The 45582-nt window shown below is 32.5% G+C and carries 42 protein-coding genes and 1 tRNA gene; 17 read left to right on the top strand and 26 right to left on the bottom strand.

Annotated features, from left to right (window positions below; all coding sequences use genetic code 11):
• From leuS to MR875_04840, 6 genes are all read left to right on the top strand, one after another.
• The coding region (leuS, locus tag MR875_04865) for a leucine--tRNA ligase (protein ID MCI6994172.1) at positions 1-1674 on the top strand (1674 nt) is incomplete at its 5' end.
• A gap of 144 nt (positions 1675-1818) precedes the next feature.
• On the top strand, positions 1819-2415 hold the full coding sequence (locus MR875_04860; GenBank protein ID MCI6994171.1) for a hypothetical protein: 597 nt from the start codon (positions 1819-1821) through the stop codon (positions 2413-2415).
• A 237-nt stretch (positions 2416-2652) separates the two neighbouring features.
• Positions 2653-3306: a hypothetical protein gene (locus MR875_04855; GenBank protein MCI6994170.1), complete on the top strand. Its 654-nt coding sequence runs from the start codon at positions 2653-2655 to the stop codon at positions 3304-3306.
• Positions 3307-3391: 85 nt separating this feature from the next.
• Positions 3392-3619: a hypothetical protein gene (locus MR875_04850; protein MCI6994169.1), complete on the top strand. Its 228-nt coding sequence runs from the start codon at positions 3392-3394 to the stop codon at positions 3617-3619.
• 78 nt (positions 3620-3697) lie between these two features.
• The gene (locus MR875_04845) at positions 3698-4981 is read left to right on the top strand and encodes a lectin like domain-containing protein (GenBank protein ID MCI6994168.1); all 1284 of its coding nucleotides are present in this window, start codon (positions 3698-3700) and stop codon (positions 4979-4981) included.
• A gap of 60 nt (positions 4982-5041) precedes the next feature.
• Positions 5042-5278, top strand: a complete 237-nt coding sequence (locus MR875_04840) for a hypothetical protein (GenBank protein ID MCI6994167.1) — start codon at positions 5042-5044, stop codon at positions 5276-5278.
• A 345-nt stretch (positions 5279-5623) separates the two neighbouring features.
• Here the strand turns inward: MR875_04840 and MR875_04835 are convergent, their stop codons facing one another.
• Positions 5624-6355: a tRNA (adenine-N1)-methyltransferase gene (locus MR875_04835; protein ID MCI6994166.1), complete on the bottom strand. Its 732-nt coding sequence runs from the start codon at positions 6353-6355 to the stop codon at positions 5624-5626.
• Positions 6355-7311 carry a zinc metalloprotease HtpX gene (locus tag MR875_04830; protein ID MCI6994165.1) on the bottom strand — a complete coding sequence of 319 codons (957 nt, stop codon included), beginning with the start codon at positions 7309-7311 and terminating at the stop codon, positions 6355-6357. Before MR875_04830 ends, MR875_04835 begins: the two co-directional genes overlap by 1 nt.
• 152 nt (positions 7312-7463) lie before the next feature.
• Between MR875_04830 and MR875_04825 the strand changes: the two genes are divergently transcribed.
• Together MR875_04825 and MR875_04820 are read left to right on the top strand one after the other, a co-directional pair.
• Entirely contained in the window at positions 7464-8411 is a 948-nt protein-coding gene (locus MR875_04825) for a replication factor C small subunit (protein MCI6994164.1), read from the top strand.
• Between the two features lie 9 nt (positions 8412-8420).
• Positions 8421-9977: a replication factor C large subunit gene (locus MR875_04820; protein ID MCI6994163.1), complete on the top strand. Its 1557-nt coding sequence runs from the start codon at positions 8421-8423 to the stop codon at positions 9975-9977.
• On the opposite strand, the gene MR875_04815 is transcribed toward MR875_04820, so the two are convergent.
• Positions 9960-10649: an ATPase gene (locus tag MR875_04815; GenBank protein MCI6994162.1), complete on the bottom strand. Its 690-nt coding sequence runs from the start codon at positions 10647-10649 to the stop codon at positions 9960-9962. The genes MR875_04820 and MR875_04815 overlap by 18 nt on opposite strands.
• Positions 10650-10653: 4 nt before the next feature.
• Entirely contained in the window at positions 10654-11505 is an 852-nt protein-coding gene (locus MR875_04810; GenBank protein MCI6994161.1) for a shikimate dehydrogenase, read from the bottom strand.
• An 85-nt stretch (positions 11506-11590) separates the two neighbouring features.
• On the opposite strand from MR875_04810, the gene hisS reads away from it, so the two are divergent.
• The 4 genes from hisS to MR875_04790 are packed head-to-tail and all read left to right on the top strand — an operon-like array spanning position 11591 to position 15896.
• A complete protein-coding gene (gene hisS / locus MR875_04805; protein MCI6994160.1) occupies positions 11591-12886 on the top strand; it encodes a histidine--tRNA ligase in 1296 nt (431 codons plus the stop codon).
• A 2-nt stretch (positions 12887-12888) separates the two neighbouring features.
• Positions 12889-13296: a phosphoribosyl-AMP cyclohydrolase gene (gene hisI / locus MR875_04800; protein MCI6994159.1), complete on the top strand. Its 408-nt coding sequence runs from the start codon at positions 12889-12891 to the stop codon at positions 13294-13296.
• 1 nt (position 13297) lies between these two features.
• Positions 13298-15142, top strand: a complete 1845-nt coding sequence (locus tag MR875_04795) for a PINc/VapC family ATPase (GenBank protein ID MCI6994158.1) — start codon at positions 13298-13300, stop codon at positions 15140-15142.
• 4 nt (positions 15143-15146) lie between these two features.
• Positions 15147-15896, top strand: a complete 750-nt coding sequence (locus MR875_04790; GenBank protein MCI6994157.1) for a sugar phosphate isomerase/epimerase — start codon at positions 15147-15149, stop codon at positions 15894-15896.
• Here the strand turns inward: MR875_04790 and MR875_04785 are convergent.
• The 8 genes from MR875_04785 to MR875_04750 form a co-directional block, all read right to left on the bottom strand.
• Positions 15893-18214 carry a DEAD/DEAH box helicase gene (locus tag MR875_04785; GenBank protein ID MCI6994156.1) on the bottom strand — a complete coding sequence of 774 codons (2322 nt, stop codon included), beginning with the start codon at positions 18212-18214 and terminating at the stop codon, positions 15893-15895. The two genes, MR875_04790 and MR875_04785, sit on opposite strands and share 4 nt — an antisense overlap.
• A gap of 130 nt (positions 18215-18344) precedes the next feature.
• Positions 18345-19856 carry a Mur ligase family protein gene (locus MR875_04780; protein MCI6994155.1) on the bottom strand — a complete coding sequence of 504 codons (1512 nt, stop codon included), beginning with the start codon at positions 19854-19856 and terminating at the stop codon, positions 18345-18347.
• Positions 19849-21234 (bottom strand): Mur ligase family protein, encoded by a 1386-nt coding sequence (locus tag MR875_04775; GenBank protein MCI6994154.1) that lies wholly within the window; start codon positions 21232-21234, stop codon positions 19849-19851. Before MR875_04775 ends, MR875_04780 begins: the two co-directional genes overlap by 8 nt.
• A gap of 88 nt (positions 21235-21322) precedes the next feature.
• Entirely contained in the window at positions 21323-22519 is a 1197-nt protein-coding gene (locus tag MR875_04770; protein MCI6994153.1) for an aconitase X catalytic domain-containing protein, read from the bottom strand.
• Positions 22512-23846 carry a DHH family phosphoesterase gene (locus MR875_04765; protein MCI6994152.1) on the bottom strand — a complete coding sequence of 445 codons (1335 nt, stop codon included), beginning with the start codon at positions 23844-23846 and terminating at the stop codon, positions 22512-22514. The genes MR875_04770 and MR875_04765 overlap by 8 nt, the downstream gene beginning before the upstream one ends.
• Complete coding sequence (locus MR875_04760; GenBank protein MCI6994151.1) at positions 23836-24234, bottom strand: 30S ribosomal protein S15; 399 nt, start codon at positions 24232-24234, stop codon at positions 23836-23838. The genes MR875_04765 and MR875_04760 overlap by 11 nt, the downstream gene beginning before the upstream one ends.
• A gap of 68 nt (positions 24235-24302) precedes the next feature.
• The gene (locus MR875_04755; GenBank protein MCI6994150.1) at positions 24303-24854 is read right to left on the bottom strand and encodes an XTP/dITP diphosphatase; all 552 of its coding nucleotides are present in this window, start codon (positions 24852-24854) and stop codon (positions 24303-24305) included.
• Between the two features lie 45 nt (positions 24855-24899).
• The gene (locus MR875_04750; protein ID MCI6994149.1) at positions 24900-26498 is read right to left on the bottom strand and encodes a bifunctional N(6)-L-threonylcarbamoyladenine synthase/serine/threonine protein kinase; all 1599 of its coding nucleotides are present in this window, start codon (positions 26496-26498) and stop codon (positions 24900-24902) included.
• Between the two features lie 81 nt (positions 26499-26579).
• Here MR875_04750 and MR875_04745 point away from each other — a divergent pair, with 81 nt between their 5' ends.
• Positions 26580-27083 (top strand): hypothetical protein, encoded by a 504-nt coding sequence (locus tag MR875_04745; GenBank protein ID MCI6994148.1) that lies wholly within the window; start codon positions 26580-26582, stop codon positions 27081-27083.
• Positions 27076-28140 carry a TIGR00303 family protein gene (locus tag MR875_04740; GenBank protein ID MCI6994147.1) on the top strand — a complete coding sequence of 355 codons (1065 nt, stop codon included), beginning with the start codon at positions 27076-27078 and terminating at the stop codon, positions 28138-28140. Before MR875_04745 ends, MR875_04740 begins: the two co-directional genes overlap by 8 nt.
• A 21-nt stretch (positions 28141-28161) precedes the next feature.
• On the opposite strand, the gene uppP is transcribed toward MR875_04740, so the two are convergent.
• Both uppP and MR875_04730 read right to left on the bottom strand, forming a co-directional pair.
• Positions 28162-28995 (bottom strand): undecaprenyl-diphosphatase UppP, encoded by an 834-nt coding sequence (gene uppP, locus MR875_04735; protein MCI6994146.1) that lies wholly within the window; start codon positions 28993-28995, stop codon positions 28162-28164.
• A gap of 12 nt (positions 28996-29007) precedes the next feature.
• Positions 29008-29931 carry a branched-chain amino acid transaminase gene (locus tag MR875_04730; GenBank protein ID MCI6994145.1) on the bottom strand — a complete coding sequence of 308 codons (924 nt, stop codon included), beginning with the start codon at positions 29929-29931 and terminating at the stop codon, positions 29008-29010.
• Positions 29932-30071: 140 nt separating this feature from the next.
• Between MR875_04730 and MR875_04725 the strand changes: the two genes are divergently transcribed.
• Positions 30072-30143 (top strand) — tRNA-Val (locus MR875_04725).
• Positions 30144-30411: 268 nt separating this feature from the next.
• Complete coding sequence (locus tag MR875_04720) at positions 30412-31242, top strand: F420-dependent methylenetetrahydromethanopterin dehydrogenase (GenBank protein ID MCI6994144.1); 831 nt, start codon at positions 30412-30414, stop codon at positions 31240-31242.
• Between the two features lie 149 nt (positions 31243-31391).
• Here MR875_04720 and hisB read toward each other — a convergent pair whose 3' ends face one another.
• From hisB to MR875_04690, 6 genes are all read right to left on the bottom strand, one after another.
• The gene (gene hisB / locus MR875_04715) at positions 31392-31970 is read right to left on the bottom strand and encodes an imidazoleglycerol-phosphate dehydratase HisB (GenBank protein MCI6994143.1); all 579 of its coding nucleotides are present in this window, start codon (positions 31968-31970) and stop codon (positions 31392-31394) included.
• Positions 31971-32018: 48 nt separating this feature from the next.
• Positions 32019-32210 carry a 4Fe-4S binding protein gene (locus MR875_04710; protein ID MCI6994142.1) on the bottom strand — a complete coding sequence of 64 codons (192 nt, stop codon included), beginning with the start codon at positions 32208-32210 and terminating at the stop codon, positions 32019-32021.
• A 20-nt stretch (positions 32211-32230) separates the two neighbouring features.
• Positions 32231-32923, bottom strand: coding sequence for a TOBE domain-containing protein (locus tag MR875_04705; GenBank protein ID MCI6994141.1), 693 nt, complete (start codon positions 32921-32923; stop codon positions 32231-32233).
• A gap of 245 nt (positions 32924-33168) precedes the next feature.
• Complete coding sequence (locus MR875_04700) at positions 33169-34725, bottom strand: flippase (GenBank protein ID MCI6994140.1); 1557 nt, start codon at positions 34723-34725, stop codon at positions 33169-33171.
• A gap of 49 nt (positions 34726-34774) precedes the next feature.
• Complete coding sequence (locus tag MR875_04695) at positions 34775-35359, bottom strand: flavodoxin family protein (GenBank protein ID MCI6994139.1); 585 nt, start codon at positions 35357-35359, stop codon at positions 34775-34777.
• 68 nt (positions 35360-35427) lie between these two features.
• Positions 35428-36651 carry a carboxypeptidase-like regulatory domain-containing protein gene (locus MR875_04690; protein MCI6994138.1) on the bottom strand — a complete coding sequence of 408 codons (1224 nt, stop codon included), beginning with the start codon at positions 36649-36651 and terminating at the stop codon, positions 35428-35430.
• 173 nt (positions 36652-36824) lie between these two features.
• Here MR875_04690 and MR875_04685 point away from each other — a divergent pair, with 173 nt between their 5' ends.
• Positions 36825-37664, top strand: a complete 840-nt coding sequence (locus MR875_04685; GenBank protein ID MCI6994137.1) for a phosphoserine phosphatase — start codon at positions 36825-36827, stop codon at positions 37662-37664.
• On the opposite strand, the gene MR875_04680 is transcribed toward MR875_04685, so the two are convergent.
• From MR875_04680 to MR875_04655, 6 genes are all read right to left on the bottom strand, one after another.
• Complete coding sequence (locus MR875_04680; GenBank protein MCI6994136.1) at positions 37661-37942, bottom strand: zinc ribbon domain-containing protein; 282 nt, start codon at positions 37940-37942, stop codon at positions 37661-37663. The two genes, MR875_04685 and MR875_04680, sit on opposite strands and share 4 nt — an antisense overlap.
• 50 nt (positions 37943-37992) lie before the next feature.
• Positions 37993-39234, bottom strand: coding sequence for a bifunctional 5,6,7,8-tetrahydromethanopterin hydro-lyase/3-hexulose-6-phosphate synthase (locus tag MR875_04675; protein MCI6994135.1), 1242 nt, complete (start codon positions 39232-39234; stop codon positions 37993-37995).
• A gap of 61 nt (positions 39235-39295) precedes the next feature.
• Positions 39296-41122: a threonine--tRNA ligase gene (locus tag MR875_04670; GenBank protein ID MCI6994134.1), complete on the bottom strand. Its 1827-nt coding sequence runs from the start codon at positions 41120-41122 to the stop codon at positions 39296-39298.
• Positions 41123-41273: 151 nt separating this feature from the next.
• Positions 41274-41627 (bottom strand): transposase, encoded by a 354-nt coding sequence (locus MR875_04665; GenBank protein ID MCI6994133.1) that lies wholly within the window; start codon positions 41625-41627, stop codon positions 41274-41276.
• A gap of 255 nt (positions 41628-41882) precedes the next feature.
• Positions 41883-42695 carry a transposase gene (locus MR875_04660; GenBank protein MCI6994132.1) on the bottom strand — a complete coding sequence of 271 codons (813 nt, stop codon included), beginning with the start codon at positions 42693-42695 and terminating at the stop codon, positions 41883-41885.
• Between the two features lie 261 nt (positions 42696-42956).
• Positions 42957-45582, bottom strand: a 2626-nt coding sequence (locus tag MR875_04655; protein MCI6994131.1) for an Ig-like domain-containing protein, incomplete at its 5' end; no start/stop codon positions are given.

The following is a 45582-nucleotide window of genomic DNA, read 5'->3' as shown; positions in this document are numbered from 1 at the left end:
ATACCTGATTTCGGTGGTATGAAAGTTCGTTTTGCTCGTGAAGAGTTAAAAGAGAAATTAATTGCAGACAACATGGCTACAATCATGTACGACTTTGCTGAAAGACCAGTAGTCTGCAGATGCGGTAACAACTGTGTAGTTAAAATTATGGATGACCAATGGTTCATGAAATACGGTAACGAAGAATGGACTGAAAAAACATTAGAAGTTCTTGATGGCGAAACTGTTATTCCAAAAGAAATTAAAAACAATTTCGAATACTACTTAAATTGGCTAGATGACTGGGCTTGCTCTAGGAAAGTAGGACTTGGAACTAGGCTTCCTTGGGATAATCAATGGTTAATTGAACCTTTAACTGACTCCACAATTTACATGTCATATTATACTATTGCAAAATACTTAAGAGACATGAATCCTGATGATTTAAACCTTGCTTTCTTTGATAAAGTTTTATTAAACAAAGATTCCGGAGAAATCACAGTACCTGCTGAAAAAGTTAAAGAAATTCAAGATGAATTCAACTACTGGTACCCACTTGACTGGAGATTATCCGCAAAAGACCTCGTTGGTAACCACTTAAGCTTCTTAATGTTCCACCACAGCGCAATTTATCCTAAAGATAAATGGCCAAGAGGAACCGTAGTATTCGGTATGGGTCTTTTAGAAGGAAACAAAATGTCCTCCTCAAAAGGAAACGTAATCTTACTTAAAGATGCAATTAAAGACTACACTGCTGATGTTGTAAGACTCTTCTTAATGGCATCTGCTGAACCATGGCAAGACTTCGACTGGAGAGAAAAAGAAGTTCTCGGAACTAAAAGAAGACTCGAATGGTTTAGAGAATTTGCAGCAAGAGTTGAAGAAATCAAAGGTTCCCCATTAGACTTAAGCAACATCGAAGAAGTTGAACTTACAAGAACCATTGATTTATGGATGATTAGTCAACTCAACCAACATATCAAAAATGCAACTGAAGCATTAGAAGTCTTCCAGACAAGACAAGCATTACAAGATTCTTTATTCTTACTTAAAAAGGATGTAGACCACTATTTATACAGAGTAAAACACATCATTGATGCACAAGACCCTGCAGTAATCTATGTTTTATCAACAGTTCTTGAAGCTTGGATTAGACTCCTTGCACCATTTACACCACATACCTCAGAAGAATTATGGGCAACCTATGGAGGAGTTGGATTTGTAAGTGAAGCTAAATGGCCTGAATACAATGAAGAGCTCGTAAGTGTTGAAATTGAAAAATCAGAAGACTTAGTAGAAAACATCATTAAAGATATTGCGCACATCAAACAGATGGTTGGAGAAGATGTCGAAAAAGTCCACATTTACCTTGCACCTGACTGGAAATGGGAATTATACAAAATAGCCGATGAAGTCGGAAAACCAGACATCGGACAAATCATGGGAAGAGCTATCGGAGCTAAAATCCACGATGACAAAAAAGAAATCGCAATGGTAGCTAAAAAAATCGGTAAAGAGATAACCAAAACAAGATACATCGGAAAAATCAACGAATCTGAAATTTTATCTGATGCTCTTGACTACATTAAAGAAGAATGTGGAAACGAAGTTATTATTCATACTGATGACTCTTACGACCCACAAAACAAGGCTAAAAACGCAATGCCTTACAAACCTGCAATATTTATGGAATAATTTAATTATTCCAAACTTTTTTTCTTTTTTTATTTAACTCTATAAAATCCACTTATTTTGAATAATATTCATTAAGGTAACAAAACAATTATACTATAATAATAAAATTATTAATGAATAAATTATATGGGAAAGAGATTTATCATGAATAGAAAAATAATACTCGCATTATTTGTAATAGCCACAGTACTGATATCTGCCGGCTGTGTCTATGCAAGCGACACTAATTCTTTAAATACAACAGAGGATTCATCACAATTATCTGTTAATGATAATGAAAATATTCTAAGTGATGATTCGACATCAACATTCGATGATTTGAACAAAAAAGTGCAAAATTCAGATAATGAAATCGAAATTACTGAAGATTATTCATTTGATGGACAAATTGATACTAATCATACTAAAGGAATACTAATTAACAAAAGTAACATAGTAATTAATGGAAATAACCACATTATAGATGCAAAAAACCAAGCAGGAATCTTTTTAATAAAAAATGGAAATAATATTACTATCAACAATCTTGTTTTAAAAAATGGTAATAACTCAGCATTAATACAACTTAATGGAATGAACATCATAACAAACAATGTAACTTTTATCAATTGTTCTTGTGGAAATTTAAATGGAATGCATATTGGAGGAGCAGTACTTTCAATGGATTCAAAATATACAAGTAACGATGACAAGTTCCTAAACAATTATGCTCCAACAGGTGCTGCAATTTATTCAGAATGATCTGAAATAAGAATCAGTAATGGATTATTTAAAAGTAATAAAACAGCACCTTTAGGCTTAATATATGCCGTCAGTGATACAAAACTTTACATCTACAATTCAACATTTGCAAATACTACATCAAAATATGCAACTGCAATATACATCAATAAGGGAAATGTCTATATAAATAATACCAAATTCCATAATTTACATGCAAATATTACAGCAGGTGCCGTTGGAATTAAAATAGGAAATTTGATAATTGACAATTGTGAATTCATAAACAGTTCATCAACTAAGAATGGTGGTGCAATTTATGCAGATATTGTTGGAAACACCTTTGCAGACGGAGAAGTCATAGTTAATAATACACTATTTGAAAATTGTACATCCGAATTTGGTGGTGCTATTCTTCAATTAGGTGGAATATCAGAAATTACAAACTCAAATTTCACAAACAATACTGCAATATACAATGGAGGAGCAACATATTTTTCCTATGTTCATTCTTTAATTAACAGCAGCAATTTTAATTACAATAAAGTATCCATCATCAAAAATTACCCAACTTATGGAGGAGCAATATTCTATGACAAAGGTGATGGAGAATTAAATATTGCAAATTCAAACTTCACAAACAATGATGCATACTTAGGTAGCGCATTATATATTTATGATTCAAAATACATATTAAACAACTTAAATTTCAATAATGACCAAAATTATTCAATTTATAGTGTTTATGAGAATAATACTTCAGAAATAGGAAAATTAACTGGTGATTATACATTATCACAACTCAATACTGATTATGTTTATGTGATGACAGGAGAAGGAATAAAATTAACCATAATCAATCCTATCAATGAAACTGTAAACCTTACAAATTTAACTAAATATGATCTATGAGAACTTAGTTGGGTTTCAGACGTCAGAAATCAGGGAACAATGGGTGCATGCTGGACATTTGGAGTAACCGGGCACTTGAATCGCATTGATTAAAGCACTTAACCTTACTGGAGATGCACATGAAAAAATTGATTTTTCAGAAAACAACATGCAAGACATTATGCCCATATACTCCAAATATGGAAACATGAATATTGAAGGTGGAGATTATAACTCTGCAATAGGTTATCTTTTAAGTTGGTTTGGAGCATTTCCTGGAGCTTATGACACTTACGACGAACTTGGAAAAGTTTCCCCTGCATTAACAACATAAAATGACATCCACATTCAAGATATAATCATCATTCATAATGATTTAAGTAGCGAAGCAAATTTAAAAATAAAAGAAGCAATAGTAAAATATGGTTCAGTATCATCATATTTGTTAAGCAAAGCTACAAGTGAGGAAGGTACACCAACTGGTTACTATAATGAAAAAACAAATGCAAAATATGTCAACAGCACAGAAATTGGTAACCATGTAATATCAATTGTTGGATGGGATGACAATTATTCAAAAGACAACTTTTTAATTACACCACCAGGAGACGGTGCATGGATTGTTAAAAACAGTTGGGGTTCAGAATGGGGAGACAATGGATATATGTATGTTTCCTATTATGATGGATCATTATCAACTGACCCAGACCAATGCATGATTGGAATTATGCTCAACAATACAATACAATACAACAAAAATTACCAATATGACATTTCCGGAATATCCAAATTTATAAATGAAGGTAAACAATTGGATTATACAAATAATTTCATATCTATTGATGATGATATGATTGCTGCTGTTGGAACCTATTTCAATCAGGAAGGAGTCAATTACACAGTGCAAATTAAAGTTAACGGAAAAATTGTCTACACACAAAAAGGCACATCAGAATACTATGGTTACCATACTATAAAACTAGACAAATATGTCTCTATTAAAAAAGATGATTCATTTAGTATTACAATTACATCCAATGCAGTACCTGTATCAAAATCACCAAGAGCACACTATCAAGAAGGAACATCATTCATTGGAGAAAAAGATTTGAGTAGCGATAATTCTACTGCATGTATTAAAGTATACACATTGCCAAATGAAATTCAAACTGAAAATATTAAAGAATATTATTCCGGAGATAATGAGTTTACAATAATTATTAATGAAAGTAATGCCTCAGTTGTTGTTTCAATTGAAAATGAAAATAAAACATACAAATCAGATGAAAATGGAATTGTCAAAGTCAAATTACCTAAATTGCAACCTGGAACTTACATCATTACAACAGAATACAACAACACTATCCTTGTTAATACTATAGAAGTATTAAGTACAATCAAATCAGTAGATGAAACTACAATTGGATACAAAGCTTCATCAAATGTCAAAGCTACATTCTATGATGCTAATGGAAATCCCCTAATTTACAGAACCATCACAGTAAAATATGATGATAAAAACATGAATTTCAAAACCAATGAAAAAGGAGAAATTTCTGTCCCGTTAACTGGAAATATCGGATCCCACACAATAATCTATACAAATCCTGTTACTGGTGAAGAATCCCAAACAACAGTTAAAATAGTATCCAGATTCAGCGGAAATAAAAATATCAATATGTACTACTACGATTGAACATACTACAAAGTCAAAGTTTATGGAGACAACGGAAAAGCAGTAGGTGCAAAACAAGCAGTGACCATAAAAATTGACAAAAAAACTTACAAAGTTTACACTGATGCAAATGGTTGGGCAAAACTCAAAATACCAAATACAATAACTCCAGGAAAACACACAATTAGTGCAACATACAAAGGACAAACAATTAAAAATACATTAACTGTAAAACAGGTTTTAACAACTACAAAAACAGTTACTGTTAAAAAGACAGTTAAAAAAATTAGTATTAACTGCAAAACTATCCAATGGTAAAAAACCACTTAAAGGAAAAATAATATCCTTCAAGTTCTATGGTAAAACATACAAAGTAAAAACCAATTCAAAAGGAATAGCTAAAGTTACAGTTAGCAAATATGTTATTAAAAAACTCAAAGCAGGTAAAACCTACACAGCAACAATAACATATAGCAAAGATACAATTAAAAAAGCTGTAAAAGTTAAAAGATGGGGATTTTTTAATCCTTATCATACATAACTTAACTGATTTTATCAAGAAATAAAACAAACAATAAATTTAATTTAATAATCTAGTAAAAAAATAAAAACTAATTTTAAAAATAGTAAAATAATTATAGCTAAAATTGATTAAAAGTATAGCTATAATTTTCTTGCAAATACCATATATCCACTATGGCCAACCATGCGTGTTTTTGGCCTTACACCTTGCTGTCTGACTTCAAGGCCACGTTCCAAGATTTCAAAGATTTCAATATCATAAAATCCTAATTTTTTAGCAATACTGTAAGAAATTTCTGCCTGATCAATGTATGGTGCATAAACTGTTAACCATCCACCAACATTAAGACAGTCCATTACCTCTTCAAACACTTCAAATGGTTTTGGCAAGTCTAAAAAGACCAAATCAATCTTATCCTCATCAATTCCATCTTTAATATTTTTGTTTTTAACATGAATATTAGTAATTCCAAACCTTTCAATGTTCTTTTGAGCAACTTCAGCAAAGTCTTCTCTGATTTCATAGGTAAATACATCACCTTCAGGACCTACAACATTTCCGAAGTTTAGTGCAATAGCCCCTGCACCGGTTCCCGCATCAACTACACGGGACCCTGATCCTAAACCAGTGTGTGCCAGTACTAGCCCAATATCTTTTTTAAGGAGAATTGAACATCTTCTATCCATAATATCAATGAAATCATTAATATTAGGTTTCATAATTTTAAATGTGTGGTCCAAGTGGCTTTTAACCTCATCACCAATATCCGCAGCTTCCCAATCTTCAGCATGGACAATTCCTAAATCGCTTTGGAAATCTTCACCAGGTTTTAAAACATACTTCTTACCACGTTCATCTAAAATCATCTTCATTATTCTAACTCCGCTAATCTTTTTACTCTTTTTAAGGAATCTGGGTGAGTGGATAATAATTCCATAAGACCGCTTCTTTTTGAAATTTTAACATCAGAATTTGCAAGTCTTCTTAACTCTTCATCAGAAATTTTTCCATCCCCATCAAAGTCGATTTGCTGGAAATCAGTAACATCATTTCTTGCATTGTTCACATCATTAACAAAGAATGCTCTGTTTATGTTTACTTCAGAAATTGTCTGCTTATCACATCTTGCTGCACCATAAGATAATTTGTAAAGTGCAGATACCAATGCTGCAGGACGGTTTCCAAATTCAACACTTGCTTCATCAGCATAGTATTCACGAGTTCTTGAAATAAAGAGCACTAATAACTGTCCAATTAAATAGAATACATATCCAAGAATTCCAATTATAATTCCACCACCATTGTCATTGTCTCCTGAGAACATGAATGACAATGCAATGTAGTAACAAATCATTGGAATAACACTAACCGCTGCAGTAACAATCATATCATTATGTTTGATATGACCCATTTCGTGACCAATAACAGCTTTTAGCTCATCACGGTCAAGCAATCCTAAAATTGGACGAGTAATTGCAATGTGTCCACTTCTACTTGACCTACCATATGCAAATGCATTTGGAATATTAATTTCAGACAAACCTATTTCTGGTTTTGGAATTCCAGCTGCATCAGCTAATTCTTGAACCATTTTATGGATATGAGGTGCTTCAGATTCTGATAATGGCCTTACATTCATTGAACGTTTTACTATACTTGGTCCAAACCAATATTGTAAAAATATAATTACTATACTTATACCAAAGTATAATTTCCAGCTACTAATGCCTAAGAAATATCCTACAAGCATTATAAGGAAATATACGATTGAAAACATTATAATAGATGTAAGAATCATTCTTAACTTAAGTTTCCATGTATTTCTCATATTAATTAACACCTTAAAATTTATTATAAACATTAGTTTTTAAATGCTTACTTTAAATATATATCTATTAGATTCCATATACTTAAAAAAGTTAAGCAAAAAATAATTTAATTACAAAATACATAATGTTACTATAAAAAAATGGTGATTAAATGAGCGGACCATGGGTAGAAAAATATAGACCACAAAAATTAGATGACATTGTAGGACAGAAACAAATTGTTACAAGATTACAGAAATACGTAGGCGAAGAAAGTATGCCTAACTTAATGTTTACAGGTCCTGCAGGTGTCGGTAAAACAACCACAGCCTTAGCACTAGTAAAATCCATTTTAGGAGAATACTGGAGACAAAACTTTTTAGAATTAAATGCATCAGATGCAAGAGGAATTGATACTGTAAGAGACCGTATCAAAAGTTTCTGTAGATTGAAACCAGTTGGTGCACCATTCAGAATAATCTTTTTAGACGAAGTAGACAATATGACAAAAGATGCACAGCATGCTCTTCGTCGTGAAATGGAAATGTATACTAAAACCGCTTCATTTATACTTTCATGTAATTATTCATCAAAAATTATTGACCCAATCCAATCCAGATGTGCAATATTCAGATTTGCACCGCTTAAAGGAGAAGAAATTAAAGAACGTTTACAATATATCTGCGAAACAGAAGGATTTGAAGCAGATGACCAAGGCCTTGAATCAATCGTTTACTTTGCTGAAGGAGATATGAGAAAAGCAGTGAACGTTTTACAGGCAGCAACTTCAGAAGGAGAAGCCATCACAGAAGATGCGGTTTATGAAGTTGTTTCAAAAGCAAAACCGCAAGACATTGGAAATATGATAAACAAAGCATTAATGGGAGACTTTATGGGTGCTCGTACACTCCTTAGAGAAACCATGGTGCTTCAGGGAACCAGTGGAGAAGACATGGTGACTCAAATTTATCAAGATGTTTCCAAAAGAGTTCTTGAAGGAAAAATGGATGCAAGTATTTACATGGATTTAATTGAAGCTATCGCTGAATGTGATTTCAGAATAAGAGAAGGAGCAAATCCAAGAATACAACTTGAAGCTTTATTAACCCAATTCTTATAAGGTATAGAAATGTTATGGACTGATAAATACCGACCACAGGAACTAAGCCAAGTGGTAGGTAATACTAAAGAGATTAAAATAATCAAAGATTGGGTTAGCGCTTGGAAATCAAATGACCCACAAATACCTCTACTTTTAGTTGGTCCACCCGGTATTGGAAAAACAACATTAGCTCAAATTATTGCAAAACAATTTTCAGAACATATTGAGCTTAACGCGAGTGATAAACGTTCCCAAGACGTTATTAAAAGTACAATTGGTGAATCTTCATCTTCCAGATCACTTTTTGGAGATGAATATAAATTAATTATTCTTGACGAAGTAGACGGTATTCACGGAACTAACGACCGTGGAGGAGTTAGAGCCATTGGAGAAATAATCAAAAACTCCAATCATCCAATGATTTTAATAGCCAATGATTTTTACTCAAAAAGATTGCAATCAATCAAACCTAAATGCCAAGTAATTAAAATGAAAAAGTCCAGATGGAATTCCATCTCAAAACTTTTAAGAGAAATTGCAGAGGCAGAAGGTGTTGAGGCAAACCCTGCTGCATTAAAAGAAATAGCAGTTAAGTCTCAAGGAGATGTCAGATCAGCGATTAATACATTGCAAGCATTATCCAGTAAAGATTCTACACTTGAAGTGAAAGATGTAGAAAACATGAAAACCAAGGATACACGTTCTGATATTTTCAATGCAATAACTGGTGTTTTAAAAAGTAAAACTCCTGCTCACGTTAAAGAGGCAATGTGGATTGAAGAAGACCCTACACTAGTTATGGAATATATTGCAGAAAACATTCCAAGAGAATACAAGAAAAAAGACGAGATTAAAAAAGCTTATGATTACATCTCAAAAGCAGACATATTCTTTGGAAGGACATTGAGCAGTAGAAATTACGGTTACTGGAAATATGCAAGTGACTTCATGGGAATTGGAGTAAGTAACTCCAAGCACGAAACATATAAAAAATTCACAAAAATCCAAACTCCAACCATTTTCTCATTAATGGGACGTAACAGAGGTAAAAGAAACCTCAGAGATGCAATTGCCGAGAAGATATCTGAAAGAATTCATATTTCACATGCAGAAGCCGTTGCAATGTTCCCATACCTCGAGATAATGTTTAAAAATGATGAACTTGCTTGGGAAATCTCTGATTACTTTGAATTTGAAGATAATGAAATCAAAAGATTCAGATCAAAAAAGATTCCTAAAAAAGTTATTACAAAAATGGAAAAACAACAAGCTCAAATGAGAGTTGAAGAACGTGACAGACGTGCTGAAGAGCTTAAAAGCCAAATGATGAATGTTGCTGCTGAGGCAGAAGAAAAATCTGAAAGTGACCTTCCGTTTGAAATTCCTGGCATTGATTCTACTAAGATTAAAGAAGAAATCAAACCTGAAGAACCAGAAAAAGAAGAAATAGTTCTTGAAGAACCTGCAATTGAAGAATCTATTCCAGAACCAGAAAAAGAAGAACCTAAAAAAGTAGAAAAGAAACCAAAAGAGAAAAAAGAGAAAAAGAAAACTGACAAACAGGTTTCATTGTTCAGTTTCTAATTTTTTTTCAATGAACTCTGCTGCTTTGACAACATTTTCTTTATATTGAGGAGTTACATCTTCCAAAAATTCACTGAAGGAAGTAGCTAACTCATTTTTATTTTTATTTTCAATTAATTTTTGACCATCCATTTCCAAAAATGAATTAATCCATTCCAAAGGAACATTAATCAGAGGATATATTTCATTAGAATCCATCTTAAAGTTTAAACCTTCACCGTTGAATATTCCTTCAAAAATATCATTTACCTGATCATTTAAAATCAACGGATTGACCAATAAATCATAATCTCCATCATAAACCAGTTTTGCACCGTATTTACGTGTATAAGGTTCCATAATCAGTTCAACGATGAAATTATCCTTAGGCATTAAAACAACTGAATTAGGTTGTATTTCCAAAGCCAAATGTTTTGATGATTTTGAACATATCTTTTGGAATAAAGAGCTTCTTACGACTTCAATTTCAGGATATTGCTTATTAAAGGTAGCTTGTCTTTTTCTTGAAAATTTTGAAAATCTTAAATTATTAATATAGATTTTCTCTGGAGTGTATGAGACAAAACGACTGTCAACTCCAATTATTTTTAGAAATTTCAATACATCTTTTTTAGAATTTGAAAATTCTTCTTTTTCTTCGTTTAATCCTGAAACATCAAACATTAAATCCATGATATCACTCTAAATTAAGTGTTTGTCTTAAAGCCTTTTCCATCTCATCAACAGGAGCATCCACTCCAGTCCAGATTTTAAAACTTTCTGCACCTTGATAAAGCAGCATTTTAATTCCATAAACCGGTTTTGCACCTGCTTTAATAGCTTCTTTTATTAAAACTGTTTCATTAGGATTGTATACTGCATCAAATACAACCAAATCTTCATGCATATCTTCAGCACGAGCAATCGGTTCATCATCCACATGAGGATGCATTCCCATTGGTGTTGTATCAACGAGAATATCTGCATCACTCAAATAGTTATTAATTTCTGATATGGAATCTGCCTGAACATCAGCGATTAATCCTGAATCCAAAACATCCCCTGCCAAGCTGATAGCCCTATCTACATTCCTATTTAATATTGTTATAGAATCTGCACCATATTTTGCAAGATAAAATGAAATAGCTCTTGATGCACCACCAGCGCCTGCAATCACAACATTCTTATCTTTGATGCTGATTACCTCTTCAATTGCCCTTACAGCACCAATTCCATCAGTATTATATCCTTTCATATTTTTGAAATCTATTGTATTGACCGCACCAATCAAACCAGCAACTTCATCAATTTCATCTAAAAATTGCATTACTTCAATCTTATGAGGAATGGTAACATTGAATCCTTTAATATTCAATGATTTAGCACCTTCAATTGCTGAACCTAAATTATTCGGATCAACATCAAAAGCAACATATGCATAATCCATCCCCAATTTTTCAAATGCAGCATTATGCATTGGCGGTGAGAAACTATGTTCAACCGGATGACCAATTAATCCTACAATATTTGTACTACCTTTAATTTTCATATAATATTCTATTGATTAACAAAGATTATATAAATTTGTATATACATACTTAAATTATAATATATCATTTATAAGGAGAGTAAAAATGGAATTTACAAGACCAAGAGGTACAAGAGATTTCTTATTTGAAGAAATGAGAGAAAGAAAACAAGCTGAAAGTACCTTAAGAAAAGTATTTGAAAGTTACGGTTATCAAGAGATTCAAACCCCATTATTTGAAGAATTAAAGTTATTTACAACTAAATCTGGAGAAGAAATTGTAAATCAATTATACAACTTCAAAGATAAATCTGACAGAGAATTAACATTAAGACCAGAAATAACAGCACCAGTTGCAAGATTATACTTAAATGAACTTGAAAAAACAGCAACAAAACCAATTAAACTCTATTACTACGGAAGCTGTTTCAGATATGAAAGACCTCAAAAAGGAAGGTTCAGACAATTTTGGCAATTCGGATGTGAATTAATCGGTGCAAAAACACCTCAAGGTGAAGCTGAAGTCATTGCGCTTTGTACTGATGCAATCAAATCCCTTGGAATTGTCACAGCAGACGTTAACCTTAACCACTTGGGAATTATCAGAGGACTATTTGCACACTTCGACATATCTGTTGAAACCCAAAGGGAAATTATGGTAGTTATTGATAAAGGAGATAAAGATTTGCTTATTGAATCTTTAAGCGGAGACAATCCTGTAATCGATAATAATGAACTAAACCAAATTTTATTAAAATTAATCGACCTTGTTGGAGACAAATCAATCATCCCTGATGTTGAAGAATTAATTGCACCATACAAAGAACCAAAAGCTGCATTGGAAGAACTTAAAGAATTAATTTCACTCTTAGATGCTTTCCAAGTTGAAAATTATACAATAAACTTAGGTGTTGCAAGAGGACTTGACTATTACACCGGAATCGTATTTGAAATCTATGTCCCTGAACTTGGTGCTCAAAAACAAATTTGTGGTGGAGGATCATACAGCCTTGTAAAACTCTTCGGAGGACAAGAAGTTGAATCTACCGGTTTTGCATTAGGTTTTGACAGATTAATGAATGCAATTGAAGAACTTACTGATAAAGAAGAATTACCTTCACACTTAGACGTTTATGTAGCACCTATTTCAAAAGATGTTAGGCCAAAAGCATTTGAAATAACCCAAATTTTAAGGAAAAACGGATTTAAAACAGATGTTGACTTGAACGGTAAAAAATTCAAGAAATTAATGAATTACGCTGATAAAATCAAAGTTGAAAAAATGGTCATTATTGGTGCTAACGACCTTGAAGAAGGCAAAATCACTGTTAAAAACATGATTAGCGGTGAACAGGAATTAGTTGACATTGACAATATTGTAGATTATCTCAAAGAGGAATAAAAATGGAAATCAACTTCAGACATGAAATCAATGGCGTTAAAGTAATTACAGCAATTGCCCAAGATGCAAAAACAAACCAAATATTAATGCTTGCAAATATGAACAAGGAAGCATTAATTAAAACACTTGAAACAGGTAAAGCTTGCTATTGGAGTACTTCCAGAAACCAATTATGGCTTAAAGGAGAAAGTTCAGGACACTTCCAAGAAGTAGAAGAAATTCTTGTTGATTGCGATATGGATGCAATCATCTTAAAAATCAACCAAACCGGTGCAGCTTGCCATGAAGGATACTTCTCATGTTTCTTTAGAAAATTAAACACAGATAATGACATAGATATAGAAGATTTGAAAGAAGAAGATTTAGAAGTCGTTTTAGAAAGACTTGTAAATCCAGAAGACGTGTATTAAAATGAAATGCATAATACCAGATACAAGTGCTGTCATTATAGGTGCAATAAGCGAATTGATTGAAACTGAAGATATCGATTATCCGGAGATTATTGTACCTGAAGCAGTTGTTTGTGAACTTGAACACCAAGCTAATGCCAATAGGTCAGAAGGTAGAAGAGGCCTTAAAGAATTGCAAAAATTGCAGGAACTTCAATATGAAGGCGAACTATCCATAAGTTTTAAAGGAAAAAGACCTACCAATTATGACATTAGATATGCTAAGAGTGGTGAAATTGACAGTATCATAAGAGATTTAGCAAGAAGCGAAATGGGAACTCTCCTCACAAATGATAAAGTACAGGCTGAAACCGCTAAAGCTCAAGGAATTCCTGTTTACTATTTCAAACAGGAATATAAAGAAAAAACTCTTTCAATAGAAGAATTCTTTGATGAAACTACAATGTCAATTCACTTAAAGGAAAATGTTGTTCCAATGGCTAAAAAAGGAACACCAGGACATATTGATTTTGAAGTGTTAAGCGAAAAACGTTACACATACAAAGAACTCAAAAAAATTGTTGATGAAATCCTGGATAAAGCAAAAAGTGATCCTAAAACATATTTAGAAAGTGAAAAGGAAGGTTCATTTGTTGTCCAATCCCGTGAATACAGGATTTCAATTGCATATCCACCATTTTCTGAAGCATTGGAAATTACAGCTGTAAGACCAGTTGCAAACATTAGATTAGATGAATACCACTTATCTGAAAAATTATTAAACAGAATTAGGACAAGTGCTGAAGGAATATTAATTTCTGGTTCTCCTGGAGCAGGTAAATCCACATTTGTGCAAGCTATTGCAAATTATTACTCATCAGAATTAAACAAAGTTGTAAAAACAATGGAATCTCCAAGAGATTTACAGCTTCCAGATGAAATTACACAATACGCTCCATTAGAAGGCAGCATGGAAAATACAGCTGATGTATTATTACTTGTAAGACCAGACTACACCATTTATGATGAATTAAGAAAAAATAGTGACTTTAATATCTTTGCAGATATGAGATTAGCAGGTGTTGGAATGATTGGTGTTGTGCATGCAACCCGTCCGATAGATTCTATTCAAAGAATTGCTTCAAGAGTGGAACTTGGTGTAATACCTTCAATTGTAGATACAAGCATTTACATTGAAGATGGAAAAGTCACCCACGTATACGAAACAAAAATGACTGTTAAAGTTCCAACAGGAATGAAGGAAGCAGACCTTGCAAGACCTGTGATTGAAGTTAGAGACTTTGAAACTGGCGAACTTAAAAATGAGATTTACACATACGGTGAACAAACCATCGTTATGGACATGGATTTAGTCAATGGTCCTGGAGATGACGAAAAACACAAGACCGCAGTTGAAAAAATTGCAGAAAAGGAGATTTTAAGAAAAGTTAAGAAACTTCTTCCTAAAAAAGCTAAAGTTGATGTGGAAGTTGTATCCCCTGAAAGGGCAAATATGTATATTCCGGAAGAATTTATTCCAAAGATTATCGGTAAAAACGGTAAAAGAATTGCTGAGATTGAAGAAAGCATTGGAATAAGTCTCGGAGTTGAAGTAATTGACTCCAAACCAGTTAGTAAAACTCCAATTGAAGTTGATATTATCCACACAAACAAACAATTAATTCTCGATTTAGGTCGTGAAAAAGGAAGAAAGAACTTTGATGTATACATTGGTGGAGAATACTTGCTTACAGCTACAACTTCCAAAAAAGGAGAAATTAAAATTAAAAGAGGAATAGAATTATCCGACTTCATTATCGAAGCTATTGAAATGGGATTGGAAATTACAGCTATCCAAAAAATGTGATAATATGAAAATTGGAGCATCAACACTTGCAGGAATTGAATATGAATTGGAACACACTTTGGAATTTATTGAAAACTTAGGCATAGATTATGCTGAGTTAGTACATCAGTTCCCTTTTGAAAACATAGCTAGAGAATCATTAGAAAGTTTTAATCTAAAATATTCAGTTCATTCTCCATTTATGGATGTAAATATTGCAAGTTTACAGGAAAAAAGCAGATTAAATTCAATTGAACAAATCAAATCATCAATTGATCTTGCAAATAAAATTGATGCTGAAGCTGTTGTTGTCCATCCAGGGACAATTCCTTTTTTAGCAAATAAATATTTTAGAAACAAAGTTATTGATGTAGCAGATGCTGCAATGATTGAAATTGGAAAATATGGTGAAGATTTAGGAGTGCTAACCACATTTGAAAATATGCCAATTTTTGACAATATTATTTATAGCAATATGGAAAAATTACATGAACTTCTTGTTAATAATGGATTATCCATGACATTGGATATTGGACATGCGAAACATGCAGGATATTCTGCAGATGCAATGTATTTTGATTCCATTAAACACGTGCATATCCATGATAATTTTGGTGATGATGACTCACACCTTGCTTTAGGTGAAGGCTCTATTGATTTAAATAGTATAGTCAACACTTTAGAGAAAAATAATTATGATGGCATCTACATCATTGAAGTAAATAACTACGATTCTATCAAAAAAAGTTATGAATATATGAAAAAGAACTTCTAAAGAAGTCTTTTTTCCTTAATTTCTTTTTCAAAATAAAGGTATTTTGAATCAATTACCTTTCTAATATTTTCAGCTGTTTTTTTACCAATACCCTCAACTTCCTGAAGCTGACTTTCTGTGGCATTCATTATTTTTCCAACACTGCCAAAGTGAGCAAGCAAATTTTTAGCATTAACAGGACCAATATTCGGCAAAGACTCGACAATGAACAACTGCTGTTCCAACATACTTACCGGTTTTTTATCTGTCCTAATCTGAATTGGAGTTCTTTCACCATTTTGTTCACGAACAGCAATTCTTTTAATCATAGCTGCAGTATCCTGAGCATTTCTTGTTGGAATAATACTAATACCAAAATCAATTGCAATAGACGCAAGTGACCCCCTAATTGCATTAGGGTTTACCATACCCGCATACAGGTCATCACCTTCAAGAATTAATAAGGGACGTTTAAATTCTTCTGATAACTCACGAGCCTGTTTAAATAATCTTTTATCGATTATTGAATCAACAAAATCCTTTGCAGTTTTTCTTTCAATAGCTACCTCATCACTTACCTGATAATCAGCAACAGCCATTGAATGCACCTTAACATCAATTTCCATTTCAGTCAAATGCCTAATCACTTTTGAATTACCCTCACGAGAATCAGCATAGACAATTGGGAAATCATTTTCTTTTTTAGGTCTTTCAATGACTTTAACATTTTTCTGATTTTCCATGCGCTCAACAGCAGATGCATTTAATTCTTCAAGAACAACAGGATCAATTAACTGATTTTTCATACGGCTTTCTTTATTAACACTGGTCCAATAGTAAGCTTCATCCCTTGTTCCATTAGTCATAAGTACTTTTACACGACCAGTTCTTTTACGACCAGTTCTTCCACGTCTTTGAATCATACGTACTTCAGATGGAACCGGTTCATATAATACAACCAAATCTACAGCAGGAATATCAATACCTTCCTCAGCCACACTTGTTGATATTAATACATCATATTCACCCATTTTAAATGATTTTATGATGGCTTTTTGCTGTTTTTGAGTTAATCCTTTTTCACCATCCTTTGAAGCCTGACCAAAGAATTTAACTGATTTAATACCCTCTTTTTCAAGCTTTTGATGAATCATTTCAAGAGTATCCCTATATTGAGTAAATACCATAATTTTGGAAGCATTTTCATCACTTTTATCTTCAAAACGATTGGTGGTGAGTTTAAGTTGACCATCACGTTCACCCAACTCTTTTTTGATAATTTTAGTGATTTCCCTCAATTTTGGATGTTCCCAACCATTTTTCTCAGCATCTCTTGCTAATTTCATAGCACGACTAAAATTATCATCCCACATTAATGATTTAGCTGCATTTGTTTTCTTTTTACGAAGCCTTGCAACATATTTATTGAATGTTTGGACACCCTGAGTTTCAATTAGCTCCTGAGCATGCTGAATATTAATAACTGCACTTAAAATTGAAATAGCCTGGAACAGTTCTTTATCAGGATTGGTATTTCTTGCAATTTCACCCTGAATTCTACCTCTTGCCTTTAATATATCAACTTTACCAACAGAGACTGTTCTGATGATACCCATATTTTTTAAAGCCTTGAGCCTCATTTTTAGAGATTTATCAACATAATCCTTAATTTTTTCAAGCTCGCTACTCATTTTTACTCTAACCCACTCAATATCCACCGGATTAAAATAAGGTTTCACATCAGCATCATCTTCTGTTTTAACAACAATATTCTGAATATATAAGTTCTCACAAACCTCTTTGATTTTAAATTTATCAGAACCCGGAGAAGCAGTTAGAGCTAAAACTAAATTAAAGTTGGATTCCTGAACATAACGAGATGCCAAATACACATATGAATAAGATCCAACCCCATGGTGACATTCATCAAAAACAATTAAAGAAACCCCACTTAAATCATAACGACCGTTTAATAAATCAGATTCAACAGTCTGAGGTGTTGCACAGACTATTCTAGATTCTTCCCATCTTTTAACCCTTTCTTCAGGTTTAATTGCACCAGTTATTGAAGTACATGGAAGAGTAATAAACTCTTTAAAACTAGCTTCATGTTGTATAGCCAAAGGTTTAGACGGAGCTAAAACCAATACTTTGGAATTTTTAACCTTTTGTAACCTGTCAGCTGCAACTAAAATAGCTACAATTGTTTTACCTAATGCAGTAGGTGCAACAACCATAGTGTTTCCTTTTTTTAAAACATCCCCAGCAAGAACTTGCTGATACAATCTTGATTCAATCGCATTTTTCTTCAAAAGAGGATGAGAAATATAACTAGCCATAATTAAACCCATAATCTAATAATTGTAAAAGAATTTATACCTAACCCTTAATTATTATCATATTACTTTTTGATATTTATAAAATGTTTAGTGAGAGCATTTGAAAAGTAATACTCAAAAAAAGAGAAAATTATAATTCAAAAACAACGTTTTTGAATTTGGTAGCAGCTTCACCAATAGCTATTACCATTTCACAATCCAAGTTTAAAGCTTTTCTTAAACCCTCTTTAACCTCTTCTTCAGAAGCTCCAAGAGTTCCAACTTTTTTAAAGTCATCAACATGGTTTAAAAATACTCTGCTATTCAATTCAGGAGTTTCCTTCAATTTTTCCATAGCTATTTTTTGTGATGCAACAGATGCAGGAACAATGAATTTTGAGAATTTTAAAACACTATCGAATATTGCACTATCTCCAACATATCCTGATTCGGATGAAACTGTAATTACAGTTGTGAAATCACCAAATAACTTTTTGAATTCTTTTAATACGGTTTCAACACCTGCAGGATTGTGAGCATAGTCAACATAAATATCTTTACCTTCAACATTTGCAATCTCTTCCATTCTTCCACTTACACCAGAAAAACTAGCAATAGTAGGTAAGATTTTATCATACGGTAAATCCAAGAATTTATGAGCTGCAATAATAACTCCAGTTAAATTGTATACATTGTGAAGTCCATCAATACCCATTTTAACTGTTAATTTTTCATCAGGAGTATGCAAATCAAATGTTCTATTTTTTAAATCAATATTTGTTGCAATATAATCAACTTGAGGAGTTGTAAGACCGCATTTACAGAAGTAGTATCCACAACCAGAGATTATTTCCTTAACTGCAATTTCATTACCACAGACACATTCCTTCATTCCAACAGATTCAGGAAGTTCATCAACACCAAATGTAATTACATCTCCTTTGAAATCCATGTCTCTTAATAATCCCATAATTGTTGGGTCTTGTCCATTAACAATTAATTGACCATTTCCTATTTCAGATATGAATTCTGCTTTGACTCTTGCATAATCCATGAAACTTCCAAGGTCATTTAAATGATCAGGAGTAATATTTGTAATCAACCCACCAGACATTCCAGTATTTCTAACAATTCTGCCAATAGTACCTTCAATACCGAAGGTTCCAACTTCAAGAATACCTACCTCCCCATCCAATCTTGATTGAAGGATTGGAATGAATTCCGCATTACCTTGCATACCTTCCAAATCATGCTCACATGGTTTGATTCCATTGTCATAAGCGATTTTTTTAAGTAAAGTAGTGGTAGTTGTTTTACCATTTGTACCTGTTATTCCGAATACTGGCTTTTCAGGTTGAATTTTTTCAATTACATCATATAATTCGAAAATAGGCTTATCACCTATTTGTTTAAACAAATTAGAATCTTTAGATAGACTTGCTGGAGGAACTATATAATCTGCTTTTTCAAAAAACTCTTCTGGAGTCTCTCCATAAAATACTTCAATATCATAACCTTCTAATGCTTTAGCAAACCGACAATCTTCCTTTGAAGATAAATCTGTTCCAATAACATTAAATCCTCTTTGTTTTAGGATTCTTGCTATTAAATTTCCGTTTGCTCCACAAACACCAATAACTCCGAAGGTTTTATCTTTATTCATATTTTTTACTTCCTATCTCAAGTCCTTTAGTAATTTTTTCAACAGTAGTTAATCTATCATATGCTATAAGCGGCCCCATATGTAAAATAATATCTCCAGGTTCGGAGTATTTGAAAGTCAATTCAGCCGCTTTTTCTATTGTTTCAACAGCCACTTTTTCAATTTTAGGATTTGTTATAGCATCCAAGATTTCATGTGCAGCTTCCATTTCAACACATTGTGTAACTTCATTGAATCCACTAGCTATAACCACTTTAAGATCATAGCCACTTACAAGTTCACCAACTTCCGCCTTATCCCTTACGGATAACGTATCAAAATGATCCAAGAACAATACGACACTTTCATCTTTAAAGTAATCCAATGTTATTTTCATTCCATCATATAAGAATGCAGAATCAAGGATAACTTTTCTTCCATTATAATCACCTACATCTTCCATATGTGCAGGCAATCCTTTAAATACAGTTAAAGCATCAATAATATCTTTTTCACTAACACCATAAGTTAATGCAACAGCAGATGCCGCAACAGAGTTTTCAAAGAAATAACTCATCATATTGAATGGTGTTGTAAATTCATTATCTTCATATGAAATGGTTAATGATTTGTCTCCCACAGTACCTTTAAAGTCAACATCTTCATCCAATGCATAGAATAACGCATCATCACGAACTGATTCAATTATATCACGGCATGAATTGTTTGATACAAAAGTTTCACTCATAGCCTGCAATACAAGTTTACGTTGTTGATATTTCTCAAGGGATCCTCCAAATTCAGATAAATGGTCTTCTGCAATATTAGTTAAGAGACCTATCTTAATATCCAGTTTATTTAAAAGTCCAATAGTACCATGAGGAAGCTCAAAAATAGCTATATCACACTCATTGACTTTTCCTTTAACGATTCCATCAATGATTGCTTCTGAAACCAAGTTATTTACAAGAGAAGAACATGACCAAACCTTATATCCTGCCTGTTTGAACAAGCTAGTTGTAATAAAAGTAGTAGTGGTCTTTCCCATGGTTCCAGTAATTCCAATAATATCAACAGGAATTAAATCATTTACCATTTTAGAGAATTCTTCATTAGTTAAAATTTTTAAGTCAGACTCCGCAATTTTTTGAGCAATTGGAGCGGTTTTCGGTAAAGTAGGTGGCATATAAACAGCATCAAACCCATCAACTGAAGGGTCTTTATTCGCCATGTCTAAAGTTACTCCTTCTTTTCCCATTTCGATTAAGCTTCTTTGAAACTCTATTTTAAATTCAGAAATGTCTTTTAAATCTGTTACAACAACACTATGACCTAAATGGTTTAATAATCTTGCAACAGGCCTACTAGCATTTCCAGCACCAACAACTAAATAATTCATAAAAAAGTCTTCCTTATAATTTCTATTAGTATAATATTTGAATCTTATTAATATTAAGATTTTTTAAAAAAAGTAAAAATTAGAAAATTTATTCAAACTGAATTAAATTTTCCACATCATTATAGACAACGTCAAGTCCACCCATAGATGGAACATAGTTTGCTGCTTTTGCTGAGTTTACACCTATTACTTCAAAGCCCATATCTTCAATAGGAGCTACAACCATACAGGTATCACATACAACGTTTCCACCTGCTTGTTCTATAATTTTGGTATAACCCATTCTATCAGCGGTTGCCTTTACACTTACGGATGTACAAATCCATAATTTGTTTTTAATAGTTTTTCCTTGGACAATATCTGCTACTTGTTTAATTTCATCAAGTGATGCATGAGGACATCCAAGACAAATTAAATCTGGTTCCTTATCAGTAGTTGATAACTTTTGGCGAGTTTCATTTATTTGATCTCTAGAAACGAACATGATGTCTTCAACATCATCTTTTCCAGCATTTTTATGTTCTGGAGTTACGCCTTCCACATGATAAAGTGCAACGGAACCTGAAGAAGCAAGTGCTGCTCCCAAAGTTTTCAAGTCATTATTGTCTGGAGTGTTTTTTAAATTAAAGTAAGGAACACCTCCACCGACAAATTTACCGACTATGTAACCTAATGCACCAACATCAGCACCACTGATTTCACAATCAACATTAACAATTAAATTAGCTTTCCTATTTTGTTCCAAGTGGAATCCGTATAACGGAGTTTTACCAACAATAGCTGCTGCTAATGCTGCTGGTCCACCTTCACGATTGGTTCTAGCACCAATAACAGAGTTAACAAATGCTACAGCAGATGATTCAGACCAAGACACATGGTCTCCAAACCTTGGAACATTACCAACCAGATATGGTGTACAAGTACATGTTTTGTAAATCCCAAGATTTGCATAAGCATCTACAATTTGATTTTGCTTAATTGCAAATTCTTCAGGAAAACCTAACTCTTTCCAATTATCCAAATCAGTTCCAGGTGGGTTTAAAGAAGCATTAATAGTAGCTTTACCTGATCCATCACGAGCTAAATCTTCAAGATATTCTAAACCAGCATCCCCAATAGTTTTATATGAAACACCAGATACTTGTGCAGAAGTAATGTCAACCAATTTAGAAGCACCATAGATATCTCCTAAAGCAACTAAGATATCCATACTTTTTCTAATAGTTTCTCCGAACTCCCCATCACACATTTGTTCTTCTTTTTTTGTTAAAAACATATTAATCATTAGTTAATTGATATTCAACCATTTCATCAACTAAGTGTAGGAAATTGTCTTTAAATTCATAAGGTATCATAGCACCTGCTGCGATGTCATGACCTCCTCCCGTACCACCAAAGTTGTTTGAAGAGTCTTGTAATGCTTTACCTAAGTTAACTCCTTTTGCAACCATATCACGAGTGGTTCTACCAGAGATTTTAATGTCCTTATGAAGTCTAGAAAGACCAATTACCGGTTTTGAATCATCTAATAATTCAACTGATAAACCAATACTTGCAATAGTACCCATTACAGATTTCAATACTTTATCTTCAGAATATAAATATTGAATACTGTTAAGTTGTTCAGCACCCTGTTTTTTAATCCATTCAAGGCCTTTAACTATTTGGTCACGGTATTGGCGTTGTAATTTCAAAGCAGCATCAAGCGCTTGATCACGTTCACCAAGTGCAATACTTAAACCGAGACCCTGTTTTTTGTTTTTACCGCATGCATCAAGAATATATGAATATTCTTCCAAGTCACGCAATAACGGCACTTCTTTTGGAACTGTATAACAATCTCCAAAAATATCTGGATTAATAGACATAAGAGCGTCTTTTAACAAATCTTTCTCTTCATCTTCCAAATCAGTGAATTTGATTCCATAAGATAAATTCATACGTTCTAAAAATTCACGAGCACCATCAACATCCCCACTTATTTTAGGAAGAGGCGGTGAAAAAGTATAAGCTAAAGATTTAAAAATCGGTTCAGATGCTTTGGAAACAATTTTCAATCCTTCATGAATTTCCAAAGTTCCACTTTCAAGAGCATCATTAACAATAAGTTTATTTACACCAGTAAATCCATCTTGTCCTTGCATATCACCAAATGCACCAACTAAAGCAAAATAAGCCAAATGTTTTTTGTCAAGTTCACGAATGGTTAAATAACTTGAACCTGCACCACATAAATCCTTACTTCCATCTATTCCGAATAAATGAGGATTTAAGTGAACAACATTACTTTCTGATTCAATGTCATTTACTTGGTGGTGGTCTGCAACAATAACATCATGTTTGTATGTATTGAATTCTTTAATAAATGGACTTCCCATGTCTGAAAATATGAATAAATCATATTTTTCATGCCTTAACTGATTTACAATATCCTCTTTAAGACGAGGAATAATTGTAGTGTGGAATTGAACATCCTCTTCAGCAAGAGCATTCGCTAATACTGCTGCAGAGGATATTCCATCAGCATCGTTATGAGAAATAATTCTTATAACGCTGTCCTTTTCGATGTGCTCCTTAAGCACATCAGTTGCTTCACTAGCCCTATTTAACAAGGAGTGCTGCTTCTTTTGGATTATATCTCCATCCTTCAGGTAATGCACCTTCACTTACGTAGTAAGATGCTAATCTTCTAATTCTAGATTCGATGATAGTTAAACCTCTTTTAGAGTGTAAATCTTTAGGATTTTCAGCTAAGTGGTCTCTGATGTTAACAGCCCTTCTGATTAAATTTAATAAGTCTTCTGGGTATTTTCCAGATTGATCGTTTCTTTTTAAGATTTGGGTGATTCTTTCACCAGTAACATCTTTTACAGATGGAATTCCGTATTGGTCTCTTAATACAATACCGATTTCAGAAGTACTTTTACCTTCTTTGTTAAATTTTAAAATCATTTCTTCAATTTCTTCATCACTATAAGTTACCCATTCTGGTCTTGCCATAATATTACCTCTTAATATTTTTAAATAAGCCCAATAAGTATAAGTTTAAAATTTTTAGAAAATCAAAGCTATTCTTGACTAGAATACCATTTAATAAATTGTTCTAAAGAATTTTTTCTATGTGAAAATTGGTTTTTTTCATCAGTTGTGAGTTCACCAAATGTCTTACCAAGACTTGGAACATAAAAAATTGGATCAAAAGCGAATCCTAAATCTCCTTTTTCTTCAACTGCGATTTCTCCTGACACCTTGCCTAAAAAGATCTTGGGCTCAGAATTGGGGGCACAGTACCCAATAACTGACCTGAATTCGGCATAACGGTCATCAGTATCTGCTAATAACTTTAAAATTCCTTGATTTCCCAAAGTATCTTGAACATAATGTGAATATGTTCCAGGGAATCCTTTTAAAGCTTTAATGAATAAACCAGCATCTTCAACAATCACAGGTTTATCAAGTTTACGACAAGCATATTTTGCGCCTGATATAGCTACTTCCTCAAGAGTTCCTTGAGGTTCTTCATAACCTAAATCAATATGCTCTAAGTTAATGTCATAATCTTTGAAAATATTCTCTGCTTCTTTAACTTTATGTTCATTCCCAGTTATAAATGTTATCATAGTTTTAAATATGATTTAATTTTTTTATATAGTTAATCCTAAAAATTAGTGAGTATATCTTCCACGTGATTCAATGTCAGATATTTTATTAACTATATTTTTATTATTATATCCTTCCAATACACGGTCAAAATATCTTAATGCCAAATTATAATCAATACTTTGAAGAGATTTCTTTAATACAAGCAAATCAACTGCTTTATCCTCATCCATATTAGAATATCTTCCAAGCCCGAAATCTATGAAAACCAATTTGTCATCCTGAAGCATCATATTTGATGATGTGATATCTCCATGGATAATATCTGCTGAATGAAGTTTTGAAATTTCTTCACCGATTCTGAATGACAGATCCTCATCAATGACCTCCTTAACCATGCTTCCTTCAATCTCTTCCATTAAAATTGATTTTTCATCTAAATTAATATCATACAATACAGGAGTTTTAACACCAGCACGTTTTGCATCGGATAAAAGCTTTGCCTCTTCTTTGGTTCTTGCTTTTCTAATTTTATTGTCTATTTCAGGAATTCTGTATCCTTTAGGAACCCTATCTTTTAATACGGCTTTCTGACCTAAATAATTACTTTTAACAATATTGGATTCAGCACCTTTAGCTATCAAGTCATCACTTAACTTCAAATATGTTTTAGTATTGTCAATCCAAGGAATGTCCACTTCATCTGTTCTGAATTTCTGGATGATGCTTGTTTGGGACAAGTCCATAGGTCCAAATTCATTACACATCAAAAGACCTAACCATGCAATCATTACACCATTATCACCACAAAGCTTCATCTTAGGCATGTAAAATGTAGCCCCATGCTCTTCAGCCATTGTATTAAGCATCTCTCTAAGTCTTGAATTAGCTGCAACACCACCACACAACATAACTTCATCCTTCTGAGTATGTGAAAGTGCACGTTCTGTTACTTCAACAAGCATTGAAAAAGCTGTTTCCTGAAGTGAAAAACATATATCCTCCATAGGAGTTCCTTTTTTAGCTTCCCTTAATGCTGCAGATAATAATCCTGAAAATGAAAAGTCCATTCCTTTTACAACATATGGCAAATCAATATATGAACCCTGTTTAGCTAACTTTTCCACAACAGGACCACCAGGATGTCCAAGACCGGTTTCACGACCAAAATGGTCAAGGCAGTTACCGATAGCAATATCTAAAGTTTCACCAAAAATCCTATATCTTCCACTTTCATATGCAATTACCTGACTGTTTCCACCACTCACATAAAGAGAAACTGGATTTACAGCACCAGTATCAAGTTTTCCAACTTCAACATGACCAATACAATGATTAACACCAATTATAGGTTTTTTAAGTGACAACGCAAGACTACGGGCAGAAGTTGCAACAATTCTCAAACCCGGACCTAACCCTGGACCTTGTGAAAATGATATCAAATCAATATCGTCATAAGAAAGCCCAGACTCTTCAAGAGCCTGTGGAATTAATTTAGGAATCCATTCTGCATGATGTTCTGCAGCCATTCTTGGATGGATACCACCTTCTTCAGGGAATAATTGATTCCCAGCCATAGCTAAGATATTACCATCACTATCAACAATACCGACACCGGTTTTTTCTGCAGTTCCTTCAATTCCTAAACATATCAAAATAATCAACTGAAAAATTTAATTAATTACTATATTACTCTTTAAAAATATATAAAAATATTTTTTAATTTAAAAAACATAATAAAAAATATGGGATTTTATAGCGCTAATACTCCAGAACAGAAAAGAGTTAAAAAATTAACCGGAGATATTAACATCAGTGATATGTTTAAAAACGAGTGTGAAACCCGTGGAATTCCACTTTATAATGCTTATAACATTCAAAAAAGATTATTGCACGAGGTAGAACAAGAACAACTTCATGGTGTTAAAGAAGTAGATGACAGATTAATGGAATTACTTGACGAGAGAGGAAAAAACAAGGTAACCCACAGATATGTTGATTACATATCAAATGAGGATAGTGCATCCAGAGGAGTTATACCCCCAAAAGCATCAGAAAAGACTTCACTCCCTCCAAGAGATCAAATTAAAATTCCACCAAGAGCAAGAGATGGAAAACAATTCTTAAATGATGATGAATTGCCAGAAATGGAAATGTTAAAGAAAATCATGCTCCAAAACAAGAAAATCATTAATCAAAATAAATTAATTTTAGAACAGTTGAAAAAATTAGGTGAAAAAGATGATTGATGGAATAACAACTTATGGATCAACTGAATTAATAGAAAAATTACAGGAAGCTGATGAATCAGTATTTTTACTTACAATCGGAACAACTGATACCTCCTTGATTCCAAACATTTCAGGAGCAGGAGCAACACCCGAATTAACAATATTCACTCCTGCTGCAGATGCGGAATTTTTAATTTTAGGAGAAGTTCGTTGTACAGAAACAGCAGCAGAAACAGTTGTTGATGGTGCAGCAGCTCCAACTCCCGCAAGACTTACAAAAGCAGCACTTCAACTTTCAAATATCCCATTTACTATTATTGATGCGGGTTCCAAAGTCAAACCTGATGTAAAATACCATAGCCTTGGGCAAGATTATGGAAGAGACATAAGAACTGGAAAAGGTATTTTAAATCCTTTAGAAATTATTGAAAATGGTAAAGAGTTAGGTGCAGAATTATCCAACAGACATGATATGCTCATTATTGGTGAAAGTATTGCTGCAGGAACAACAACAGCACTTGGAGTCTTAAAGGCTTTAGGTTATGAAGCTAATGAAAAAGTTAGTGGAAGTATGCCTTTTAACCCTCATGACTTAAAATCAAAAACTGTTGATGAAGGATTGAAAAATGCTGGAATAACTCCTGGTGAAGCTGATGCAGTGCAGGCTATTGCAGCGGTAGGAGATCCAACAATTGCAGGAATTGCAGGAATCGTATTAGGTTCAAATATCCCAATCATTTTAGCTGGTGGAACACAGATGGCAGCAACTTGCGCTGTGATAAAATCAATCCAGCCAAACTTTGATTTCTCAAGAATTAACTTAGCTACTACAGTATTCGTTGCAGGGGATGAAACTGCAGATTTATTTGGAATTTTAGAACAAATCGATGACAACATTACTGTCAATGTAGTGGATCCTAGATTTGAAGATTCAAATCATGAAGGATTAAAAAATTATTTAACAGGATTTGTTAAAGAAGGAGCAGGAGCTGGAGGAATGATGTTTACAGCACTTGTTTTAGGAAGTTCTGTTGAAGAATTAAGAGAAAAAATAGAAAAAGTATGTAGAGATTAAATAATCTCTATTTTTTTAATTTTAAAATATATGAGCAATTGAGCCCATAAACACTATAATACCCATCAACCAACAATAATAAGCAAAAATATCTAAGCTTCTATTTTTAATTAAATCTAACATCCATTTAATAGCAAGATATCCTGCAATTATGGATACAATGAAACCTATGAAAATAGGTAAAAAATTAACATCCATTGCAGAACCAATGTCTTTTAATTTAAAAACAAATGCTCCAAATATTGCTGGGACAGATAAGATAAAACTGAATTTAGCAGCAAATTCTTTATCAAGACCCATTACCAAACCTGCAGCAATGGTAGTTCCAGAACGTGAAAGCCCAGGCATTATTGCACATGCTTGACCTAATCCCATTACTAAAGCTTCAACCTTAGAAATATTATCCATATTAATTTTACCACTATTCATCCTTTGAGACAAGTAGAGAATAGTACCGGTTACAAATAAGAAAAATGCCGGAACGTAAAGTGCACCTGCAAATAATGACTCTACAGCATCATCGAATAATACTCCAACGATTCCAACAGGAATAGTAGCTAAAATAACATACCATGCAAGTCTTTTATAAGGGTCATCGTATAAACCTTGTTTGAATCTTCCTTGCAATAAATCACCAATACTTAACCACCATGATCTAAGCATTTTGATTATATCCCAACGGAAGAACCAAAGAACAGCAATTAATGTACCTAAATGAAGTAAAATATCAAAAGTAAGAGAGCTTTCAGTCCCAACTAACTTTTGAGCGAACACTAAATGTGCTGAGCTACTAACTGGTAAAAATTCAGTTAATCCCTGAACAATACCAATGATTATAGCCTGTAAAATATCCATAAACTACACCGCTTAGATGTAAGATAACCAGCCGTATTTATCTTCTACTTTAGCTTCTACAATATCGAAGAAAGCTGATTGGATTTTTTCGGAAATTGGTCCTCTTTTACCGATACCAATGGTTCTGTGATCGATTGAACGAATTGGAGTTACTTCAGCAGCAGTTCCAGTAAAGAATACTTCATCTGCAACATATAATCTTTCTCTTGAAATAACTTCTTCAACAACTTCATAACCTAAATCACGTGCAACAGTCATGATAGAATCTCTGGTAATACCTTTAAGGTTAGATGATGCCATTGATGGAGTGTGTAATGTTTCACCTTCAACGAGGAAAATGTTTTCTCCACTACCTTCAGAAACATGCCCTTCATAATCAAGCATGATAGCTTCATCATATCCATTGTCAATAGCTTCAAGTTTTGCTAATTGAGAGTTCATGTAGTTTGCACCACATTTTGCAAGTGCAGGGAAAGTATCAGGTGCTGGTTTTCTCCAAGAGGATACTCCAATATCTACACCGTTTGCCATACCTTCTTCACCAAGGTAAGATCCCCATTCCCAAGCAGCAATAACCACATTAACAGGACAGTTTGAAGGGTCTACACCTAATTGTCCGTATCCTTTAAATGCAATAGGACGGATGTAACATCCATTTAAATCATTTACACGAACTGTTTCTAAAATTGCTTCTTCAATTTCTTCTTGTGTGTATGGAATTTCCATTTTATAGATTTTTGCGGAATCGAATAAACGTTGTACATGCTCTTTTAAACGGAATACAGCAACACCATTTTCGTTTTTGTATGCACGAATTCCTTCAAAAACACTTGTACCATAGTGGACTACGTGAGAAAGTACATGAATTTTTGCGTCTTTCCAGTCAACCATTTCACCGTCTACCCAAATTTTACTAGCCGTATCATCCCATGCCATTTTATCACTTCTATAATATTTTTATATATACAATTATGTTTTTATCATATATTAAAATTTACATTGTTCAATTTTCTATTTAATTTTGCAAAAAACAAAAAGTATATATAGTAGTAAATCAATAATATTGTATGTTGAATGGTTCCGTGGTCTAGTGGTATGATACCTCCCTTACAAGGAGGGGATCACGAGTTCGAATCTCGTCGGAACCACTACTCTAATTTTTAAAATTTTTTTACTTTTAGTTGATACTTTCGTTTATTTTTTAAAGTAAATTTTAACTCAAAAATCCAATGTCTTAAAATTCTTTTTCTTAAAAAAATTTCAAAATAATAGTCAATTGCATATTTTTTTATCCTGTAAATTAAAAATTGAACAATATTTTATAAAATTACCATTATAATGATTATTAACAACAAATAATAAAATTTAAATAGTTTTCTAACCAAAAGTAGTAGTATCGAAAAAGGAGACTAAATTATGGTAGTTAAAATTGCTATTATTAAAAGTGGTAATATTGGTACTTCACCAGTAATTGACCTATTGTTAGATGAAAGAGCAGACAGACCAAACATCGATGTAAGAACTTTTGGATCTGGAGCAAAAATGGGACCTGAACAAGTAGAAGACGTCGTACCTAAAATAGACGCATTCGAACCAGATTTCGCAATTTTCATCAGCCCAAACCCAGGAGCACCTGGACCTGCTAAAGCAAGAGAATTATTATCTGAAAAAGATATTCCTGCAATTATTGTTGGTGACGCACCTGGTAAAGGTAAAAAAGACGAAATGGATGAACAAGGATTAGGTTACATCATCGTTATGTCTGACCCAATGATTGGTGCAAAAAGAGAATGGTTAGACCCAACTGAAATGGCTATCTTCAACTCCGACATCTTAAAAGTATTAGCTGAAACCGGAGCATTAAGATTAGTTCAAAAAACTATTGACGCTGTTATCGCTCAAGCTGACGCTGGAGAAGAAATTGAATTACCTAAACTCATAATTACTGCTGAAAAAGCTGCTGAAGCTGCTGGATTCGCAAACCCATACGCAAAAGCAAAAGCTATTGCTGCTTACGAAATGGCTGGATCCGTTGCAAACTTAGACATGAAAGGTTGTTTCATGACCAAAGGTTTCGAAAACTTCATCCCATTAGTAGCTGCTGCTCACGAAATTGCTGCATGTGCTGCTAAATTAGCTCAAGAAGCAAGAGAAATCGAAAAAGCAAATGATACTGTTTTAAGAACCCCTCACATGAAAGAAGGAAACCTCGGTTCTAAAACTGACTTAATCTCAAAACCAGAATAAGTAGTTTCTACTACTTTTCTTTTATTTTTTTTTAAACTATTATCCAACTAATTTTAAACTATAGCTGATTTTAAAGAGTAATTACAGTATAGTCTATTTATTAAACTAATTTTTGTAAAATAAGAAAAAAAGATAGCTAAGTTAATTAGCTATAATACGCCTTTTGTAGACGGAATTTGATCGTGTTCGATTTTAATTGCTTCTTTAATAGATTTTGCAAATGCCTTAAAGATAGCTTCAGCTTTATGGTGATCATTTACACCTTCAACTGTACCATAAATATTTAATTTAGCAGAACTTGCAAATGATTCAAAGAAATGAATGACAATATCTGAGGTCATGTCCCCAATTTTTTCATTTTTAAATTTCAAATCCATATTACAGTAGCTACGTCCACTAATATCTATTGCAACTGTTGCTACTGATTCATCCATAGGAACAATAGCATGAGCCATTCTTTTAATTCCTTTCTTATCACCAATAGCATTACTAAATGCTTCTCCAAGTAATATTCCAACATCTTCGATTGTATGATGGTCATCAATTTCAATATCCCCACTAGCCTGAACATCCAAATCAATCATACTATGCTTTGAAAAAGATTCCAACATATGATTGAAAAAGTTTACACCAGTTGAAATATCATATTTACCAGTACCATCAAGATCCATTTTAATAACAATATCAGTTTCAGATGTTTTTCTTGAAACATTTGTATTTCTAGTCATAATCTAACCTATAAAATAATTGAATTTAGCTTAAAGCATATCCATAGTTTAACCATTACGTACAATTTTAATGCATTGAGTAGGGCATTCCATAGCACATAATGTACAAACATGACAATATCTTAAATCTAATATATGTGCAACGTCCTTAACTTCCCAAATTTTAGCAGATTTAGGACAAATTTCAGCACATTTTCCACAAGCAATACATTTTTCTTCATCAACTAAAATTTGTAACATATTAATCTCCTCAGCAATTATTATAATTTCAATGTTGCAACAGACATTGCTTTAAATCCTACATAAACTTCAGTACCAATGTTAAGGTTTAATTCCTTCTCAGCAGAAACAGTAATATCTGAACATAAAACAGTTCCATCAACATCAACTTTGACACGAATTATTTCATTGTTAAGCCTCATTTCAATGATTTGACCTTTTAAGACATTACGAATACTTGAAGATTGAGGTTCCAACATTAAAAATATATTATCATAACTTATTAAAGCTAAAATCTTATCCCCAACAACATAATTCCTATTTAATGGTGCATTTATTTCAAACTGATTCATTTTGATAGTCATTACACCTTTTTCAGCATTGATATCAACAATATCCGCTTCAATCTCATTGACATCTTTGTGAAGTTCCATAATTGCATTAATTTTTTTACATTCCTTTAAGATAGAGTAACCATCATCTGTAAGAGATGTTCCTCCACCTCCACCTTTACCACCTTTAGTAGTACTAACAATTTTTACATCAAGTGCAGATTCCATTTTTTCAATGTAATTTAAAGCAGTCCTGTAAGAAACTTTAATTTCCTTAGCCGCATTTGTTAAAGAGCCAGTATCTAAAATGGACTGTAACAATTGGTATTTCTTATTATCCAATGAAAATAAATTACCATCTACATTAATTTTATACTCTACACCTGCTTTTACATCAGCCATTATAATCCCCCAAAAATTATAATATAATATTATATGTATCCAAATATTAAATAATTTTCGATTATTTATTATTAAAACCCAAATTATCCAATAAATATATAATAATTTTTAATAATATCCTATAATTTTGAAAACAGACATCATTCTTTCAAAATAATTAACAATGAATAAAAATAAATTATAATTTTAGAAATTAAGTACAATTATATACATGAAAATCGATACAAACTCACTTTTAGCACATATTATCTAAATTCAATTCTTTCTACAAAGTTTAACATTTTGTTGATAATTTTAGACAAAGGTCCAAACTTAGATGAAAATGCTCTTAAACTTGCAATATCATCTTTTTGGAAGAATTTAACTAATATTAAAGCGAAGAAGTATACAACAATACATAAAAATATTCCAGGGAACAAGAACAAAGTTGTTTTTGGAATAATGTATGCAACTGCACCCATAATCGCTGAAGCAATTAATATCTTAGCTATTGATCCAACAGGAGCTTTAGTTTTTGTTAATCTAAATACAAAGTATACACATGGAACCATCATTAAGAAACAAGCCACACTTGTAGCGAGTGCACCACCAGCAATTCCAAGAGTTGGAACCATAACCCAATTTAATATACCAGTAACAATTGCACCACCAACTAAAATATACATAGGAATTCTTGGATTTCCAATTCCCTGAACAATACTAGTTGAAATAGCAAATATTGAATAAAATGTCATTCCTAAAGATAAAATTGCCAATGCAGATGCTCCTGCAACATAAGCAGGATTTTTAAAGTATAGAACCCTTAAAGTAGGTGCTGCAAATAATGCAAGTCCAACACACATAGGAACTACAAACAATAATGAGAACTTATAAGCTTCGGAAACATATTTTTGAAGCATATCAATATCTTTTAACTTGAATGCCTCTGATGAAGCAGGCAAAATAGTAGTTGCAATAGATACGGAGATGATTAAAGGCAATCTTGCAATAGGATCTGCTGCTGCAAAGAATCCAATATCATCAAATGTTAAAAACTTACCCATTACAATTGTACAAATATTGTAAATGAGCATTTCAGCAATAGCTGTGATAATTACAGGGATAGAAAACTTAACTAATGTACCAGCCAATTTTAACTCATCACGCCTTGTGAAAACAAAATCATCACTAGCTTTTGGAATTAATTTGCCCATATGATATTTAAAAATATAAACTGCAGCCACAACAGAAAGAGAATATCCTAAAACAGTACCCCATAATGCTCCAACAGTAGATAAACCTATCAAAACAAATGCTGTTGCAAATAAAATCATACCAAGTTGCTCTACAGCACGAGTATAAACAATATACTCCATTTTATAGACTCCCTGGAATGCTCCTCTAAAAGCACCAACAATTACACTGAATGGAGTAATAAGTCCCACAATTTGAAGTGGAATTAATGCTTCAGGTTTTCCAAGATAACCATAAGCCAAATAAGGAGCAACAACAAATATCATCAATACTCCAAAGAATAAACCTAAAAATACCATTATCTTTAAGGCTGTATAGATGGTTTGGCGAGCCATATCCTTTTCATCAACAGCCTCATATTCAGCAACGTATTTAGCAATAGCAGGAGGAAGTCCACCAGCAGATAAAGTCTGGAAAATACCTTGGAATGGTAAAGTAATTCCTAAAATTCCGTATGCAGTAGGCCCAAGTAAAATAGCCATTAAAAAACGGTAAATATAACCTCCAATACGGAAAATTATGTTACCAATCAAAATTATTAAACTACCTCGTACTAACTTATTTGCCATAATATTACCTTAAAAATTAGCTATTATTAATATAACTTAATTTTAGTATTTAAATATACTTATTTAGAAAATTTTCAAATTCAATTAAAGTCCTGTCTAATGACTCCACTCCATAATTATCTTTTTTGATATCATCTAAAGAGTCATTTGACCAGAATGAAGCACCCAAATTTGATCCAAAAGGACCTCCACTAACCGGAATAATACCGTGTATCATGAAATATGTAATGTTTTTTAGATGTGCAAAGTCCTGGCCGCCTGTCCTGTCTCCTCCAACTGCAATACTCATTCCAATCTTTCCTCTTAAAATGTTATAGTCAACTGCTTCCAAAGCTCTGGTTCTATCCATTATAGTTGAAAGATTACTGCTGATACCCCCACTTTGAATTGGAGTAGCCAATATTATTCCATCAGCATTTAAGAGACCCTCATAAACTTCATCCATGTCATCTTCAATAATACATTTTTTATGCTCCAGACAGTAGTCGCAATGCATACAAGGCCTGATGTCTTTTGCTTGACAGGTAAACATTTCAGTATCAAAACCATCTTCATTTAACTTATCCAATGCTCTTGATAGAACATATTCAGTTGTATTATTTCTAGGGCTAGCACAAATTCCAAAGACTTTCATAAAAATAGTTTATAAACATTGATTAAAATAATTTCGTGAAAAAAAAGAAAAATAGAGAAAATTAATCTCTATTTAGTTGTTATTTTTACAGATTTTGTTAATGCATTAAAGTATTTGCTACCTGCATATTTAATAGTTGCAGTGAATTTTCCTTTTTTAGTTAATTTAGTTATTTTAAAAGTAGTTTTACCATAATTATCAGTTACTGCACTGTAGGTTTTGCCGTTTACTTTTATTGTAACTTTAACTTTTTTCATGACTTTACCAGCATTATCTTTTAAAGTAATAGAGTATTTTTTAGTTTTTGTTTTTACTTTAAATGTAACTGATTTAGCTGTCATTTTAGGAGTTGCTTTTTTAACTACAACAGTTGTTTTTGCAGTTGATTTAATGTGATTTGAATCACCATCAAATGAAATTTGTGCAGTGTAAGTTTTAGGAGCTAATGTAGATGAGATAGCATAACTAACCTGACCTTTATCATTAGTAGTTAAAACTTTTTTAGCACCATTTAATGTAACAGTTACTTTTGCATTTGCAATTGCATTTCCATTTGCATCTTTTAAATTATCCTTATCATTGAGATTTTTATAAAGAACCAATTGATTGAAAACATCATTGAAACTAGATTCTTCAATATAATTACTGAAATCTGTATATGAACTTCCTCTTTTTGTATTTTCGAAATATTCAATTAATTCAGCATCAGTATAGGAAGAAAAAATCTTATTATAATTTAAAGTATTATTTCTAACTAAATTAAGAGATGTTGAACCAGAATTTAAATTACCAGAAGGGAGTTCTAAAATTAAAAATAATTCCTTATTAGATACTTCAGGGTATTTAGTCAAAAGACTTGTTAAAACTGAATCAACATCAGTACTAATCCACTCACCAATAAAAGCATCAGATGATTCAAATAAAGAATGCAACTCTTCTTCATCCATATCCTTTACTTGATCTCCACTTCTTACAACTAAATCAAAACCGGATAAATTGTCATTATTGTAAATATCACCACTTGCAGAATCCAGAATATTAGTTCCAGGACTATCTGAAATGATAAATACTGTTTTATTTTTAGGATTATCATTGGATAAAACATGATTATCTTGGGCATTGATGTTTAGCAGTACGTCCATTCTGTACAGATTATCATTGGATAAAACATGATTATCTCCATTATCTCCCAGAGTTACATTATCAATATCTTGAGCAAAAGCAACTTGAGTAGATAAAAAAAGAATAGATAATACCATGACTATCAAAAATAATTTCTTATTACTAAACATTATTCAAACTCCCCATATTACATTATTATATTTAAACAATGTTTATAATAAATTTTTATATAATAGTATTACTAAAAGTATGAAAAAATAACAAAAAGTATTACTCAATGAAAAATGAGTTACAAAATATTTATTAAATTAAAAAACAAAACATTAATCATTGGGGATAATTTATGAAATTCGGAAAAGGTACTGTAAAAAAATATTCAAGAGAATATAATAGAACACTTAAAAATGGTGAAAAGAAAAAATACACCACTGAACAAATTCAAATCACTATTCCGAAAAACGAAGACATTTATAGTAACGAAGAAGAAGTTTTAATTATCCCAAACAACGAAATTGAAACTTTTAAGAGTATAGAAGAAGAAAATGAATTCTTAAAAGTGGCCAATTATCTTTATGTTGAGGAAGTGAAACGATTGAATGATAAAGTGGATGAAAACTTAAACTCTACTTCAGAATATGAAAAAGAAATCGAAGAGTTGAAAACTAAGGTTACTTCTTTAGAAGATATGGAAGATGAATACAATTCCATGAAAAAAGACAATATTGACCAACTCAAGGAAGAAAATGAAAGAATGAAAGATAAACATTCCAAATTAATTATTGAGAATGAAAACTTAAAAACCAAATTCGTCAATATTAAAACTGAAAATGAAAACTTGAAAACCAAATATTCAAGCATGAAAGAAGAAAACAAGAACCTTAAAATGAAATACTCCAACTTAAAAGATGAACATTCAAATATTAAAAATAGTTACAATCAAGTTTCAGACAAATACGATCAATTAAAACAAGAAAACCTCAACACAAAAACAAGCTATGCTGAAATTTATGAAATCAATGAAGGCTTAGAAAAAGAATATGACAATCTTATTTTAGAATATAATGACTTAGTTGATAAAGTAAACAACTTAGAAGAAGAATTATATAAAATTAGAACTATGAAAAACCACGATGAGTACATCGCCAATAAAGTTAAAGAATTTATTTTAAAAAGTGGAAATTAAAGAGTTTTATAATCATCTTGAAACTCTGGATTCCATCTCTTAAGGCTTGGAATAACCAATGCTGTAATACCAGTTGCTTGTGTTTCAGGCAACCTTGGATTTTTTTCCATCATTTCTAATGTTTTTCTTGTAATCATTTCTGCTAGAGTTATATCTGGTTCTGTATATTCACCATCTTGATAACAATCTTTGCAAAAATCAGGATTTAAACTACCATCCTTATTAGTTCCATAATCTTCTTTTACAATTGGTCTACCGCATGAATTGCAAAATCCCATAATAAAAACTCCATTAAAAAAAAAATAGTTGTAAATTAGAAAAATCTAATTTACTCTTTGTTCACATCAATATTTTCGTCTTCATCCATAGCAAGTCTCATGTTGTCTGGATCTGGTTCGAAATGTTCTAAGAAGTCTTGTGCAGCTCTTCTTACATCTCTAGAACCAATGATGTATCTACCAGCAATAATGATGTTAGCACCTTTTTCAATTGCTTCTTCAGCATTGTTAGGTCTAATACCACCAGCAACAGCAATGAGTCCTTTTTCACCTAAGACTGCTTTGATATCTTTAATGTTACCCCATTCAGTCATGTCACCAGTGTCTCCACCGTGTTCTGTAATGTAGGATTCCATATCAACATTTCTGTGTAATAAAACAATATCTGGTTTTAAGTCATCAGGAAGTTGAGCTAATTTTTCTTCGAAACCAGCAACATTCATCATATCTAAGATAGAGTAAATACCTTGTTTTTGGGTTTCGTGAATAGCTTTAGCAATAGATTCAATAGTACCGAGACCGGAAATAGCAACTGCATCAGCAGTTTCGTCTGCTGCCATTTTAACTTCTACACGACCAACGTCTAAAGTTTTTAAGTCAGCAATAATGAATGCATCAGGACGTAAAGCTCTGATTTTACCAATAATTCCAACACCGAATTTTTTAACGAGTGGAGTACCAGCTTCGAGTAAGATTCTGTCGTTGTCAGGTAAATCTTTAATGATTCTTTCCATAGCAGCTTCATTATCTAAGTCAAGTGCAACTTGTAAGTATGGTGGTGACCAAAGTTTTTTGACTTTGAATCCCATAATTGGGTGAGTTCCACGATCTTTTTCTGCTAAAACTTTTTCGATAGATGGGTAATCTGCCATAGCTCTTCTGATTGCTAATTTGGTTGCTCCGTAGTTGTATTGGTAAATTTTTCTGTAATCTTTAGCAGATGGATCAATGAATACACTTACGTTAATTACGATATCTTCTACAATTTCTTTTGGAATGTATCCATCTTCTACTGCATCAGCTACTGCTCTTGCAACAGCAGTTTGTGCAGGTCCAAAAATTTTACTAGCATCATCTAAATCACCAACAGTTACTTTAGGAATAATTAAAGTAGCTGGTTTGGTCATTAAATTAGGTCTAATTACGCTTGTTAAAGGAGTATGTCCTACAGATAAGTTTGATAAACCATTAGCGAAAGCTTGACCAACAGGGCCAAATTTGTCACCAATTAATAAATCAATGTGTGCTAATTCAGGGCCATCTCCAATGAGAGCTTCTCCTATTTTATACATTGGGTCCATTAAATTTCCTCCATATAATAGTATTAGTTTATTTATAAATATAATTAATTATTTATTGGAAGTTAATCCTTCTTGAGATATCTTTAGGTAAAGGTAATCTTCTGAAAGGTTTTCCTTCACATTTTTCGTTAACTTCAGCAATTAATTCATCAACAGTCATGTCGACTTTTTCACCAGTTTCACGTACGGTTACTTGGAATTTACCGGATTCAACTTCTTTATCTCCAACGACGAAAATGTATGGGATCCATTCTTTGGATGCATTTCTGATTTTTTTACCTACACTTTCATCCCTATCATCAATATCTACACGAATGTTTGAAGCTTTGATTTTTTCATATAATTCTTCTGCAAATTCTTTGTGAGATTCACCGACAGTTAAAATTCTAGCTTGGATTGGACTTAACCAAGTAGGTAACATTGGAGATTTCTCATTTAATTCAATTGCAGTTTTTTCAAGCATTGCACATAAAACTCTTTCAATACTTCCGGTTGGAGAACAATGTAAGATAGTTGGATTATGTTGCTCGCCGTCTTCACCTAAGTAAGAAATACCGAATCTTTTACCACTTTCAACATCAATTTGAACAGTTGGGTTTTCAATTGGACGACCTAACGCATCAATGTTAGCTAAGTCGATTTTACATACCCAATAGTGGTGTCTTTCAGGTAAAACTTCAAGTAAAATAGGTTTACCGAATTTTTCAGCAATTTCATACATCCATTCTTCATGGTCATCAAAGAAGTCTTGGGTTGCTCTGAAAATTACTTCAAAGTCTAATTCTAAGTCTTTACCGGTTTGCATACACATGTCAGTTTGATTTGCAAATTCTTCGAGAGATGCTGGAACATCAGCACAGAAAGAGTGGAAATCAGGCATGGTGAATGCTCTTAATCTTTTAAGACCTACAACTTCTCCTTTTTTCTCGAAACGGAAACTGTAAGTGGATAATTCATAAACTTTAGCTGGTAAGTTTTTCCAAGTTAAGTATGAATCAGCCATTGTTCTGAATGCACCGAAACAGCATGCAAATCTGAGCATTAAGTTCTTTTTGGTGTCAGTTCTGTATTGTCTTTCACCAAATTTGTATGCATGTTGATATATTGCTTCATTATCTAAATCGTAGAAAATTGGAGTTTCAATTGGCATTGCTCCATTATCTACTGTGAGGTTGTAAACATAATCTGCAAGTAAATCTCTTATTAATCTACCTTTTGGATACCATCTGAGGTTTCCAACATCAGAAGCAGGTTCATAATCACAAATTTCTTTTTCTCTCATTAATTTAACGTGAGGAGGTTCTCCTTCATCGGATGCGCCTTGACCTAATTCATAATCAACGAGTTGTTTGAAAGCCTTATTGTTGAATTCAAAGTCTTCAATTTGAGTGATTTTGTTACCTTCAAGGATTTGCCATTTGGAAGGTTTTCTTTCTACTTTTGCTTCATCTGCATTATCTGCAGTGATAGTTCTTGAAAGTTCACTTAATGGGTGACCTTTACAGGAAATTTCAAATGCTTTATACCATCCGAAAGGTACTCTTTTTACATTAAAGTCTTCAGCAAGTAAAGCTTCCTCTGCATCTTTTAAGATTTGTACAGCAACTTTTGGAGAGCTTAATGAAGAAGATAAGTGAGCATAAGGATATAATACGATATTTTCAGCTTTAACTTGATCATTAGTTTTTTTAACTTCACTGACTAAATTTTTAACAATACCTTCTGGATTATTTTCATCATCTTTTTCAACAGCTGTAAATACTACTAAAGAGTCATCGAAGGAACCTTCTTTTTTAGCTTCTTCAATATCTTCAGCTACAGGTGTTTTATTTTTTACATTATAATTTAAATAATCAGAATGAATTAATAAAATTCTCATTTTACCACCATATATTATAATTTAAGTTTTAGTTTTAATATTATATAAAAATAGCTAATCTTAAATCATTGCAAAAAATCAGGTTTTGAAGATGGGACGCAAAATTAACTAATTTCTATTTTTAGAAAAATTTTGTTTGTTTCTTATTTTTTTAGTTATTTTTCATGTTTATTTCATTATAGATTCTTTTTAGGTTATGTCCGATTGCATATAGTTTGAATTCAGTATTTACTTGTTTTAATCCTGTTGTTGTGAATTCTGTTAAGTGCATGTTTTGTTTCATGTTTGTAAATGGCAATTCGGCTGTTTTTGATCTTAATTTGTAGATTTCTTGCGCTTCAGAAGTTTCCATTTTCCGTTGCATTCTTATTTTGGAGGGATTTCCATAATCGCTAATCGTTTTATATCGTTGACTTTTTACGCAATACTCTTGTACTGAACATGATTTACATTCTTTTGTCCAATAAGTAATTCTTGGCTTGTTTTTGTATTCATATTCTTTCACACAGTACAATGGTTGTCCTAATGGACAAATATACGTCTTGATTTCGTTATCGTAATTAAAATTATCTTTGGAAAATGGTTTTTCGGTTAAATTGTATTTCTTTTCTTTTCTTGAGAATTTTCGTGAAGATATGTAACCATCTAAACCTTCTTGTTCGAGATATTCAGTGTTGATGTCTGTGGAATATCCATTATCAGCACTTACTTGGAAATTAGACGGTATTTCGTTGTATATTTCGCTTAAATTTGATTTTACTTATTCTATTTCTGGAATAAGTTCATGATGATCGCTTGGATTATTGGTAATGTGTGATGCGATTATTATTCCTTTGTGTTCGTCTACTGCGATTTGTGCATTGTAATAAAATTCCCATCGCCCTTTTTTATTCTTCATAAACCTTGCATCAGGGTCATTTATGCTAATAACGTCTTTTTCAGATTCATTGAGTTTTTCTTCAAGTGTTTCGACCTTTTTGAGAATTTTTTCTGGATTTTCTTCTGCTTGTTTTAAGAGCTTTTTACTGGAAGCTCTTAATTTATCTTTGTTTCTATCATATTTAGAAGATTTATTAACTTTTTTAAAGACTTCTTTGAATTTTTCTTCATCAGTTAATGTTTCTGGAACAGAATTCCCGGATTCTTCACCTAATTCTTCATCTTCTTCTTCGTCTAGTTTAATGCTTTTTTCAAGATGTTGTTTCATTATTTTTAATTGCTGTTCGTTTGTCAATTTGTTAATTGATGTTTTTGCTTTTATTTTAGTCCCATCAACACTTACATGATGAATTTTAACTAATTCTTCTTCGGTTACAATTTTTATAGTCATTTTAAAAGCTTCATCAATCAGATCAGAATAATTACGCTTAAATCTCAAAATTGTACGATAACTAGGATGCTGCATGCCTGCTAAATACATATAACCAACATCCGTTTGAGTTCTTCGCTCAATCTCACGTGATGATAATCCTCCATCAAAAACACTCATCAAAACTAGCCTAAGCAATAATTCACGAGGATAAGCAAATCTCCAGCGTATCAGCAAACTCACGGTTTGCTTTGGAACAATCAATATGATCAGCCACATTTTTAATAAAATAACACGGATGGTCTTTTGGAATCAATTTCCTCAAGTCCATAGGCACCAACATGGTCTGATTAATAGTATCATCTCTTAAAACCATAAATAAAACAACCATAAAGATTTATATCTATAATAATAGATTGTACTTCATAGTATATAAAATTAAATGAAAAATAAGTAAAAAAATTAGTGAGTTCGTGTCCCACTCTCGTTTTGAAAAAAAGAAAAAGATAGAAGAGTTGTTCTCTTCTATTTAATTGTTATTTTTATAGATTTTGATGAACCTTTGTATGTGTTGTCACCTGCAAATTTAATTGATGCTGTGTACTTACCTTTTTTAGTTAAACCAATATTAAATTTAGCAATTCCATTTTTATCTGTTTTTGCTGTGTATGTTTTACCATTAACTTTTAAGGTAATTTTTTTACCAGCACTGAGGTATGTTTTACCGTCGTACGGGTTTTTACTGGTTGTTAGTTTTACACTTACAGTTTTTGTTTTTGCAGTTGATTTAAATGTTTTATCAGTTGCTTTAATTGTTGTTGCCTTCTTGGTGATAATCAACTTGGATGAAGCAATCGGTGCAGCATTATACATATCATCACCTTGGAAGCTTAATGCATAAGTGTATGTATTAGCAGCAACAAGGTTAATTTGCAATCCTGCTCTACCATATTCATCAGTAGTTACCTTATAAATCGGACCATTTACTGCAATTTGTACTGTTTTATTTACTAATGGGTTTCCATTAGCATCTTTCAATACTGCATAGAACAATGCTCCTCTTTCACCAGCACTCCAATCATTCGCAACACGAGTAAATGTGGCATCAACAACAATCACAGTATCTATTCTAGATACTGACATTGTTTTTAAATCGGAAACTGAAGCATAATTCTCATCACCGGAATATTTCGCTTCAACAACATGGTTTCCTGCACTTAAGTTAGACAATGAAACACTGGCATTGCCATCAACAACATCAACAGTGTCAACTTTTTTGCCATCAACAAAAATAACTACAGATCCGGTAGCATCTTTTGCTAATGTGATACTTGCAATACCTGTTTCACCTACTTTGATGTCGGCAACATTTAAAGTAATTGGTGTTACTTGTTTATCTTTTACAACAATAGTAATTGGACTGGATTCAGAAGGATTGAATTTACCATCACCACCATAATTAGCAACAATCGCATACTCGCCAACAGGTAAATTAAGACTTAATTTATTAGATTTAGAAAGGTCTAAAGCATAATAAATATCTCCAACCTTAATTAAGACCAAACCAGTGGCTCCCTCAGTAACATCAACATCAATAACAATATTCTGACCTGCGACATTTGGAGAAATAGCAACCTCACTAGCAAGTTTGGCAACTTTTAAAACAGCACTGTCATGTGCAGCTTTATAATTCGCATCTCCATCATAAACAACTACAATAGAATGCTCACCAGCAGCAAGACCAGAAACAGCATGACTTACCTTACCACCATCATCTAAATCAACAACAGATTCCACACCATCAACAATGATTTTAACTACACCAGAAGCACCAGGAATACTTACACTAACAGTAGCATCCTCACCAACTTTAACATCAGCAGCCTCAATTGTAATATGAGCAACCTGCTTATCAGCTACAACAACAGTAATCGGACTGGACACAGAAGAATCAAACTTGTCATCACCCATATATTTAGCAACAACACTGTACTCTCCAACAGGCAAACTAATACTAATCTCATCAGACTCAGAAAGATCTAGACTATAATAAGCACCAGCAACCTCAATCATAACAACACCAGTAGCACCGTCAGTAACACTAACCTTAATCACAGTATCCTGACCAACAACAACATTACCACCAGCAACACTAACCTCACTAGCAAATTTGGCAACTTTTAAAACAGCACTGTTATAAACTGCATTATGGGTTTCATCACCATCATATATTGCTATAATTGAATGTTCACCAGCAGCAATATTTGGAATAAGGTATTCTGCTTTTCCGGTTTCATCTAATGTTATAATAGTGCCAGCACCATCAACAATGATTTTAACTACACCAGAAGCACCCGGAATGCTTACTTTGACAGTAGCATCCTCACCAACTTTAACATTATCATCAACAGAGATAGATATGACATAATCCGGTTCCATCACTTTAAATATTACATTATCAAATACAGGAACATTATAATTATCATCACCATTGAAGAAAGCAAAAGCAGCATAAGTGTTAGAAGCCAAACCAGATACGTCAAATGAACCTATACCATTATTTACTTTTACTGTATATTGGACATTATTTAAAATTACAACAACATCACCATTCAATCCAAGGTCATTTACACCACGTAAAATTACATTTACAGTTACAGTTTCCCCTACTTTAAATTCATTTTTATTAACATATACTTTAAATTCAGTGATATGCGCTTTAGGAACTTCATAAATACCAATGCGTTTTACTAAATTATCCGCCACATAATCAGTGGAAATAACAATTTCACCAACATTTTCAATAATATATTCAGTTGTGTATACTCCATCATCAAATGTGATGTCCTCAATTGTTTTTCCGTTTACTGAGAATTTGAAATTGTAATCTTTTATTGCATTTCCATTATCATCAGTTAAAGTAGCTCTAAGTTCTACAACATCACCTAATTCTGCAGAAAGTGTTTTATTTTCTAAGAAGATAGCATTAATTGTTGTAGTGACAGTACCTTTATCATTAATTATTCCAATATTGGTTGATTGTATTTTGTTTTCTGCTAATGTTAATTCAGCATTGTTATAAATAGTTCCAATACCATTATTATCCTTGAAATTAGAATTGGATACACTTAATGATTTACCATCTGAATAA

The organism is Methanobrevibacter sp. (assembly GCA_022775905.1).
In the GTDB taxonomy this organism is placed as follows: Archaea; Methanobacteriota; Methanobacteria; order Methanobacteriales; family Methanobacteriaceae; genus Methanocatella.
Note: the sequence above shows the minus strand (reverse complement) of the source record. Positions and strands in the feature narration are given on the sequence as shown.

Excerpts from the sequence above, each read along its gene's own strand:
- MR875_04860 (MCI6994171.1), top strand. The coding sequence starts at position 1,819 with ATGAATAGAAAAATAATACTCGCATTATTTGTAATAGCCACAGTACTG.
- MR875_04835 (MCI6994166.1), bottom strand. The coding sequence starts at position 6,355 with ATGAAGATGATTTTAGATGAACGTGGTAAGAAGTATGTTTTAAAACCT.
- MR875_04830 (MCI6994165.1), bottom strand. The coding sequence starts at position 7,311 with ATGAGAAATACATGGAAACTTAAGTTAAGAATGATTCTTACATCTATT.
- MR875_04825 (MCI6994164.1), top strand. The coding sequence starts at position 7,464 with ATGAGCGGACCATGGGTAGAAAAATATAGACCACAAAAATTAGATGAC.
- MR875_04820 (MCI6994163.1), top strand. The coding sequence starts at position 8,421 with ATGTTATGGACTGATAAATACCGACCACAGGAACTAAGCCAAGTGGTA.
- MR875_04815 (MCI6994162.1), bottom strand. The coding sequence starts at position 10,649 with ATGGATTTAATGTTTGATGTTTCAGGATTAAACGAAGAAAAAGAAGAA.
- MR875_04810 (MCI6994161.1), bottom strand. The coding sequence starts at position 11,505 with ATGAAAATTAAAGGTAGTACAAATATTGTAGGATTAATTGGTCATCCG.
- hisS (MCI6994160.1), top strand. The coding sequence starts at position 11,591 with ATGGAATTTACAAGACCAAGAGGTACAAGAGATTTCTTATTTGAAGAA.
- hisI (MCI6994159.1), top strand. The coding sequence starts at position 12,889 with ATGGAAATCAACTTCAGACATGAAATCAATGGCGTTAAAGTAATTACA.
- MR875_04795 (MCI6994158.1), top strand. The coding sequence starts at position 13,298 with ATGAAATGCATAATACCAGATACAAGTGCTGTCATTATAGGTGCAATA.
- MR875_04790 (MCI6994157.1), top strand. The coding sequence starts at position 15,147 with ATGAAAATTGGAGCATCAACACTTGCAGGAATTGAATATGAATTGGAA.
- MR875_04785 (MCI6994156.1), bottom strand. The coding sequence starts at position 18,214 with ATGGCTAGTTATATTTCTCATCCTCTTTTGAAGAAAAATGCGATTGAA.
- MR875_04780 (MCI6994155.1), bottom strand. The coding sequence starts at position 19,856 with ATGAATAAAGATAAAACCTTCGGAGTTATTGGTGTTTGTGGAGCAAAC.
- MR875_04775 (MCI6994154.1), bottom strand. The coding sequence starts at position 21,234 with ATGAATTATTTAGTTGTTGGTGCTGGAAATGCTAGTAGGCCTGTTGCA.
- MR875_04770 (MCI6994153.1), bottom strand. The coding sequence starts at position 22,519 with ATGATTAATATGTTTTTAACAAAAAAAGAAGAACAAATGTGTGATGGG.
- MR875_04760 (MCI6994151.1), bottom strand. The coding sequence starts at position 24,234 with ATGGCAAGACCAGAATGGGTAACTTATAGTGATGAAGAAATTGAAGAA.
- MR875_04755 (MCI6994150.1), bottom strand. The coding sequence starts at position 24,854 with ATGATAACATTTATAACTGGGAATGAACATAAAGTTAAAGAAGCAGAG.
- MR875_04745 (MCI6994148.1), top strand. The coding sequence starts at position 26,580 with ATGGGATTTTATAGCGCTAATACTCCAGAACAGAAAAGAGTTAAAAAA.
- MR875_04740 (MCI6994147.1), top strand. The coding sequence starts at position 27,076 with ATGATTGATGGAATAACAACTTATGGATCAACTGAATTAATAGAAAAA.
- uppP (MCI6994146.1), bottom strand. The coding sequence starts at position 28,995 with ATGGATATTTTACAGGCTATAATCATTGGTATTGTTCAGGGATTAACT.
- MR875_04730 (MCI6994145.1), bottom strand. The coding sequence starts at position 29,931 with ATGGCATGGGATGATACGGCTAGTAAAATTTGGGTAGACGGTGAAATG.
- MR875_04720 (MCI6994144.1), top strand. The coding sequence starts at position 30,412 with ATGGTAGTTAAAATTGCTATTATTAAAAGTGGTAATATTGGTACTTCA.
- hisB (MCI6994143.1), bottom strand. The coding sequence starts at position 31,970 with ATGACTAGAAATACAAATGTTTCAAGAAAAACATCTGAAACTGATATT.
- MR875_04710 (MCI6994142.1), bottom strand. The coding sequence starts at position 32,210 with ATGTTACAAATTTTAGTTGATGAAGAAAAATGTATTGCTTGTGGAAAA.
- MR875_04705 (MCI6994141.1), bottom strand. The coding sequence starts at position 32,923 with ATGGCTGATGTAAAAGCAGGTGTAGAGTATAAAATTAATGTAGATGGT.
- MR875_04700 (MCI6994140.1), bottom strand. The coding sequence starts at position 34,725 with ATGGCAAATAAGTTAGTACGAGGTAGTTTAATAATTTTGATTGGTAAC.
- MR875_04695 (MCI6994139.1), bottom strand. The coding sequence starts at position 35,359 with ATGAAAGTCTTTGGAATTTGTGCTAGCCCTAGAAATAATACAACTGAA.
- MR875_04690 (MCI6994138.1), bottom strand. The coding sequence starts at position 36,651 with ATGTTTAGTAATAAGAAATTATTTTTGATAGTCATGGTATTATCTATT.
- MR875_04685 (MCI6994137.1), top strand. The coding sequence starts at position 36,825 with ATGAAATTCGGAAAAGGTACTGTAAAAAAATATTCAAGAGAATATAAT.
- MR875_04680 (MCI6994136.1), bottom strand. The coding sequence starts at position 37,942 with ATGGGATTTTGCAATTCATGCGGTAGACCAATTGTAAAAGAAGATTAT.
- MR875_04675 (MCI6994135.1), bottom strand. The coding sequence starts at position 39,234 with ATGTATAAAATAGGAGAAGCTCTCATTGGAGATGGCCCTGAATTAGCA.
- MR875_04670 (MCI6994134.1), bottom strand. The coding sequence starts at position 41,122 with ATGAGAATTTTATTAATTCATTCTGATTATTTAAATTATAATGTAAAA.